This window comes from Aeromonas sp. 603757 (genome assembly GCF_049171255.1).
GTDB classification, from domain to species: Bacteria; Pseudomonadota; Gammaproteobacteria; order Enterobacterales; family Aeromonadaceae; genus Aeromonas; species Aeromonas veronii_A.
In genome coordinates, this window is sequence record NZ_JAAKOE010000001.1 from 230,685 (window position 1) to 287,349 (window position 56,665).

At 58.7% G+C, this 56,665-nt stretch carries 52 protein-coding genes, 2 other RNA genes and 1 pseudogene (2 of these 55 only partly in view); 35 read left to right on the top strand and 20 right to left on the bottom strand.

Going from position 1 to position 56,665, the window contains the following annotated elements:
* The 6 genes from G5332_RS00950 to G5332_RS00975 form a co-directional block, all read left to right on the top strand.
* A protein-coding gene (locus G5332_RS00950) for an SDR family oxidoreductase (protein WP_421172157.1) crosses the window boundary here: on the top strand, positions 1-460 show its 3' portion. Its footprint begins 320 nt before the window's first position; the window shows 460 of its 780 coding nt (coding positions 321-780); its start codon lies off the left edge, out of view; it ends in the stop codon at positions 458-460.
* Between the two features lie 358 nt (positions 461-818).
* Complete coding sequence (gene arcD, locus G5332_RS00955) at positions 819-2,255, top strand: arginine-ornithine antiporter (RefSeq protein WP_005336921.1); 1,437 nt, start codon at positions 819-821, stop codon at positions 2,253-2,255.
* A 105-nt stretch (positions 2,256-2,360) separates the two neighbouring features.
* Positions 2,361-3,149 carry a sulfite exporter TauE/SafE family protein gene (locus G5332_RS00960; RefSeq protein WP_421172156.1) on the top strand — a complete coding sequence of 263 codons (789 nt, stop codon included), beginning with the start codon at positions 2,361-2,363 and terminating at the stop codon, positions 3,147-3,149.
* Positions 3,150-3,251: 102 nt separating this feature from the next.
* Positions 3,252-3,348, top strand: an RNA gene (gene ffs / locus G5332_RS00965) — signal recognition particle sRNA small type.
* A gap of 97 nt (positions 3,349-3,445) precedes the next feature.
* A complete protein-coding gene (locus G5332_RS00970) occupies positions 3,446-4,606 on the top strand; it encodes a site-specific integrase (protein ID WP_331484719.1) in 1,161 nt (386 codons plus the stop codon).
* 172 nt (positions 4,607-4,778) lie between these two features.
* Complete coding sequence (locus G5332_RS00975; RefSeq protein ID WP_167556551.1) at positions 4,779-5,477, top strand: toll/interleukin-1 receptor domain-containing protein; 699 nt, start codon at positions 4,779-4,781, stop codon at positions 5,475-5,477.
* Positions 5,478-5,580: 103 nt separating this feature from the next.
* Here G5332_RS00975 and G5332_RS00980 read toward each other — a convergent pair whose 3' ends face one another.
* Positions 5,581-6,675 carry a tetratricopeptide repeat protein gene (locus tag G5332_RS00980; RefSeq protein ID WP_274437383.1) on the bottom strand — a complete coding sequence of 365 codons (1,095 nt, stop codon included), beginning with the start codon at positions 6,673-6,675 and terminating at the stop codon, positions 5,581-5,583.
* An 858-nt stretch (positions 6,676-7,533) separates the two neighbouring features.
* Here G5332_RS00980 and G5332_RS00985 point away from each other — a divergent pair.
* Both G5332_RS00985 and G5332_RS00990 read left to right on the top strand, forming a co-directional pair.
* On the top strand, positions 7,534-8,175 hold the full coding sequence (locus tag G5332_RS00985; RefSeq protein ID WP_421311033.1) for a recombinase family protein: 642 nt from the start codon (positions 7,534-7,536) through the stop codon (positions 8,173-8,175).
* Positions 8,176-8,582: 407 nt separating this feature from the next.
* A complete protein-coding gene (locus tag G5332_RS00990; RefSeq protein WP_182963760.1) occupies positions 8,583-9,098 on the top strand; it encodes a hypothetical protein in 516 nt (171 codons plus the stop codon).
* A gap of 381 nt (positions 9,099-9,479) precedes the next feature.
* Here the strand turns inward: G5332_RS00990 and G5332_RS00995 are convergent, their stop codons facing one another.
* A complete protein-coding gene (locus G5332_RS00995) occupies positions 9,480-9,749 on the bottom strand; it encodes a hypothetical protein (RefSeq protein ID WP_421259072.1) in 270 nt (89 codons plus the stop codon).
* A gap of 346 nt (positions 9,750-10,095) precedes the next feature.
* Here G5332_RS00995 and ffs (G5332_RS01000) point away from each other — a divergent pair.
* An RNA gene (gene ffs / locus G5332_RS01000) (signal recognition particle sRNA small type) lies at positions 10,096-10,189 on the top strand.
* A gap of 317 nt (positions 10,190-10,506) precedes the next feature.
* On the opposite strand, the gene G5332_RS01005 is transcribed toward ffs (G5332_RS01000), so the two are convergent.
* Both G5332_RS01005 and G5332_RS01010 read right to left on the bottom strand, forming a co-directional pair.
* Positions 10,507-12,333 carry an ATP-binding protein gene (locus G5332_RS01005; RefSeq protein WP_216977570.1) on the bottom strand — a complete coding sequence of 609 codons (1,827 nt, stop codon included), beginning with the start codon at positions 12,331-12,333 and terminating at the stop codon, positions 10,507-10,509.
* Positions 12,334-12,341: 8 nt separating this feature from the next.
* Positions 12,342-12,833, bottom strand: a complete 492-nt coding sequence (locus G5332_RS01010) for a molybdopterin-dependent oxidoreductase (RefSeq protein WP_005351410.1) — start codon at positions 12,831-12,833, stop codon at positions 12,342-12,344.
* Positions 12,834-13,171: 338 nt separating this feature from the next.
* On the opposite strand from G5332_RS01010, the gene G5332_RS01015 reads away from it, so the two are divergent.
* The 6 genes from G5332_RS01015 (at position 13,172) to G5332_RS01040 (ending at position 19,325) form a co-directional block, all read left to right on the top strand.
* Complete coding sequence (locus G5332_RS01015; protein ID WP_005333409.1) at positions 13,172-13,522, top strand: STAS domain-containing protein; 351 nt, start codon at positions 13,172-13,174, stop codon at positions 13,520-13,522.
* Complete coding sequence (locus G5332_RS01020; RefSeq protein WP_421311034.1) at positions 13,519-13,935, top strand: hypothetical protein; 417 nt, start codon at positions 13,519-13,521, stop codon at positions 13,933-13,935. The genes G5332_RS01015 and G5332_RS01020 overlap by 4 nt, the downstream gene beginning before the upstream one ends.
* Before the next feature lie 18 nt (positions 13,936-13,953).
* Complete coding sequence (locus G5332_RS01025) at positions 13,954-16,059, top strand: SLBB domain-containing protein (protein WP_005360128.1); 2,106 nt, start codon at positions 13,954-13,956, stop codon at positions 16,057-16,059.
* A gap of 1 nt (position 16,060) precedes the next feature.
* A complete protein-coding gene (locus G5332_RS01030; protein WP_005360129.1) occupies positions 16,061-16,729 on the top strand; it encodes a tyrosine-protein kinase family protein in 669 nt (222 codons plus the stop codon).
* A gap of 23 nt (positions 16,730-16,752) precedes the next feature.
* The gene (locus tag G5332_RS01035) at positions 16,753-18,243 is read left to right on the top strand and encodes a SpoIIE family protein phosphatase (protein ID WP_421293531.1); all 1,491 of its coding nucleotides are present in this window, start codon (positions 16,753-16,755) and stop codon (positions 18,241-18,243) included.
* Between the two features lie 80 nt (positions 18,244-18,323).
* A complete protein-coding gene (locus tag G5332_RS01040) occupies positions 18,324-19,325 on the top strand; it encodes a glycosyltransferase family 4 protein (protein ID WP_421311035.1) in 1,002 nt (333 codons plus the stop codon).
* Positions 19,326-19,617: 292 nt separating this feature from the next.
* Here the strand turns inward: G5332_RS01040 and G5332_RS01045 are convergent, their stop codons facing one another.
* The 3 genes from G5332_RS01045 to G5332_RS01055 are packed head-to-tail and all read right to left on the bottom strand — an operon-like array spanning position 19,618 to position 22,614.
* A complete protein-coding gene (locus G5332_RS01045; RefSeq protein WP_005333398.1) occupies positions 19,618-20,253 on the bottom strand; it encodes a sugar transferase in 636 nt (211 codons plus the stop codon).
* The gene (locus G5332_RS01050; protein ID WP_421311036.1) at positions 20,250-21,443 is read right to left on the bottom strand and encodes a glycosyltransferase family 2 protein; all 1,194 of its coding nucleotides are present in this window, start codon (positions 21,441-21,443) and stop codon (positions 20,250-20,252) included. The genes G5332_RS01045 and G5332_RS01050 overlap by 4 nt, the downstream gene beginning before the upstream one ends.
* Before the next feature lie 31 nt (positions 21,444-21,474).
* On the bottom strand, positions 21,475-22,614 hold the full coding sequence (locus tag G5332_RS01055; RefSeq protein WP_421311037.1) for a glycosyltransferase: 1,140 nt from the start codon (positions 22,612-22,614) through the stop codon (positions 21,475-21,477).
* 157 nt (positions 22,615-22,771) lie between these two features.
* Here G5332_RS01055 and G5332_RS01060 point away from each other — a divergent pair, with 157 nt between their 5' ends.
* Positions 22,772-24,187 (top strand): GumC family protein, encoded by a 1,416-nt coding sequence (locus tag G5332_RS01060; protein ID WP_421311038.1) that lies wholly within the window; start codon positions 22,772-22,774, stop codon positions 24,185-24,187.
* 543 nt (positions 24,188-24,730) lie between these two features.
* Here G5332_RS01060 and G5332_RS01065 read toward each other — a convergent pair.
* Positions 24,731-25,573, bottom strand: a complete 843-nt coding sequence (locus G5332_RS01065) for a hypothetical protein (RefSeq protein ID WP_421311039.1) — start codon at positions 25,571-25,573, stop codon at positions 24,731-24,733.
* 330 nt (positions 25,574-25,903) lie between these two features.
* On the opposite strand from G5332_RS01065, the pseudogene G5332_RS01070 reads away from it, so the two are divergent.
* Positions 25,904-26,152: pseudogene (locus G5332_RS01070) on the top strand (transposase family protein); the annotation flags it as partial.
* Between the two features lie 321 nt (positions 26,153-26,473).
* Here the strand turns inward: G5332_RS01070 and G5332_RS01075 are convergent.
* Positions 26,474-27,319 (bottom strand): DUF1194 domain-containing protein, encoded by an 846-nt coding sequence (locus tag G5332_RS01075; RefSeq protein WP_005333391.1) that lies wholly within the window; start codon positions 27,317-27,319, stop codon positions 26,474-26,476.
* Positions 27,320-27,487: 168 nt separating this feature from the next.
* Here G5332_RS01075 and G5332_RS01080 point away from each other — a divergent pair, with 168 nt between their 5' ends.
* Positions 27,488-28,255, top strand: coding sequence for a hypothetical protein (locus G5332_RS01080; RefSeq protein WP_374811219.1), 768 nt, complete (start codon positions 27,488-27,490; stop codon positions 28,253-28,255).
* Positions 28,242-28,688, top strand: coding sequence for a hypothetical protein (locus G5332_RS01085; RefSeq protein WP_279462872.1), 447 nt, complete (start codon positions 28,242-28,244; stop codon positions 28,686-28,688). Before G5332_RS01080 ends, G5332_RS01085 begins: the two co-directional genes overlap by 14 nt.
* Here the strand turns inward: G5332_RS01085 and G5332_RS01090 are convergent.
* From G5332_RS01090 to G5332_RS01105, 4 genes are read right to left on the bottom strand one after another with little or no spacing between them, the layout of a single operon-like run.
* Positions 28,666-29,142, bottom strand: a complete 477-nt coding sequence (locus G5332_RS01090) for a hypothetical protein (RefSeq protein WP_421311040.1) — start codon at positions 29,140-29,142, stop codon at positions 28,666-28,668. The genes G5332_RS01085 and G5332_RS01090 overlap by 23 nt on opposite strands.
* An 11-nt stretch (positions 29,143-29,153) precedes the next feature.
* The gene (locus G5332_RS01095) at positions 29,154-31,700 is read right to left on the bottom strand and encodes a hypothetical protein (protein WP_421311041.1); all 2,547 of its coding nucleotides are present in this window, start codon (positions 31,698-31,700) and stop codon (positions 29,154-29,156) included.
* A complete protein-coding gene (locus G5332_RS01100) occupies positions 31,697-32,896 on the bottom strand; it encodes a glycosyltransferase (RefSeq protein WP_421249244.1) in 1,200 nt (399 codons plus the stop codon). The genes G5332_RS01095 and G5332_RS01100 overlap by 4 nt, the downstream gene beginning before the upstream one ends.
* Positions 32,893-33,648, bottom strand: a complete 756-nt coding sequence (locus G5332_RS01105) for an acyltransferase (protein WP_421249245.1) — start codon at positions 33,646-33,648, stop codon at positions 32,893-32,895. The genes G5332_RS01100 and G5332_RS01105 overlap by 4 nt, the downstream gene beginning before the upstream one ends.
* Positions 33,649-33,947: 299 nt before the next feature.
* Between G5332_RS01105 and G5332_RS01110 the strand changes: the two genes are divergently transcribed.
* Genes G5332_RS01110 through G5332_RS01125 form a run of 4 tightly spaced genes read left to right on the top strand, consistent with a single transcriptional unit; the run spans position 33,948 to position 39,078 of the window.
* A complete protein-coding gene (locus G5332_RS01110; RefSeq protein ID WP_421230776.1) occupies positions 33,948-35,267 on the top strand; it encodes a lipopolysaccharide biosynthesis protein in 1,320 nt (439 codons plus the stop codon).
* Positions 35,255-36,661, top strand: coding sequence for an O-antigen ligase family protein (locus G5332_RS01115; protein ID WP_421311042.1), 1,407 nt, complete (start codon positions 35,255-35,257; stop codon positions 36,659-36,661). Before G5332_RS01110 ends, G5332_RS01115 begins: the two co-directional genes overlap by 13 nt.
* The gene (locus G5332_RS01120; protein WP_204483675.1) at positions 36,658-37,929 is read left to right on the top strand and encodes a glycosyltransferase family 4 protein; all 1,272 of its coding nucleotides are present in this window, start codon (positions 36,658-36,660) and stop codon (positions 37,927-37,929) included. Before G5332_RS01115 ends, G5332_RS01120 begins: the two co-directional genes overlap by 4 nt.
* A 12-nt stretch (positions 37,930-37,941) precedes the next feature.
* A complete protein-coding gene (locus G5332_RS01125) occupies positions 37,942-39,078 on the top strand; it encodes a glycosyltransferase family 4 protein (RefSeq protein ID WP_421249247.1) in 1,137 nt (378 codons plus the stop codon).
* A gap of 44 nt (positions 39,079-39,122) precedes the next feature.
* On the opposite strand, the gene G5332_RS01130 is transcribed toward G5332_RS01125, so the two are convergent.
* Positions 39,123-40,148 carry a diguanylate cyclase domain-containing protein gene (locus tag G5332_RS01130; protein WP_421311043.1) on the bottom strand — a complete coding sequence of 342 codons (1,026 nt, stop codon included), beginning with the start codon at positions 40,146-40,148 and terminating at the stop codon, positions 39,123-39,125.
* 1,243 nt (positions 40,149-41,391) lie between these two features.
* Here G5332_RS01130 and hybO point away from each other — a divergent pair.
* From hybO to G5332_RS01185, 11 genes are all read left to right on the top strand, one after another.
* On the top strand, positions 41,392-42,525 hold the full coding sequence (hybO, locus tag G5332_RS01135) for a hydrogenase 2 small subunit (RefSeq protein WP_047435203.1): 1,134 nt from the start codon (positions 41,392-41,394) through the stop codon (positions 42,523-42,525).
* 2 nt (positions 42,526-42,527) lie between these two features.
* The gene (gene hybA / locus G5332_RS01140; RefSeq protein WP_201991513.1) at positions 42,528-43,574 is read left to right on the top strand and encodes a hydrogenase 2 operon protein HybA; all 1,047 of its coding nucleotides are present in this window, start codon (positions 42,528-42,530) and stop codon (positions 43,572-43,574) included.
* A complete protein-coding gene (gene hybB / locus G5332_RS01145) occupies positions 43,567-44,754 on the top strand; it encodes a Ni/Fe-hydrogenase cytochrome b subunit (RefSeq protein ID WP_421208417.1) in 1,188 nt (395 codons plus the stop codon). Before hybA ends, hybB begins: the two co-directional genes overlap by 8 nt.
* Positions 44,751-46,454, top strand: a complete 1,704-nt coding sequence (hybC, locus tag G5332_RS01150; RefSeq protein ID WP_100653868.1) for a hydrogenase 2 large subunit — start codon at positions 44,751-44,753, stop codon at positions 46,452-46,454. The genes hybB and hybC overlap by 4 nt, the downstream gene beginning before the upstream one ends.
* Positions 46,454-46,984 carry a HyaD/HybD family hydrogenase maturation endopeptidase gene (locus G5332_RS01155; RefSeq protein WP_100653867.1) on the top strand — a complete coding sequence of 177 codons (531 nt, stop codon included), beginning with the start codon at positions 46,454-46,456 and terminating at the stop codon, positions 46,982-46,984. The genes hybC and G5332_RS01155 overlap by 1 nt, the downstream gene beginning before the upstream one ends.
* Positions 46,966-47,505: a hydrogenase-2 assembly chaperone gene (gene hybE, locus G5332_RS01160; RefSeq protein WP_100653866.1), complete on the top strand. Its 540-nt coding sequence runs from the start codon at positions 46,966-46,968 to the stop codon at positions 47,503-47,505. Before G5332_RS01155 ends, hybE begins: the two co-directional genes overlap by 19 nt.
* Positions 47,506-47,636: 131 nt before the next feature.
* A complete protein-coding gene (locus G5332_RS01165) occupies positions 47,637-49,247 on the top strand; it encodes an ABC transporter substrate-binding protein (protein ID WP_421311044.1) in 1,611 nt (536 codons plus the stop codon).
* Positions 49,232-50,236, top strand: a complete 1,005-nt coding sequence (locus G5332_RS01170; protein WP_421311045.1) for an ABC transporter permease — start codon at positions 49,232-49,234, stop codon at positions 50,234-50,236. Before G5332_RS01165 ends, G5332_RS01170 begins: the two co-directional genes overlap by 16 nt.
* The gene (locus G5332_RS01175) at positions 50,226-51,041 is read left to right on the top strand and encodes an ABC transporter permease (protein ID WP_100653863.1); all 816 of its coding nucleotides are present in this window, start codon (positions 50,226-50,228) and stop codon (positions 51,039-51,041) included. Before G5332_RS01170 ends, G5332_RS01175 begins: the two co-directional genes overlap by 11 nt.
* Positions 51,035-51,823, top strand: a complete 789-nt coding sequence (locus G5332_RS01180) for an ATP-binding cassette domain-containing protein (protein ID WP_421311046.1) — start codon at positions 51,035-51,037, stop codon at positions 51,821-51,823. The genes G5332_RS01175 and G5332_RS01180 overlap by 7 nt, the downstream gene beginning before the upstream one ends.
* On the top strand, positions 51,823-52,464 hold the full coding sequence (locus G5332_RS01185) for an ATP-binding cassette domain-containing protein (protein ID WP_421311047.1): 642 nt from the start codon (positions 51,823-51,825) through the stop codon (positions 52,462-52,464). Before G5332_RS01180 ends, G5332_RS01185 begins: the two co-directional genes overlap by 1 nt.
* Before the next feature lie 295 nt (positions 52,465-52,759).
* Here the strand turns inward: G5332_RS01185 and hypB are convergent, their stop codons facing one another.
* A complete protein-coding gene (gene hypB / locus G5332_RS01190) occupies positions 52,760-53,626 on the bottom strand; it encodes a hydrogenase nickel incorporation protein HypB (protein WP_421311070.1) in 867 nt (288 codons plus the stop codon).
* Between hypB and G5332_RS01195 the strand changes: the two genes are divergently transcribed.
* Positions 53,507-53,887: a hypothetical protein gene (locus G5332_RS01195; RefSeq protein WP_421311071.1), complete on the top strand. Its 381-nt coding sequence runs from the start codon at positions 53,507-53,509 to the stop codon at positions 53,885-53,887. The two genes, hypB and G5332_RS01195, sit on opposite strands and share 120 nt — an antisense overlap.
* Here G5332_RS01195 and hypA read toward each other — a convergent pair.
* The 5 genes from hypA to hypF form a co-directional block, all read right to left on the bottom strand.
* Positions 53,865-54,206, bottom strand: coding sequence for a hydrogenase maturation nickel metallochaperone HypA (gene hypA / locus G5332_RS01200; protein ID WP_024944968.1), 342 nt, complete (start codon positions 54,204-54,206; stop codon positions 53,865-53,867). The genes G5332_RS01195 and hypA overlap by 23 nt on opposite strands.
* Positions 54,207-54,275: 69 nt before the next feature.
* Complete coding sequence (gene hypE, locus G5332_RS01205; RefSeq protein WP_421208430.1) at positions 54,276-55,280, bottom strand: hydrogenase expression/formation protein HypE; 1,005 nt, start codon at positions 55,278-55,280, stop codon at positions 54,276-54,278.
* Entirely contained in the window at positions 55,277-56,389 is a 1,113-nt protein-coding gene (gene hypD / locus G5332_RS01210) for a hydrogenase formation protein HypD (RefSeq protein WP_421311048.1), read from the bottom strand. Before hypD ends, hypE begins: the two co-directional genes overlap by 4 nt.
* On the bottom strand, positions 56,383-56,634 hold the full coding sequence (locus G5332_RS01215) for a HypC/HybG/HupF family hydrogenase formation chaperone (protein WP_021230224.1): 252 nt from the start codon (positions 56,632-56,634) through the stop codon (positions 56,383-56,385). The genes hypD and G5332_RS01215 overlap by 7 nt, the downstream gene beginning before the upstream one ends.
* A 5-nt stretch (positions 56,635-56,639) precedes the next feature.
* Positions 56,640-56,665, bottom strand: partial view of a carbamoyltransferase HypF gene (gene hypF / locus G5332_RS01220; RefSeq protein ID WP_421249255.1) — the final stretch only. 2,431 nt of this gene lie beyond the right edge of the window; 26 of the gene's 2,457 nt are visible here — the last part of the coding sequence; its start codon lies off the right edge, out of view; the stop codon is at positions 56,640-56,642.

The window sequence follows — 56,665 nt, forward strand, 5'->3', positions numbered from 1 at the left end:
GAAAGAGGGTGAGCTGGTGGAGAAGATGACGCTGGCCCAGTGGCAGAGCGTGATTGACGTCAACCTCACAGGTACCTTCCTCTGCGGTCGCGAGGGAGCGGCGCTGATGGCGCAAGGGGGGCAGGGGGGCGTCATCATCAACATCTCCTCCATCGCCCGCGCTGGCAATATTGGCCAGAGCAACTATGCCGCCAGCAAGGCGGGGGTTGCCTCGCTGGTGGTGACCTGGGCGCGGGAGTTGGCGCGCCATGGCATTCGGGTGATGGGGATTGCCCCCGGGGTGTTTGCCACCGACATGACGGCGGCGATGAAGCCGGAGGCGATGGCGCGGATGCGGCAGGCCATTCCGGTCGGCACCCTTGGCGAGGCGCAACAGCTGGCCGAGACGGTGAGCTTTATTTTTGCCAACGACTATCTGTCGGGAAGGATGATAGAACTGGATGGCGGTTTGCGTTTATAGGGATTTACATAATGGGCCCCGGTGTTTCCACCGGGGCTTTTTTATGCAGATTATTTATACAGAGAGTGCCTGAATGGCGATGCATAGGAACCATGCGAGTCAGGTTGTGTTGGCAGAAAAATGAGAAATATCAATGGGTCTTGGTTAATTTGAGCCAGCTCACAGGCCATATGGGTCAGTGCTGTAAAATTGCGCGCGGTCAAGGCGGTGCATGATTGACGGGACGAGGGATTGCGGTCGGAATAGTCATGCAATATAGTTGCCGCCTTTTTCACGGGGTCAGGATTCCCAGCCCCTCCCATATTGCGCGCAGTATGAATACGGACGCTCTGCCGCCGCCTAAATAAACAGGATTGAAATGGACAAGAAACTAGGGCTGGGCGCCCTCATTTCGCTGGTGATCGGCTCCATGGTCGGCGCCGGGGTCTTCAGTCTGCCACAAAACATTGCTGCGCATGCCAGTGCCGGGGCGGTCGCCCTGGGTTGGGCCATCACCGGTCTTGGCATGATCTGTCTCGCGCTAGTCTATCAGAACCTCTCCATGCGCCGCCCCGATCTCGATGGCGGTATCTTCAGCTATGCCAAAGCCGGTTTCGGCGATTTCATCGGTTTCAACGCCGCTTGGGGTTACTGGCTCTGCCAACTGCTGGCCAACGTCTCTTACGCCATCGTGGTGTTCAGCGCCCTGAGCTACTTCTTCGATACGCCGGACAACGTCATCTTCGGTGACGGCAATACGCCGGTGGCCATCACGCTGGCCTCCATCCTGATCTGGTCGGTGCATGCGCTGGTGCTGCGCGGGGTACAGGTTGCTGCGCTGGTGAATATCGTCACCACCATCGCCAAGATGGTGCCGCTCATCGTCTTCTGTGTTGCGATCCTGCTGGCCTTCAACATGGATACCTTCACTCTGGATATCTGGGGCCAGAACAACATGGAGCTGGGCTCCGTGATGGATCAAGTCAAGTCCACCATGAAGGTGACCCTCTGGGTCTTTATCGGGATTGAAGGGGCCGTGGTGGTCTCTGCCCGTGCCCGTCATCGCAAGGATGTGGGCCGTGCCACCGTGCTGGCGCTGCTCGGCGCCCTGACACTCTATGTGATGGTGACCCTGTTCTCGCTGGGTGTCATGAGCCAGCCGCAACTGGCGGCGCTCAAGAACCCCTCTACCGCCATGATCCTCGAAGCCGTGGTCGGCCCCTGGGGTGCCTGGCTTATCAATATCGGTCTGGTTGTATCGGTGATGGGAGCCTTGCTGAGCTGGACAGTGCTGGCCGCTGAAGTACCTTACATCGCAGGCAAAACAGGCGTGTTCCCGGGCTGGTTTGCCAAGGAGAACAAGAACGGCTCGCCGCAGGTGTCCCTCTGGTGCTCTACCTGTCTGGTGCAGATCTTCCTGATCATCATCTACTTCCAGAGCAGCACCTATCTGGCGCTGGTCAACATCGCCACCTCGGCGGCGCTGGTGCCTTACGTCTTTTCGGGCGCTTATGGCCTGAAGCTGGCATTGAAAGGGGAGACCTATCAGGGTCAACCTCATCAGCGCAAGCGTGACCTGCTGCTGGCCCTGGTGGCGACGGTTTACGGCTGCTGGCTGGTCTACGCTGCCGGTGTGGAGTACCTGTTGCTGGTGGCGCTGCTCTATAGTCCGGGCATCTTCATCTACTGGAAGGCACGTCAGCATCACGGTTTGCGCGGCCTTAACCGGTTGGAGCAGGGGATGACGGCGGCCCTGCTCGGCTGTGCCGTGCTGGCCTTCTACAAGGTGATGGACGGTACCATTCCACTGCACTAACCGGCACAATGAAGAGATGGCCCTCGCGCCATCTCTTTTTTTTCATGCAGATATCCACTGTTGCCCGGCCGTGTTGGCCAGTTTTTGTTTAACACAGGAATTTTTATGCTGTTTATGGGTTACCTCCTGCTGGGCGCCTTTGCCGGTATGCTGGCGGGACTGTTCGGGATCGGCGGCGGTCTTATCATTGTCCCCGTGCTGGTCATGACCTTTCGCGCCCAGGGCATCGACCCTGAAATCATTACCCATCTGGCCCTCGGCACCTCGTTGCCCACCATGATCTTTACCGGATTCAGCTCGCTGCGGGCCCACCGGGAGGCGGGCGCCGTCGACTGGGTGATAATCCGCAGATTGGGGGCTGGTATGTTGGTTGGTGCCTGGCTCGGTGGTATGACGGCCAATCTGCTTAGCACCAGCACCCTCAATATCATCATCGGTTGTTTCGCCTGGAGCATGGCGCTGCAGATGGGGCTCAACCTTAAACCCAAAGCGGAACGCCATATGCCGGGTCCGCTCGGCACAGGCATCGCCGGTACCATCATTGGCTGGATGTCAGCCCTGTTTGGTATTGGCGGTGGCTCGCTCACGGTCCCTTATCTGAGCTGGAACTCGGTGCCAATGCGCAATGCGGTAGCAGCCTCTGCAGCCTGCAGCATGCCCATCGCGCTGGCGGGGAGCCTCAGCTACCTCTATGCGGGTTGGGGTCATGCCGATCTGCCCGAGTGGAGTGTGGGCTACATCTATCTGCCCGCCCTGCTGGGCATTGTGCTGACCAGTACCCAGTTCGCACGCATTGGCGCCAAGCTGGCACACCGCCTGTCACCCACACGCCTCAAGCAGGCCTTTGCCCTGCTGATGCTGCTGGTGGGGGCGAAATTTATGCTGTTTAGCTGATTCATTCGGCAGATTGTTGAAAAATAAGGCAAACGATCTGTTGGAGGGTAGAAAGCCGTTGCATTGAACGCCCAGTTTGCCTATTCTCCTCGCCGGTGGTCCTATTGGTCCTCTCGCATTGATAACCCGTCGACCTGGTCAGGACCGGAAGGTAGCAGCCAAGGCGGGGGACTCGAGTGCCGGGATGTGGCTGGTAGGGCCACCACTTGTTTTTGTAAATCAATAAGTTACAGCTAATAGCCCCCTTAAGACCTCTTGGTAATCCACTTTATGTGGATGAATCAGGAGTCTTCTCTGTGAATCTCTGGCTCAGTCCTCAAGGTATCTGGTACTACCGCAAGGTGACAGTGCTCCCCTGTGGTCGCCGCAAAGACATCAAGAAATCTCTCCGTACTCGAGACAAGCTGGTCGCTCGTGAACAGGTGGCTAAGATGCTTGCCTGTGCGCGTTCTCGGGTAAAACCAGAGGCTGTCCAGTCAGAACCTCAGCCAAACTACCTGCCAGAGCCTCAGCAGCTACCGCAACAGACACTCTCAGCGGCCAATCCTGCCCCTAAGGCTGTCTCTGCGACTCTTTCTGCCATTTCATCCCCTGCACTCTCAGAACTCAGTGAGCGTTATCTGAAAGAGAAGGCCCTATCCTGGGCACCAAAAGAGCTCAGTAACCAGAAGAACTACATTGGCTACTTCATCAAAGTGCTGGGAGATAGATCTCCAACCGCGTACAGCAAGGCCGATGTGGTCAAGTTCAAAGACGAATTGCTGAACTCAGGCAAGAGTCCGACGACTATCAACAAGTATCTCCAGAAGCTCTCTTTGCTGTTCGTCTGGCTGGGTAATCACCACGAGGGTATCGTGAATCACTTCGCTGGGCTCAAGTTACAACGGGTCAAAGAGGTCAATGTTCGCAGTGGGTACACATCTGCGGAGAAACAGCGGTTGATCCAGTGGGCGAAGCAGCAGGATCCATACCGCAAGTGGATAACGTTGCTCGGTCTGTATACCGGAGCGAGAGCCAATGAGATCTGCCAGTTGTACGTGGACGATGTGCAGCAGGTCGACAAGGTGTGGTGCCTGAACATCAGAGACAACCGCCCAGACCAGAAGCTCAAGACGGCCAACAGTGCCCGCCTGATCCCTATTCACTCCTCGCTGATTGCCGGTGGCTTTATCGACTTTGTGCAGGAAAGGGCAGGGGGACGGTTGTTCCCTGAGCTACCGCATCGACAAGACGGTTACAGCCATCTTTGGGGGCAGTGGTTCAGTCGTCATCGTCCTGTAGACAAAGACTTCCACAGCCTGCGGCATACCGTGGCAACAGCGTTGAAGGATCATGGAGTGCCGTTACAGTATGCGGCGGCGATCTTGGGGCATACCAATGGTGCCATCAGTTACGACAGGTACGGTGGTGGAGTAGCCGTCGAGAAGTTACAAGCTTCCATTGAACAGGCTCTATGAACAATTTCACAAAACACTATTAACTCCTGAATCAATTGAGGTGAAGCCCCATTTGGGTTATAAACGTGGTTTAGTAGAAAACAACGCTGATGATTCTAGGTTATTGAAATCTAGGCAATTACTAGCATTGAAGCTAAACAACGTAATCCAACTTGATAGGGAGAATTGCAAAATGGCTAGATGTACAGCTCCAGTACGTGGACATAGGTCAGCTGCCGCAGCAGCAGATTGCCCCGCATGTGGTGGCCGTTATGGAGGATACAGTGGCTACACTGACTACATTCCTTATACCATCCCGTCATTTCCCTCATCGGGTAGTAGCAGTAGGTCTGGTAGTAGCGGGTCTAACAGCACAAAACCGCGCTGGTCGCGAGCTAGCTCACCTGTGGTGTACACGTATGCCCAAGTACAGTCACTTACACCAATCCGTGAGACTGTTGAAGCTCGAGCAGTCCAACAGCCTGACCTTCGTGATGTATTTCTGTGCCATGCATGGGATGACCGACAAGGAGTCGCCAAAGAGCTGCACGACTTACTTGAGGCTGCAGGTGTCAAAGTCTGGTTCAGTGAGAAGGACCTTGCCTTGGGCGTTCCTATGATGCGTGCTATCGACAAGGGGTTGGCAAATTCACGAATTGGGCTTGTGTTGGTTACCCCTGCACTGCTGAAGAGGCTTCCCAATGAGGGCGTTGCAGATAAGGAGCTTTCGGCTCTCTTGGCGAGTAACCAGCTAGTCCCAATAGTGCATAACACAACGTATGACGCCCTCCGTAATGTCAGCCCCTTGCTTGCCTCACGAAGCGGTTTGGATACTGGAGAGGATACAATGTCAATTGTTGCGCAAAAAATAGCTGAGTTGGTCGCTGTTTAGCTCGGAAATCCTACAGGTTATCAATACGGACGCGATTGTTAATAAATACTCGTTTCAATCCACCGATAGTAGGGAACCCTTTAGTTTGCACCAGTCGAAGTGGTCACTGCTTTGGCTGGTACTTCTCAAAATACTGACCAGCTAGTGTCTGTGCATCTGATAATACCGTTGGGCTCAACTCCTTGGCTGCGTTGTTCCGAAATGCAACAGCTGCGGAGTATCCATTAGCTGCAGCCACGGAATACCATACATACGACATTTTGTAATCCTGTGGCAGACCATCTCCACGTTCATACATAACTCCGAGGTTGTTTTGAGCTGTTGGATTTCCTTGTTCTGCCGCCTTACGGAACCAAATCGAAGCGAGTTTGTAATCTTGAGGTAACCCACCGTTCCCACTAAGGTACATTTCCCCAAGTTTGAGCTGTGCATCAACGAACCCCTGCTCTGCTGCCTTGCGAAACCAATCAACAGCCTGCTTATAGTATTTTCCTTCGATGCACCACAGCCCGAGTACATACTGTGCGTCGGCAACCCCTTTAGATGCTGCTTTCTGGAACCAAACCCCAGCCTGCTTGTAGTCCTGTGGGACCCCTCTACCTTCGTAGTACAGCCAACCGAGATAATACTGTGCGCGAGCAACTTCTTTCACTGCTGCCTTGTGGAGAAAAGTTTGAGCCTGTTTATAATCCTGTATGACCCCTTTACCTTCAAAGAACAATAACCCGAGACCAAACTGTCCGCCAGCGGAGTCCTGTGCTACTGCTTTCCGAAACCAAACCTCAGCCTGTTTATAGTCCTGCGCAACTCCTTTACCGTTGTAGTACAGCCAGCCAAGAGCTAGCTGCGCATTGGCATCTCCCTGCTCCGCAGCTCTACGGTACCAAAACTCGGCCTGCTTATAATCCTCTGCTATCCCCCCGAGACCGAGCTCGAAAAGTTGTCCAAGGTTGTATTGTTTATTCGCATCTCCCTGTTCCGCTGCAATTCGGAACCAGCTCACAGCTTGTTTATAATCCTGTGCAACTCCTTTACCGTCGTAGTACAACCAGCCAAGAGCTACCTGTGCATCGGCATCTCCCTGCTCTGCTGCTTGTTTAACCTCTGCACTTGGTGTGTTTTCCCAGTCTTTTGCTTGGGCTGTAGTTTCACCAAAACAGAGCCCAGCCAAGAGCAACGCTAATGCTGCTTTTTTCATCCCTGAAATCTCCATCCCTAGTGTGAGTAGTCCCTGGCACTGTATGGCATGTGCAGATGGAATTACAGATCGGGTGGGGCCCCTGGTGACTGGTGGGTACCTGTGGGGGGCAAAAATAGCTAAAAATGTGAATCTACTTATAAGGATGAAGCGTCATCCCCAGTTCCCCCCGTGCCCCCCCCTCTGTTCAACATCCTGCTACTATCTGCCGCCATCCTATCCGTCCTGTCCCTAGAGCTGGCCGCCAGTCCTATACGTAGGGCAGGGCAAGCAATGGGGAGAGTTGGGCATTGTTCCCAAAGCGTGTTAGCGAGTCTTTTGGCTCTGTTCTGCAACCCAGGGTGGGATTTGAATGACAGCCTCTAACTTCATGTGAACGTGTTTTTATGAATTCTGGAGCAGTTCATGCCATTGTCACCGAACCGCCAACATTCATGCATCCCCTGAAATTTTTGCAAAAATTGGCACCAATACGTTTCGGGAAGAGCACCGAGATCTGCCCTAGGCTGTCCTCGCTCATTCAGGCACTGCTGCTGTCCCACAGTCCTAACAACGGTAGCCCTGAGTCTAATCGGCTGCCTCTCTGCTGTTGCCTTGCCGTTGTCCTGCTGGCACTCACTCACCGGTCCCCCTTCATCTTCTGCCTGTCCTTCTGTCCACCTTGGTGCCTTGTCGGCGCTGGTCTCACGCATGTATCAATGGGGTATACATCAACGATACATAGTTTATGTGCCCCAATAAGTGATAAAAAAATCATTGACCCTACTTCAATGAGACAACTATAGTGAGCCTACTTGATTGAGACATGACTGATGAATGATCGGCACTGACATTACGACTGAGAGACAAGGAGAAAAGATGTTTGTGAGGGCATACCTGCGGGCCAGTACACAAGAACAAGATGCACAACGGGCACGTCAGACACTTGCAGACTTTGCCCAAGAGCGAGGCCATACAGTAGCAGCGTGGTATGCGGAGAACGTATCTGGCGCACACTTGGAGCGTCCCGAGTTGACCCGTCTGCTGGCTGACGCTCAACCTGGAGATGTCTTGCTGCTGGAGCAAGTGGATCGCCTGAGTCGTCTAGTTGAATCCGAATGGCAGCAACTCAAACGAGCCGTTGAAGATGCTGGGGTGCGTATAGTCGCTTTGGATCTACCCACCTCTTGGGGAGCTATGGACAAGGGACAGGTTGGAGCCGCAGACATGACTCATAGGATCCTTGGGGCGGTGAACCTGATGATGCTTGAACTTCTTGCTGCCTTTGCTCGGAAAGACTATGAGGATCGCAGAAGGCGACAAGCTGAAGGCATTGCCAAGGCTAAGGAGGCGGGCAAGTACAGGGGAAGCACAGCTGATGTTGCCAAGCACAAAGTCATGGTTGACCTCAGGCGCAATGGCGTGTCAGTGGGGGACATTGTGGAGATGACTGGTATGTCACGAGCTACCGTCATGCGAGTGCTGAAGAAGGCGCGAGAGAGCGGGGAACTATCCGAGTAACCTATAGACATCAAGAGGAGTCAGGTTCCTCTCGCTCTGCTTCCTCATTCAATCTTCCACCATGAGTTGACCACTACACGCACCAAACGATCTCTGAGCAATCGCATAACTGGCCTATGGGGTAGCTTAGGTGCTGGCCATGGATAATCACAGAGGATCATTGAGATGGCTTCCTGTCGATGCCTCTATCCACTGGCAGCCTATCACCTGTCCGATGCTTGGCTGATTTGAATAAACCCTGACCATAGGAGAGAACAAATCTATCGACCCTCTTTCTTACCGCCCCTGTTTTTGGACAGCCTGCCAGCTTGTCCTCGTGATCCTTCCTTTGTAAAATTGCCTTCCAATAAACCCTGACCAATGGAGAACAGCCCATGAGATAAACCAACCAAACCAGAGAAAACTGAATGACCGAACTGACTAATTCCATCGCTACCCCTAAGCGTGGCCGTCCAGTATTTACCCACGATAATCGCTTTGTCCGCCAATGGCTTTACCGCTATAGCACTTCTCTCCCGTTGGAAGATGGGTTGCTGCTACCTTTTAAAGTCCCGTCTATCTACGAGTTGCCAAGCTGGTGCAATGATGTGATTGTTGGAGCTGCAAGGTTGAACAATTCCGAGAAGTACACAGGAAAACCATTAAATACAACACTCATCATCAAGCTACTCATGGCTTTCCCCACGCTGACCAATGCCAATGTGAAGGCGTTCCTCGAGTCTCGAATGGCAGACACTGTCAGCAAGCAATACGTGAGTCAGCTAGCTAATGCTGCTATTAGTGCGAGTAAATCAATCGACTACTACCTTGCTAAGCTAGAACTTGGGGAACAAATCGGAAGGGGGCCAACTGGAAATAGTCTGACATTATTTAGTAATCCGTCAGATCACTCCTCGGTCTGGTCGGAGTGTCAGGCAGCATAGGCTTGAGTTTACAGGGATAGTCTGAACCCATCGATCTTGGTCTGGGATGATTATCAAAAAAGTATTATCTACCAGACCTTCTATCAGATCTGACATCGTTTGCTCATTGGGAATGAATGCCTGCTCTGGCTAGTGATGATTACCAATAAAGACTATCCCAATAATCTTATCTATAAGATACCTATCAGCCCCCCCCCTCAAACTCGGTGATCTCCATACTTTGGGGATCTCCCCATTCCTGCTGGAATAGAGGGAGGTCTAATGAAGACCAGATCTGTACAAGCTGGGGAAATGCCAAGTTGGTCTAAGCTGGAACGAGTTTTTCTGGCAGTTTATTGAACAGTATTTGTTTGGAATGCAGGTGTCTCTAAGAATGGTAAGTTATTCACAGTAACTGCTGACATCAGCAACACTAGATTCATAATCAGAATGTGCACTTTGCGCATTACTCATCTCATACGAACAGTCATTTTCAAGATCCAGATTTGTTGCGCATGAATGTAATGAGCTCGCTGCTGTTGCAAGAACGTCTGCCGCACTCTCAGCCTCTTCTCTTGCTTGAATGCACTCTTCTGAATCTTCAGATGCGGCAGCAATAGGCAATCCAAACACGACAAGAAGGGAAAATAAGCTAGCACTTAAAATACGCATAAAAGTCTCCGATTCACTATGGAGCTTATTATGCTGAAAGGTCTCTCATCGTTACTTGATCCTCTTCACAACATCCCTTAGATACCAGAGCCAAAGGCCAACTACTGGATTTCCAGTGAGCTTCTATTACCCGCTTTTCTTTCACCTGTGGCGCTGTTTTACGTTGGCTTACTACGTCTGTTCTTCATTGGCTTGAAGCATTAGGGGAGGGCAGTTATCATGGGCTCCTCAATTGCCCCTATAGCTACTCCACTTCATGTGGATTACTTTGGTCGGGTTAGTTGTTACATCTTGATTTTAGAAATCTTGTTGATGGCAATCAGTTCCATCCCCAAGTGCCTGATTTATTTGGGCTCGCATTGATAACCCGTCGACCTGGTCAGGACCGGAAGGTAGCAGCCAAGGCGGGGGACTCGAGTGCCGGGATGTGGCTGGTAGGGCCACCACTTGTTTCTATAATTCAATAAGTTAGCTTCCTAAAGCCCTTGGTCATCCACTTTGTGTGGACGACGAGGAGCTCATCGATGAATCTCTGGCTCAGTCCCCACGGCATCTGGTATTACCGAAAAGTCACCACGCTCCCCTGTGGTCGCCGCAAAGAGATCAAAAAATCCCTGCATACCCGAGACAAGCTTTGGGCACGCAAAAAGGTGGCCAAGCTGTTTGCTTGTATGCGTTTCAGACCCAAGCCCATGCAGTTGCCTGCAGACGACAATGTGGCCCCAGATGAGCAATCAGTAGTCCGGAATCCGCGGTTTTATTGCTTGGTGACACGCATGGCTGCGTTGTATTTAAGCCGACCATGGGAAATATGTCTGTTTATCTCGCTTAGCAGCGTCTCTTTATTGATGGGCTTGGTGATATACCCGTTCATGCCATGGGAAAGATAGTATTGCTTGGATTCCGGCATCGCATCCGCCGTCAGGGCGATGATAGGAATATCTGCCCAAGGCATTTGGGAGGTGCGGATCCGGGTGGTGGCCACCAGACCATCCATCACTGGCATCTGGACATCCATCAACACCAGATCAAATTCGGTGTGACCCAGTTTCTCCAGCGCCTCTTCTCCCTGAACGGCCAGTGTGACCTGATGGCCCACGGAGTCGAGCATGGCGCCGATCACCTTGCGGTTGGTGGCATTGTCATCAACCAGCAAGATGCGATAGCTCTCCTGATCCAGCGGCTTGGACGGCAGGCAAACAATCGAGGGGATCGTGGCTCTGGCGGGCCAGATGTAGGTAAAAGTACTGCCATGTCCCTCGCTGCTCTCTACCGAGATATCGCCGCCCATCAGACGTGCGAGGTTACGGGATATTTCAAGTCCCAGGCCAGATCCGCCATATTGGCGGGTGATCGAGACATCCGCCTGGGCGAAACGTTGAAACAGGTTCTTTAGCTGACTTTTGCTCATGCCGATCCCGGTGTCCTGGATCGAGATGCGTATCGAGTGGCGATCCTGCTCCAACAGGGTGCTATCAACATGGATCTTTACTTCCCCCTGATGGGTGAACTTGATGGCATTGCTCACCAGGTTGAAGAGGATCTGGCGCACCCTCAGCGGGTCGATCATCAACCACTCCGGCGTATCGGGGGCAACAGCCAGGGTCAGCTTGATCCCTTTTGCATCGCAGTTGCTCTGCATCAGGGCCCGGATATCCTCCAGCAGCTGGGGCAAGTGATGGGGGGCCAGTTGCAGCTCGATCTTGCCCTCTTCCAGCTTGGATACATCCAGAATGTCGTTGAGCAGACCGAGCAGATGGTTTGCCGATTCGCGCGCCGTCTCCAGATAGTCTCGCTCCCTCGGATCCATATCCCGGTCGGCCAGCAGTGAGAGCATGCCGAGAATGCCATTCATGGGGGTGCGAATTTCATGGCTCATGTTGGCCAAAAAGCTGCTTTTGGCTCTTGTGCCTGCCTCTGCCGCCTGATTTGCCCGCAGCAGTTTGTCATTGAGCTGCTGCATCAGTTTGTGCTGCAGAAACGAGATATTCATTTGCCGCCAGATCAGCAGGGCGAGCACAAAGAGCAGCGCAAACTGCAGGGTCGCGATGAGTGTCGTCGTGATGATCTGCTCCCTCACGCTGTCGCGACGCGCCACATCAAACAGGGTCGCCTGCTGGTTCACCTCCAGAGTCAGCTGATGGAGCAGGGGGAGCAGGGAGGCAAGCTGTTGGCGCAGCTCCTGATGGGCTAGATTGTCGAGCGGCTTGGTGGCTTCCGGGCCGAGCCAGATATCCGCCAGAGAGATGTAGGATCGAATGGCTTTGCTTGCCTGCTGGTAGATCTCTGTTTGCTGAAGCAGGCTGCGATCCTTGCTCTCCAGCACCAGATCCATGCGGCTGACCAGAATATCGTATCTGAGCTGGAAGGTCGGTTGCGACTCATGGAGCAGCGAGCTTTGAAAACGCAGCGCTTCGTTATAGAGCTGGAAATAGTTCCACATCACGTTGTCTTCGCCCTGGCTGGTACTGCGCTGCAGATCCTGAAATTGCCGGTACTGGATGGTACCAATACCGGCAAAGGCAAGGAGCAGCACGCAGAGCACCACAAACAAGAAACGTTGACTGGCCGCCATGGAACGCATGATGGGATTTACTCCACTTTTATCGCACTGATCTGCCAGATAGCCCGACCGTAATAGAGCTTGTTTTGCAGTTCGGGATATTGATCAAACGGATAGACAAGGAACAGCGGCCCTTTGTCGCGCACCGACAGTGGCTTGCCATTGATCGTGCGGGCGAGGATGACCCGATACTGCTCGGCATCGCTTGTCGGCACCTGTACCGAGTAGTCATTGAGCGCGGTAATGGTGAGCTGTTTGCCGGTAGCCCCGACCTTGGCCAATACATCTTGCAGCAGCGGGCCGCGAAAAGTCTTGGCTTCGTCATACCAGGGGGTATGGGTTTTGATTTCGTGTACCGGCAGTTGATCCAGCATGGCGCTGTCCCACAGAGCCAGAGCCTGATGAGTGGGGCTGCTGATGGCGCCTTCAACCTTCAACACGGCGCTGTCAGGGGAGGGGGCTGCGTATGCGGTGCCGCAAAGGGCTGCCAGCAGCGGTGCGATGTAAAGGCCTGCTTTCATGATCTCTCCTTCCTGGAAAATGGCGGCATGGGTGCCGGGCCAACGGTGGCTTGTGAGCTGTGTCTAAGGGCAAGCAATAATCGGGCCCGGTGTAATGGGCTTGAATTATCAGTCATTTAGCCTCTTATCGGGCGATCTCGGCCCAGGTGAATTGCAGTTTGCAACGTGCGGGGGAGGTTAATTGCAATTTGGCAATCAAAACGAGGCGTGGGTGTCGGCGAATAAGGCGCAAAGAGTATCATTTGGAGAACAAGAGCCGTGGCACTGCCCGGCATAACATTTGCAACGTGCTGAATGCCGTGACAGCAAATAGTCTGAGAATCGACAAGGAGCTAGCGATGGAAAGCATGACTTACACCCTTAATGATATCCAGGTAGTGGTACTGGAAAACGAGTTTGACGCGATGGCCGTCAGTGAGCTCCGCCCGTTGTTTGAAACCCTCTCGACCCACCCGGGAGATATCCTGGCCGATATCAGCGATGTTCATTTTATCGACTCATCGGGGATCGGAGCCTTGGTATTTCTCTATAAAAGATTGATTATGAACGGGCATCAGATGGCCCTTGTCTGCGGACCCGGTCAACCCCATGACCTGCTGGAGATGCTGCATATCGACCGGGTGATCCCCTGCCATGAGAGCATCAAGGCCTATATGCGTTCCCGTGGCATGATGGCCGCTGCATCATGAAACGCTTTGGTATCCTGCTCTCGTCCATTCTGCTGTCGGGTTGTGTGCAGTGGCCGCCACAGGGGTATGGCGGCATGGCCGAGGCAAGACCCACCCGTATTCCGGTCAATGAGGATGAACGGCGGGTCTGGTCTCGTTATGATGAGCGTCAGAAGGAACTCGACTTGCAGCTGATGGAATTAAAGCAAGCGAGTCTGCAGGGGTGTATGCCTGCCGAGTTGAAACGACTACAATCTCAACGTATTGATATCGAACGGGATATGCACGGACGGCTCTGGTCGGATGTAGCCTGGCGTCAGACCGTGTTGGCACAATCACTACAACAAGTACGTTTGCGGCTGCAACAGACAACAGCGGATGGCTGTCGTGCTGATTGGTCAGGGCTCCCCTTACGCCAATGGGGGCAGACGTAACAGACGAAAAGGATGTCTATGAAACGGGGCGCTCTCGAAGGATTGATCTGTGTTCTCTTGCTGTTGTTCACCTGCCCGTTACTGGCCTCCACCTTGTTGGCTCCCGGTGATCGGCTGGCCATAGTGCAACCCGGTGAGCCTGCTTTTGATCAGCCTTTCCAGATCAACAAGCAGGGGGAGATTGCACTGCCTGAAGTTGGCAACGTCGTGGTGGGGGGGAAGACCCTGCAACAGGCGGATGAACTGATCCGCACCGCCCTCAAACCTGTTTACAACAACCTCTCTCAATTGACCGTCACCTTGCTGGAGAAGCGGCTGCTGATCAGCGTGATGGGCTATGTCAAAAAACCCGGCAGTTATGATCTGGCGCCCGATGGCAACGTGCAGATGGCCCTCGATGCTGCTGGCGGTCTGGTGCCCGGTGCCCAGCTCAACAATATGCAGGTACGGCGCGGCAGCACGGTCTCGAGCTTTGACTACAAGCGTTATCTCGATACCGGCGATGCCAGCGTGTTGCCGCCATTGCAATCCCTTGATGTGGTGTTCGTGCCAGCATCCCCTTTGATCGGCAACGTGCAGATTGATTTTGATGCGGCAACCCTGGCGGCAGGCGGGGATGGCGATACCGGCAAGGCGATCAAGGTGTTTGGCGAGGTCAACAGCCCCGGCGCCTTCAGTTTCAAGAGTGGCAACTCCATCGTGGATCTGCTGATGCGAGCCGGTGGGGTGACCCGCTTTGCCGGGGTGGAGCGGATCCGGGTGATCAATGGTGATGCCCCCGAGCTGTTCGATCTCAAAGCCTATCTCGACTCCGGCAACAACAAGCTGCTCCCTAATCTGGCGCCGGGCGCCACCATCTTCGTGCCCAAGGATGAAGAGCAGATAAAACGGGGGGCACGCACCATCTACATCATGGGCGAGGTGTTCAAACCCGGCGCCTATGAGGGGCGGGAAGGGGACTCCTTCCTCGATATTCTGGCCAATGCCGGCGGCCCGACCCGCTATGCCGAGAGTCGCCAGATCCGTTTGCTGCGCACCGATGGCACGATCGAACCCATCGACTTGCAGGCCTATACCGAAGGGATGCAAAAGGCGCTGCCCCAAGTCAAACCCGGTGATGCCATCTTTGTGCCGGAAAAAACCGATATCAACGAGAAGTCCTGGTTGAAAGTGGCACCCGGGCGGGCGGTGATGGTGATGGGGGCGGTGCGGATCCCGGGCCGTTATGAATGGTCTGACGAAATGTCGCTGCTGGATCTGATTGCCCACGCCGGAGGGCCCAACGAGCGGGCCGATATCGCCAAGGTGCAGATCCTGACCGCCGAAGGGGGGCAGGCCACGCCAACCCTGTTTGATCTCGACAAGTTCCTTCATCAGGGCGGGGCGCTGGCCAGCCTGCCGAAGATCCGGGCCGGATTCACCATCATGATCCCCGAGCTGCCCACCGATCCCAGTGATAACAAGTCCCAGTGGGTGCGCCAGTCACCGGACAGTTCCATCTATATCTTCGGTCAGGTCGGGGCCCCCGGTCGCTATGCCTTCAATGAGCAGATGGGCTTTATCGACATCCTGTCGGCCGCCGATGGCCCGACTGCGGCGGCGGATCTGCGCAATGTGCGCATCGCCCATCGCAGTGGCAGCACTGCGCGGGTCAGCAAGCTCGATCTTGCCCTCTACTTTGAAACCGGCGATGAAACCTTGCTGCCCAAGGTGCTGCCCGGCGACTCCATCTATCTGCCGGAGAAGAATCGCCCCTGGCTCGATGAGCCGAAGGAGAACACCATTCGGGTGCTGGGAGCGATCGCCCGCCCGGGTCGCTACCGTTTTGACTCCTCCATGACCCTGCTGGATCTGCTGGCAGAGGCAGGGGGTCCGACCAGCAGCGCCTATATCAAGAAGATTGTGGTGATCAACATGGCTACCAGTGGTCAGGGGGATCAGGCCCGCAGCTTCGATCTCGACGGCTTTGCCAAAGAACCCGACTTTAGCCAGTTGCCGGTGCTGCGTGCAGGGGACACCGTCTTTATCCCTGATAGCAAAAGCAGCAACTGGGCCATCTTCATGGATGGCATGCGCGACATCCTGACCACGATCTCGGTGGTGGCCCTGGTCGGGACGCTTTGATATGAGCATCCCCATTCAATATCTGGAGCTCGAATCCCTCTACGCGGCGACGGTCGCCCGGGGGATCCGCTCATTGGCGGTCACCTCGTCGGAAGGGGGAGAAGGGGTGAGCTCTATCTGCGATGCGCTGGCAAGGCGCTCGGAAGCGGATGGGCTGCGCACCCTGCTGGTGGATCTCAATCTCTATCATCCCGGCCGCGCCACGGCGGTTGCCTGGGGGCCCAATGATGTGCCCGAGCCGGTGGCCACTGGCCGCTCCTTGTCCCTGCTCCCGGCGCCGGGCAAGGATCTGATGGCTTTTCGTAACAAGGATACCTTGCGTCAGCTGCTGGTTCGCTGGCTGGAGCATTACGACGTGGTGATCTTCGACACTTCGCCGCTCACCGCCCTCAATCGGGGCAATATTCCGGCCGATCAGGTGTGTGGGGCCTGTGAAGGGGCACTGCTGGTGGTGCTGGCGGGAGTGACGCCGACGACCGTGGTACAAAGTGCGGTGGATAAACTGACCCGTGCCGAGGCCAATCTGATTGGCGCTGTCTATAACGACAAGCTCAACCCGGGGCTGGCCAGCGAGATCCTGCGCGAACTCAACCGGCTGCCCAGCAACCGGGTGACCGAATGGCTCAAGCGCTGGTGCCGGCGCAGTGCCTTGCTCAATTTCCGGATCTGATCGCCCGCTGATGGAGGCCCGATATGGATGACTGGTTGCGATCTGCTCCGGCAACCCTGCAGTCGGTGCGCGAACTGCGCAACCGGCTGGCGCAGGGACTCTCCCTGTTTCAGGTCTCCCCAAAGGATCAAGCCAACTGGCTGCTCTGTTTCAGTGAGCTGGCGACCAATAGCGTCAAACACACAGCTCCTCCCGCGACCCGGCTCTGGCTCACGCTAAAAGAGGATGAAACGGGCTTGAGTCTGATACTGGAGGATGATGGCGGCCCGCAACCCGGTCTTGCCAGTGCGCCGTTACCCGATGAGCTGCAGGAGGGGGGATACGGGCTGGCGCTGGTGCACCAGCTGTTTGCCGAGGTGCACTTCTCTCGCGACGGTGAGCGCAATCGCGTGACCCTTCGCCAGCAGGGCCCGGTCAACCAACTGCCGGTGATCGCGGTGATCGATGATGACAAGGTGATGCGTGCCCTGCTCACCGCCTATCTCCATGAGCACTACCGGGTTGAAAGTTATGCCGACTCCCATGCCGCCCTGCTGGCGCTCGGGAAGCAGCCCCCCGCGCTGGTGCTCTCCGATATCGAGATGGAGGGGATCGATGGCTTTGGGCTGCGCCAGCAGTTGATGAAGGATCCCAAGATGAAGGGGGTGCCCTTTATCTTCCTGACCGGTCATCAGGATCAGTGGACCCAGAGTCGGGCGGGGGCGTTGGGGATCGATGACTTTCTGGTCAAACCCATCACCAAGCAGGACCTGTTGCTGGCGGTTTCGCGGGTGCTGCAACGCTCGCAGCAGCTCAAGTCGCAATGGGGCGAGCAGCTGGATCAGCGCATGACCTCGGCGCTGCGCCCGTTATTGCCTGCCACCTCCATAGGGGGATACCAGCTGGCGTTGCAAACCCGCGCGGCCACCGTGGGGGGCGGGGACTTTCTGCTGGTCAAGGATCGGGTGCTGTGGCTCGGGGATGTGATGGGCCACGATGCGGAAGCCAAGTTCTTTGCCCATGCCTATGCCGGTTATCTGCGCGGTTTGCTGACGGCGCACGATCTGGAGCGCGCCCCCGCCCGTTTGCTGACCATCTTGTCCAATGCGGTTCACAGTGATCCGCTCCTCGGGGCTACCCTGCTCACCACCCTCTGTATTGAGCTCGGCAACGAGGGGCGGGTGCAGTGGGCCAGCGCGGGCCACCCGGCGCCCTGGCTGGTCGGGCCCGGCACCATCCGTCAGGTCGGCGTGACCGGCCCCTTGCCCGGTTTGCGCCCGGATCCCCACTTCGTGACCAATGAGCGTCAGCTCAAGCCTGGCGAGATCCTGCTGTTCTGGACCGACGGCCTGCTCGATAGCCGTGATGCCGCAGAGCGCCAGCGCTGGGAGTCGCAGCTAAAAGAGATCTGCCTGACTTCGGGGCCCGGTCTTGAACAGCTGGCTCATCGCATCGCCCGCTGGTTTGATGAGCGCATCAATGATGCCGCCCTCGATGACATGACCCTCCTGCTGGTCGCCTGTCCCGGCGCCTGATCCTGCCCCTCTTTGCCTGACTGGCCCACTCTATGCAGCGCCTCATTTAAGGTGGCATGGAGCCACGGAAGGAGGTGCCTATGTTACCCATGCAGCAGATCTGGCTGGCCATCGATGCGCGTCAGGTCGGTGGAATAGAAGTTCACATTATCCACTTGGCCAACGATCTGCTGGCCAGGGGATTTCGCCCCACCATAGTGCTTGTGAGCAACCACGGTATGACCCCCTTTACGACCCTGCTCAAACAACAGGGCTTGCCCTACGAGGTGTGCCAAAACAGCCGCGATTTTATGCGCCGTCTGGCCCGCCAGCCTGCCTCTGTGCTGATCCATACCCACGGCTACAAGGCCGGGGTGCTGGGGCGGCTGACGGCCTGGTTCACCGGCAAATCGGTGGTTTCGACCTTTCACAGTGGGGATGACGGGGAAGGTTTGCTGAAGTTTTACAGCTGGCTGGATCGCACCACAGCGCGTTTTGCGAAGTGTATTGCAGTGAGCGAGCCCATCGCTCGCAAATTGCCTGTGCCGAGCACGGTGATCAGCAACTTTGTTCCCATGCCTGCGACGCCGGCTACGGTAACTGGCAACCGGATTGCCTTTGTCGGCCGCCTCTCGCCGGAAAAGCGGCCGGAGGCGTTCTGCCAGCTGGCCGCCTTCTGCCCGGATGGGGCGTTTCATCTCTACGGGGATGGCCCCATGAAAAGCGCTTTGTTGCAGCAGTATGGTGATCGCGTCCAGCTTCATGGTTTCCAGAACATGGCCAATGAGTGGCACAACATCGACCTGCTCTGCATCACCTCCCGCTTTGAAGGGTTGCCGCTGGTGGCCCTTGAGGCAATGGCTCACGGCATACCGGTCTGTACCTTTGCGGTGGGGGGGCTGGTCAATCTGATCGACCACAAATCCAATGGCTGGCTGGTAGAGCCCGGCCATGTGCGGGATATGGCGGAGCTGGTCAACTACTGGCTGCGCAGCGATGGGGTGGTGCGCAGCAAAATGAGTCAGGCGGCCCGCAACACCATAGCCCGCGGGTACAGCGTGAGCAACAGAGTGACCGATATTCTGGCTGTCTACGGCGCCTGAATCCCCAAGGGGAAACCCGCCAAAAACGAGTGGCCGCTGGCTACTCGTTTTTTTATGTGCCGGTGTTAGGGGTTGCAGGGGGCGGATTGCTTCTGTGATCACGCAACGCTCGGGTTTCTGCAGTGGGTCAAGCGGACATCCGGCCTGTGGATGGGGCCAGATGATGGCGATCAGGTCGCTGACTTCTCGGTGATCAACGTTGATTTGCCACAAGGATGCGCCATAAAAAAGGCCATTGCAGTGACAATGGCCTGATGGGCGTTGAGATGTGGTTGAGGTTGGTGCGGCGGGATTAGCGCCCCTTCTTGCCAACCATGATGGCAATCGTCTTGCCGATGATATGCACATCCTGCACCAGCCAGCGCCAAGGGTGGAGCAGGGCGACCGAGTAGGCCAGATCGAACGCCAGCTTGCTGCGCACATCATCCAGCGACTCGTCATAGCCCTGATTGACCTGTGCCAGACCGGTAATACCGGGGGCCACTTCATAGGTGCGTTCGATAAAGTAAGGCACCGCATCTTCCAGCCGGTTGGCGATCCCGGGCCGCTCCGGGCGGGGGCCGATCAGCGACATCTCCCCCTTGAGCACATTGATAAACTGCGGCAGCTCATCGAGCCGGGTTTTGCGCAGAAAGTCGCCGCTGCGGGTGATCCGGCTGTCCCCCTTGCCACACCAGACCGGCCCGGTGGCCGCCTCGGCGTCGGCGCGCATGGTGCGAAACTTGATCATGAAAAAGAGCTCGGTATGGGTGGCGTGGCTGCGCCCGATCCGCAACTGACGAAAGAACACAGGCCCCGGGCTATCGAGCCGGATGGCCAGCATGATTAGCGGCCACAGTGGCAGCGTCAGCAGCAGGCCAAGAGTGGCACCGAGCAGATCCATGCTGCGTTTGACCACCAGGGTCAATCTTGGAATGGGGTGTGTCATACGGCTTTCTCCTGTGACATGAAACGTATGGGGGCGCGCAGGCAGTAGCGCAGGGTGCCCATGCCGTTGTACCAGTGTCCGAGTACCAGATAGTGGATCTTGCGAAACAGATTGGGCCAGGGGGGCACAGGGGTCAGCTGGATCAGGATGACCAGCAGATACCCCAGCAGTTGCAGCCCCAGCAGCAACTGAAACAGCAGGGATTGGGTGGCAAGCGGGATGGCGCAGAGCCACAGCAGGGTCAGGCAGAGCGGCATCAACACACGCAGCCCCTTGCCACTGGCAAAGTTGAAGGCAACCCAGCCGAACTTGGGGTGTAGCAGGGGCAGCAACCGCAGCAGCTGCTGGGTGTTGCCAGCGCCGATCCGCTTGCGCCGTGTCGCCTCCAGCGCGGCATCGGAAACTTCCAGCTCCAGTGCGGCACAGCGATTGTCATAGACAGCCCGATACCCCTTGGCGATGGCCTGCATCGGCAAGATGAAATCGTCGTTGATGGTATCGGCAGCCAGCGGGGTGAGGCACTCCCGGCGCATCATGTAAAAGGCCCCGTGGGCACCCAGCATGCCGCCAAGGGCCGATTCGCAGAGCTTGATCTGGCTTTGATAGTGCCAGTAACTCTCCTCGCCCTGGGAGCCCGGTTGCCAGAACCGGTATGCTTCCCCGACCACCCCTACCTTGGGATCGGCAAAATGGGCGACCGCCAGCAGCAGGCTGTCGATGGGCAGCAGGGCCGAGACATCGGTGAGGGCTACCAGATCGCTGTGCACCCGGGTCATGGCCTCGTTGAGCACGGCGACCTTGCCGCGATTGCGCGGGTGATCAAACAGCCTGATCTGCAACTGCTGCAGGGCGGGATCACCGAGCTGGCTCAGCGCAATGGGGTAACTGTTGTCGCTGCAGCCGTCGAAATGCACATGCACCCACAGCTTGTCGGCGGGGTAATCGAGGCTGGCGAGGTTTTGCAGCTTGGCCGCGATGGTCGCCGCCTCGTTGTAGACCGGCATCAGCAAAGTGATGGTCGGCAGCGCCTCATCGGCGGCGTCTGTTTTGAACCCTCGATCCAGAGGGCGGGGCGGATTGGCTACCTTGCGCGCCTGCCGACCACCGAATTTGAGCAGCAGGGGATAGCCGACATGGTGGTAGACCACCAGTACAGCGCACAGCCAGAACACGATCATGATCCATTCCATGGGATGCTCCTCTGGTCATCGGGTCGCTTGATCAGCGGCTGTAAAGCTGCTGATAGGCCTGAGCCATCCGGCTCAAGCTGCTTTGCTGGCACACAAACTCTCGGGTGACGGCACGCAGGCCATGGCACTGCAGCAACCCTTGTGCCAGAAGCTGGGCAAGGCGGCCAGGATCCCGCTCCGACAGGATATGGCCGCTGGCCTGGCAGACGATCTCTCTGGCCGCCCCCACGTCGCTCATCACCACCGGTACCCCGCACGCCTGTGCTTCCAGCACGCAAAGCGGCATCCCCTCCGCCAGCGAGGGGAGGCAGAAGAGATCCAGCCCCTGATAGAAGCGCGGCATGTTTTCGACCAGCCCCAGAAAATGGACCCGATGGGCGATCCCCAGTTGCTGACACTGTTGTTGCAACGCATTTTGCAAACTGCCGACCCCAGCCAACGCAAGATGCACCTCCTCCGGCAGGGCGCGGATCGCCTCCAGCAGCAAAGTGTGACCCTTGACCGACTCAAGGCGGGCGGCGCAGCCAATAAACTTGACCCCTTGCGGCAGTCCCATCTCCTGACGGGCGAGGGCGGCGGCGCCCGGGGCAAAGCGCCGCTCATCGATGCCGTTGGGGATCACGGTTGGCGACAACTGGCCCAGCTTGGCCAGCAGCTGGTTGGCCACCGGCGTGGCATCGGCCACCAGAATGGGTTTGAAGGCGCGCAGCCCCCACAGGGCCAGCGTGCGCTGATGGGGATCATCGAGATACCAGGCATCGTGCTCTGTGTGTACCAGGGTGGGCACCCGGGCCAGCCGACTGGCCAGACCGCCATAGAGCATGGGCCCAAGATGGTGGGTATGTACCGCGGCTGGCTTGAGTTGGCGCAGCAGTCTGGTGAGCCGCCAGAGGGTTGCCAGCGACCAGCCTGCGGGCTTTTCCAGACAGTGAATATTGCCAGCAAAGGGATGCAGGGCGGGCCATGCCCTTAGCACATCCCCTTTGCGCCCTTCGAGGGAGATGATATGCACCGGTTGATCGGCAGGGCTCGCTTGCGTGAGGTTGAGCACCATGGTCTCCAGCCCGCCCGGCTGCAGGTGCTGCACGATTTGTACGACAGGTTGCACGACGGGCTGGGCGCTGGCGCCCTTACGGGGATGGGGTCTGTGCGACGGGGTTGATGACAACATGGTTCGCGCTCCGGCAAGGGAAGGGGTAACACCCCGGATAGCGGGAGAATGCGAATCTTGTACCACTCTTGCGATCTGCCCACAGAGGCGATCAGCTCCTCTGGTGGCACTGCCCTTGCATTGTGCGGGGGGAGGGCTTTTCTCAGGGAGTGATGCCATGCCTGTCCAGTTCTATTACAACCTCTACATCATTCTCTTTGCCGCCTGGCGCCGTCGTTATCTGCTGGTGATCCCGGTACTGGTGATGCCGCTGGTGGGCGTGACGGTCGGCCTGCTCACCCCCAAGGAGTATGAGAGCCGCACCACCTTTATGGTGCCGCAAGATGCCAACCAGACCCCGACCCTCAAGGATCTGATTACTCAGGAGAGTCTCAAGGATCGCTTTGCGGTGCTCGAAGCCCTGTTGCGCAGCCGTTATGTGCTGGACGGGGTAGCGCGGGATCGTGGCCTGGTCAATGACGAGACCCCGCCAGCCCAGCGTGATGCCATCATGGATTGGCTCTCGAGTGCCGTCTCGCTGCGGCTGATCGGCGATGAGGTGATCGAGATAAAGGTCAAGGCGGATTCGGCGGCCAACAGCGCCGGTTTGCTCGAAGCCATTTCGCGGCGCTTCTTCTTCAACTTGCTCAGCAAGGGGCGCCAGTCGGCGGAATCGTCCGAACGTTTTCTGCAAAGCCAGCTCGACAGCCGCCGCAGCGAACTGCAAGCGGCTGAGCAGCTGCTCGCCGACTTCAAACGGGAGCATGCCAGCGCCTTGCCCCAGCAGCAGAGTACCAACGTCGCCCGTCTCTATGGCTTGCAGGAGCGTTATGCCGAGAGCCTGATCACCCTGCAGCAGGCCAAGGCCCGAGTCGATCAGCTATCGCTGGGGCAGGAGAGCCAGCTGGCCCGCCAACTGGATGAGAAGCTGCAGCTGATGCGCACCGAGCTGGTGTTGCTGCGGGCCCGCTACAGCGACGAGCACAGCAAGGTGCAGAGTCTGCGCTATCAGATTGACCAGTTGCAGCAGGAGTTCGAGCAGCTCAAATCCCAACCGGATATGGCCCGCGGGCCCGAGTGGCAACTGGCCCAGACGCAGCTGACGGAGGCGGAGCAAAACGCCGCTGGCTTGAAGAGTCAGCTGGATGGGCTGGACAAGGTGGTCGACTCCCAGGGGGATACCGAACGCCAGCTCGCCGAACTGGAGCGGGATCTGGCGGTCAAGCGCACCCTCTATCAGGATTTGCTGCTGCGCTATGAGAAGGCCAAGGTGACCGGCGATCTGGGCAACTTCGAGCAGGGGGAGCGGATCAAGGTGATCGACAAACCCTTTGCCCCCAGCAAGCCGAGCAACTACCCGATCTGGCTGTTTCTGCTGGCGGGCATTGTTGGCGGACTGGGGCTCGGCTGCGGTCTGGCGCTGGTGGCCGAACTGGCGGATGCCAGCCTGCGCCGCTCCGATCAACTGGCCGCCCTGGTCAAGGCGCCGGTGCTAAGCCGCATTCCCTACTGCGAGCCGGTGCCGGACTATCCATCCAATAGTGATCATGCGCTGGATGGGCAGGTGTTGCCCATGTCACCAGAGCCGGGTTGATTGCCGCAACCAGTGGGCTATCCGTCGGTAACCGTTCACCGGCCGGACTTGACGTACATAATTCGACATATAGGGAGTAATCCCTTTTCTCGATGCAGGCCAGAGCGATTGGGGGCCGTCACGTCTGAGGAGTGCCCTCCAATCGCTCGGACATCTACACCAACGACAGTGTTCGCTGGCGCTACAACACCCCACAATGTGAACACACGCCATAGATCCCTTTGTGCCATCCCACATAGCCGCGCTACGCGAGATTCCCTCTCCCAAAGAGAGAGGGGCTAATGCAGCATCGGGGGAGATGGCGTTGGCAATGGCGTGTAAATTCGATAGATAGCCACGGGGTCATATCCCTTCTCCCCGTTATTAAACAAGGGGGGAAGTAAAAAGGAGATTACGCGGTAAACGTTGGGCTTCGCTACGCTCAGCCACAACCTACACAATCGGTAGGTTGGTGCTGAGCCTGCGAAGCCCAACATACGAGATAGTATTCGTAGTGGGCCATCAGTCTGCCTAGAAATAAATAGCTCTTCTCATCAGACGACCTCATATCAGCTTCACGTAATATAAACTATATAATGACTGAAGTTTAATATAATTTTCTAAATGAGAGAAAAAACTATATTTAATTTCAAGCAGACTTAAATCTTTATAACTATCTATTTTCTCAACATCTCTTTTTATACATGTCTTGGGAGTAGAATGCTTAATCTCATATATATAATCATTTATTCTGCTAGGAATAAACTCTTTGAATTCAAGCAAACTGTCAATTATTTGATCCTCTTTATCAAAGAATTTTATAAAAACATCAGCCCAAGTATATTTATTAGGCTCGTCTAAATTACTATTAGTAGATAAAAGTGTGTTTTTTAGAAAACTGTTAAATTCTTCATTATGGTCTAGCATGTCAATATTGAAATTCAATTCACCCTCTAACTCACGAATATCAGCTCCAGAAAAAATAAAATTAAATATAAATGATTCACCAAATCCCTTGAAATGATGATGAACATTTTCTGCTAACTCACGGATATGCCTATCCATTTTATTTCTTATGAAACCCCTCTCCTTTTTATATTGAGGGTATACGTTAACAACAATATGAAATACATAGCTTGCCACGATGGCTTGCAAAAAATTCATACATAAATTGCTGAGACTATCTGCACCATGAAAAGGTTCAGGCAGCCGATCTAACCATAGTGCATTTAAAAAAAGAATTAGTATAGATAATACAACTGTGATTGTTAATTTTCGAGAGGCTTTATTTGAAATCAAATTTATTAAATCACAAGCATCATATATAAAAAATTTAGCTTTTCTATATTTCCCTTTCATACTCCATTTAAATAGCAACCATCTGCTATAAGTTTTATTTTCATTCATAACTATCCCCTAGAAATATTTCCGCCTAATATAACACACCCAAATGAAACTGAAAAGTTTCTACAATATAGTGGGTGGGGTTCAATAATTTCCAGAGGTTTTCTAATACAGCTCGTAGGTTCGATTAGCCGATAGGCGCAATCGGACGCTCGCAGTGAAACTTCACGTCAATGTGGCAATAACGTCCCAACTGGTGCCAGTTCGAGGGTGATTTTTTGTGGGAGGGGGAGAAGCAGGGCAAGATCATGAATGTTTTTTGTTCAAATCGCTCCAACTGTGGACTCTGAAGACCGTGGTGTGATCTTATGCTCACTTTTTGAGGACATAAGCATGGATATCGACAACATCAAGGAACATTTCATCCAGATCCACGATGATAGGCAAAGCGCCAAAGTCGACTATCCACTATTTGATATCTTGTTCGGCAGTTTGTGCGCCATCATGGCCGGAGGTCGCGGCTGGACTGACATCCGTGAATATGTGATGGGGCATCACGAATGGTTTCTGAAACACAGGTTGTTTGAAAATGGCGTACCGGTGGATGATACCTTTGCCCGTTTGATTTCAAGCATTAAGCCAGCTCGTAGGTTCGATTAGCCGGTAGGCGTAATCGGACGATCGCGGTGACACTCCCCGCCAATGTGGCAAGTACGTCCCGACCGGTGTCAGCTAGAGAGTGAATGTCGGGGCGCAGAAGTGGCCATATGAGCGTTTTGGCGAGTTAAAAGAAAGGCCGCGAACGTCCGATTACGCTTCGCTAATCGAACCTACGGTGCTGAGTTAGCTGACTGAATACGGGTGGTATTCAAACCAGAAGTTGTGCAGCCCCTGCCGAAAGCCATGTTTACGGCAAAAATCAGGGAGCCATGGCTCCCTAATCGCGACACACGGGGTGATTAACTAGCCGATAGCTGGCGATTGTTGCCAGTTGGCTTGCTGCGGACGGCCTTGAGTTCGGCGTTGATAGCGCCAGGCCAGCAGTAGCGGCATACCGAGCAGCAGCTGGGCGGCCAGCGGGATCTCCTCGATGGGGGCGGCCAGTGCACCTTCCGGAATAATGCCCCCCTCAATTTCGGCAGCAAGTTTGAGCTCCAGCGCATTGCCAAAGTCGGCGAAAGTGGTGGCATTGATGACAAATGCATCCTGACCGCCCGCCACGTTCTCCACATACCACTCTTGCAGCACCCCATCGGCATAGTCCTGACCTATGGTGATGCCGTTGATGGTGTCGATGCCGGAGGCGAGCAGTTGATCCCGCACGGTAGAGGTATCCAGCCCGTTGTTCTGGATGCCATCACCCGACACATCCATCACCTGGCGGGCGGCGGTGTAGTTGTTGGTATCAAACTGCTGGGCACCAAAGGCCATGGCCGAACCGGGGGCCGTCATCCCCGCATAGGGGCGGACCAGGGCATCCAGGGTGGCGGCGAAGTTGTTGATGGAGGTCATATCGTAGAGGTGGAACCAGTCAGTCATCACGCTCTGCTGGGTCGAGCCGCTCCACATCACCATCTGTACCGCAATTGACCCCAGCTTGTCGCCACTGGTGTCGAGGATGGCGCTCTGTACATCCTGACTGTAAAAGGCGTCCACATACCCCTGTAACTGCAAATTGAATTCCGATGAACTGACGCTGCCCGACACATCCATCAGCAGTTGCAGTTCGGTATCGACTTCGGTCAAGGCGTATGCGGGGGAGGTTACCAACAACATCCCCAGCAGCCCTGCCAACGGTTTGAGTTTCATTGCTCACTCCTTCTCCCTGGCGCTAGTGCCAGCAGGGGGGAATGAATAAAGCGTGCCAGCTTTGTTGCATCCTCTGACTTGGCTTGATCCGGGTGAGGCCGGGCAGGCATGGAACTTGCGAGAACTTGCGACAGAGGTCAAAAGCGCTGATAACCGGCAGGAGTTGCGATGGAGGTCCGTCCCTGGCAGTGGGCACCCAACTGGCTGCTACTTGGTTTGGCCAATCAGTGGGGCATGGTGTGGCTCAATATGGGCCACTTCAACCTGCTGGTGGTGTTGCTGATTGCTATCTGGTGGCAAATTGCATCGCGGGTTGCACCGAGCTGGCGCCCGCATCCACTGGCGCTCGCCCTGTTTATCCTGCTGATCCTGATCCCCAGTGCCAGTTGCAAGGCGCTGGCCTGTCTGCTGCTGGTGGCCTCGCTATGGCGCCGTCATCAGAGTGGCGATGAGCGGGCAGTGTTGCAGATTGTGCTCGCCTTTACCGTGGCGGTGTTGTGGGGGCAGCAGGTGTTTGCCCTGCTCTCCGGCCCTGTGCTGGCGCTCGATGCCTGGGGGGTGGGCCAGTGGTTGCAGCTGCTGGGCTGGGAGACTCGCCTTGATGGCAATCGCATCGAGCGGTTGGGGGGCCATGCGCTGATTGTGCTCAAGGGGTGCTCCTCGTTTTCTCAACTCTATCTGGTGGTGCTCTCCTGGCTGGTCTCCTGCTGCTGGCTGGCGCCGGAGCGCCCCCTCTACCGGCAGTGGCCCATGTTGCTGCTGGTTTGCCTGCTCTATATCGGGGCCAATCAGCTGCGGTTGGTGCTGATGAGCCTGGATCTGCGCTGGTATGGCTGGCTGCATACCGGCTCGCTGGCCCAGCTCTACCAGTGGGCCATTATGTTGCTGGTGATGACCATCCTCTTTATCCGGGGGCGCCGTGATGCATCTATCTAGGGGATATCTGTTGCTGTTGCTGGTGGCGCTGCTCAGTGCTGCCGCCATGGGCTGGCGTTATCAGAACCGGACGATCAATGAGGGGGCCAAGCCCATGCTGATGGAGCTGGTCCAGCTGGGATGGCGCTTGCGGGTGGCTACGCCAGTATTGGGCGGCACCTATGTCAGCTATCAGCTGGCCCATCCCCGCTGTGACGGCCTGCTGCAGGCCATGCTGGTGGCGCCGGATAGCGAGGCGATGTCAGTGACGCTGGCGGGTGAAGGGATGAGCCAAGGGGTGATGTTTTTAGGCGAGCTGCACCAGAGCCCGCCGCTGCTCTCGTACCGTCTTACCCAGGGTTGGCGCAAGTTGTGGGGGCTGACCCCTTATCCCCTCTATCGGGTGGCCTTGCCAACCTCTTGCCTCTCGCTTATTGCGCCGCCGTTGGCGTGACCGACCCCGATTCACCGTTTGGCAGAATGCGGATCAGCAAGGTATTGGGGGCCAGCATGGGGTCATAGCGGGGCTCCAGTTCAATGGCGCGAGCTCCCAGCAAGCGGGTGAGTGCGGTCAGCCGCACGCTCGCTATCCGCGCACTCTCCAGCATGTCGGTTTGCAGCCCGGGGCCGCTTACCAGCGCAATTCGGGCCGGATCCTTGCGTCCTAAAAACTGATGCAGCTGCTGCTCCTGATCCGCTGGCAGTTGTGTCTCCGCTTGCTGGTACTGCAGTTGCAGCTGGGGCTGTTCGGCCAGCTGCTGTTCCCGCAACTGGTTGAGGATCGGCAGGGTCTCATTGACCGGCTCCTGACGGGCGCAACCGGTGAGGATCAGCAGCGGCAGCATCAGGGGCAACAGGTGGCGCAGGGCGCTGTCTTTTGCTGTGGAGCGGGGAATCTGGTTGGCCATACGCAGTCACTTCAGGAGGATGAGTTGGCACCAGTTTGCAATGTTTTCAATCCCTTGGCCAGTTGTTCAATCTCGCGGCGCCACTGGATCCAGGCGGCAGAGGGCAGTTGCTCTGCCACCTGCCAGCGGGTCGGCAGCTGATCCCGCAGGCGCTCCAGCAGCAGGGCGGCCTCTACTTGATAGCGGGCCTCCTGCTCCAGCCAGGCGAGCCAGCGCAGATCTTCGATGGCTTGCTGCAACAGCAACAGATCGTGGGAGAGGCGGTGCGCCTCGCAGGCTTGCGGGCCGAGCAGCATAAAGTCGCTCTCCCGCCCGTCGGTGGGGTCATAAGGCAGGGCGGTGGGCATGCGACCATGCCACTGCAAATAGCCCTCGGCGCCGCTTTGCCACAGATAGAACCCGGCGGCTCTCGGGGTGCCCAGATTGTAAAACCAGGGGGTGACCTTGTGCTGGCGCACTCGCGCCACATCGGTTTTGTCGGCGCCAAAACCTGCGTTGATCAGGGCAATCTCCACCTCTGTCAGCAGACCAACCTGACCCGGGTGGTTGAAGTGGCCCGCGCGGATCACCGCCGGATCCCGCCGTTTCATCTCCCGCGCCAGGCTGGTAATGGCGGGCAGAGTGGCAAGATCCGGCTCATCAAACAGGCTCCATGCCAGCGGGGGCAAGCCGCTGGCGGTCAGCGCCTGTTGCCGCGTCTGCCACTGATCAAGCTGGCTGGCAGGGTCGTTCCCCCAGCGTTTGAGCGGGGTATAGGCCAGCAGGGGGGGAACAAAACTGAGCCCCACCGCCTCTCCCATGATCTCCCGCATCCCCGCTTCATCCTGTGGCAGGGCGGGCGAGAGGCCGCTGATCCCGAGTTTGGCGAGCCGCGCCAGATCGCAGCGACTGGCCGCGGCGATCTGCTCTTTTAACGCCTCGGGATTGGGGCTCAGCCAGTTGAGATAAGGGGGCGCTTCGACATAGATGCCGACCGGCTTGCTGGCCGCGGGCAGAGTCAGTGGCAGCACCTCGATAGTCAGTGGCAGCTGCACCAGTTGCTGCTGGCTCAGCAGCTGAATATTGCCCAGATAGCGCCCCGCCTGCGAATCGCGGGGGATGGTGATCTGCAGCACCAGACGCCGAGGTACGCCTGCCAGCAGGGTGAGTCCGGCGATCCCCTCGACCAGCTCCTGATCCGAGGGAGCCAGCAGGGTGCCGCTCGCCTGCGGGCGAACCAGATGCCACTTGCCGTAATAGGGGGTCAGCGCCAGCGGCGATCCTGCCTGCTCAGGGGGCTGGATCACCAGCAAGGGGGCCGGATCGTCGGTGGCGGTGTGGATGGCAAATTCCAGCAGTAGCTGGCTGCCACGGGCAGCCAGCACCGGTTGTGCAGCCTGCTTCAACGCATCGGCCGCAGATAGCGGGGCGATCTGCAGGGTTGGGGCGGCATCCGTAATCGGCGTGAGGCTCAGTTGCTGCGAAGCTGGGGCTGGGGCTGGGGTTGGGGAATAGGGGGCCAGAGTCCATTTTTCCAAAAACAGCTGGCGCTGCTTGGTCAGCACGCTTGCGGTAGCGTCGGCCAATACGGCGAGAGCTTTTCCACTATTCGGGAGAGCCTCTTTGCTGGAGGGGGCCGGATAGGGGGCAAGCAGCAGTCCCGCCAGGTATTTGGCATCCGGTGAGTGACCTACCAGTGTGATAGTGAGCGGGCCGCCGGGGTGGTTCAGGGTGACATAAACGGGGCCGCCTTGACGCGCCCCGAACAGCTGCCAGGGATCCGGGTTTGGCAGTGCCTCGCGGGATTGTCCCGCCAGATAGCGCTGCGTTAGCCACTCCTGCGGTTGCCACTGCTCGGCCCAGATGGGCTCGCCATTGACCAGCACGCTGCGCTCGAAGGGGTGGGGGAGGTACTCCCACTCGCCGGGATCATCGAGCCAGAGGGTGAGCTGGTAGCGCCCCTTGGCGACCTCCAGCCGTACGCCATCCAGATTGCGCAGCCCATCGCGAACCAGGGCATCGCCGGAGGGGCGCAAGATGGGGGTGGGATGGCCAATCAGCCGGGGATCCCCCGGGCTCAGGGCCTCAAAGCCGGTAAATCGGGGCGCGGCGGCCGCCCCCAGATCCAGCGCAATGGTGCCTGCTGGCAGAGTCAGACCGGGTTCCCAGTACCAGCGGTGAATGGTCATTGAGGGGGCGTTATCGGCCATAAAGAGATAGAGCTTGGTGAGTTTGTCCAACGCCAGTGCTCTGGGCTGGCTGGTGCGCCACTCGCTCAAGGCAAAGCGCTGGGTGAAGGGGCCGGGGGCGACAATCCGCTCCAGATTGACCCGGCTGCGGTAGTTGACCGAGGCGTTATCGTCGATACGCAGGATCAGGGTTTGTGGGCGGGCGCTGGGGTTATGGCCCTCGATCACCAGTTCATCATCGCTGCCTATTGGCCAGTTGTGGGTGCTCAGATCGAGCCGCTGGGGTGTCTGGTTGCCTGTCAGGGGCAGCGGGGTCTGCCCCTCCAGCCGGGTGGCGGCCATTGCTGCATGGCAGCAGAGCAGGATAACCAGCCAGAGCCCTCTGCTCATCCGGCCAGCCCCTTCAACCAGTTGTTCAGCTCGGCAGCCTTGTGATCCCAGCTTTGCAGGGCCACCTGCTGCTGGCGAGTGTGGCGCCCTTCGCTGCGGGTGAGCCCCTCCCAACCACTCTCCTGAAACCAGCCCGGATTGGGTTGATCAAAGGCTGCCCGGTTGATGGCCTGGGCCAGGCTCTCCCCATCGTGGGGGAGCTGGATCTGATCCCGATAGCCATCGAGAGCCGGAAAATCGGTGCTGACGATGGGGCGCCCTGCGGCCAGATACTCGCGCAATTTCAATGGATTGCAGGCACGGATCTGGGCGTTGTCGACAAAGGGCAGCAGACTCACCTGCCAGTGCTGGGCATAGGCCGCCAGCGTGTGATGGGGACGGGGCCCCAGCAGATGGATATTGGGGAGCCCCTTGAGGGGGGTGATATCGGTCTGGACCGGGCCAATCAGCACCAGATCCCAGTGGGGAAGGGCGGTCGCCGTCTCTGCCAGCAGGGGGATATCAATCCAGTCGCTCAGGCTGCCGTAAAATCCGGCAATGGGGCGGCCGGAGGGAAGATCCGCCGGCCGCTCTCTGGGGGGCATAAACAGCTCGAGATCCACGCCGTGGCTGAGGAGCCGGGTTTTATGGGGAGGAAAGCGGCTGGCCAGCGCGGGGCTGGCGGCCAGAATGAGATCGGCTTTTTCCACCAGTCGGGCTTCGCAGTGGGCAATGGCTTGATGATCCACCCCCGCCAGCGCCGAGAAGTCATCGCCGCAGTAGTAGATGACCGCCCTCTCATCCAGCTTGCCAATCAGATCGACGGCGCTGGGCAGGGAGATCCAGAGCAAGGGGCGATCCAGCTCGGGCAACTGGCGCCGGATCTGCGCCGCCAGCCAGTGGCCATTGATCTTGCCCGCCAGCCGACTGCCCGGCAGTGGCAAGGCGAGCGGCGGCAGCACCCGGGGGCTGCTGACCTCTGATGGCGCAACCGACTGGCTGCCAGCATGGCGCGCGCCGCGCAGCACGGCCCCCACTTTGCGGACGATGCGGGTGAGATCATGAAGGGTAAAACGGGGGCAGCGCATGCCGATGGAGTTGACCCAGAGCACCTGATAATCGGGCAGCAGACGCTTGATCAGATGCTGGGTGCTGGAGGGGTGCTGGCCCCAATCCTCTCCCAATACCACCAGTTGCGGCAGTGAGTGTGGTTTCATGCAAAGGTCTCCGAAGCGTGTGCGAGGTCGCTGTGATCCTGTGGCTGCAACGGGCGCAGTACGGTGGCTGGTACTCCGGCTGCCAGCACACCTGCGGGCAGATCCCGAGTGACGACGCTGCCTGCGGCGACAATGGTGCCGGCGCCTATGGTGACACCGGCCATCACCATCACCCCGGTGCCAAGCCAGACATCCTGCTCCAGCACAATGGCCCCCACCTGTTCATCGCGATCCGGCAGGCCCCGGGCGCGATCGCGGGCATTTACCGGGTGCCCCGGGTAGCCCGCCAGAAAGGCACGCCCTGCAATTCTGACGTTATCCCCCAGCACTATCTTGCTGCCCACCGCCAGGGTGGTTTGCCAGCCAATCCCGACATTGCGGCCAATGACCAGCCGTGGTGTCTGGCTCGATGCCCGGCCGCTGATGGTCATGGCGGCGCTGAGACGGCAGTCGGCGCCGATCTCGATGGTGACCGGACCGCTGATATAGGGGATGCCGCCATAGAGGTAGAGGCGCGGGGCGGGGGCCGTGAGGCGAGATTGAAACAAGGGGGTCCACCAAAGGGTGCGGGTCAGGGTCGCCAGCGCGTTGCTGATCAGCAGATAGAGCCGATAAAGCAGCCGATGCAGGGGAGGGATCACGGGGCATGACCAGTGGCGGGCACTTTTGGCCAGTCGCCATACCCGGCGAGCCAGTGGCGTCTCCCCCTGTTTGGCCCAGCTTTTCATCCGGTGCAGGTTGATGGTGTTCATTGCGACCTCTCCCTCTGGTGCAGTCCGTTGCTCGCTAAGCAGAAAGCAGGGATCGGGCCAACAGGACGGCCCCAGCTAGATCGGGCCAAATGGGGCTAAGAGGAGGGGCAGATTGCGCCGGTCGGTGCAATTTGCAGCCAGCGTTGTGCAAAACGCAAATGCCAGTCTCATTCTGGGCTTGTTCAGGCCGGTTAAGCCGCACAGAGGAGCTATCGCTTCAGGGCGGGAGTGAGTGGCGTGGGCTTTGCATTAGCGGTAGCTGACCCGGAGCAGGATGCTTCGGGTGGCTGGGAGGCCCTATGAAACTTGGTGTGAACCAGATTGCCATGCTCTATTACGCCGGCGGCTTGCTCCTGATGAAGGGGATCTCCCTGCTGATGCTGCCGGTGCTGACCCATCAGCTGCTGCCTCGTGAATACGGCCAGCTGGAGGTGCTGTTGACCCTCATCAATCTGGGTTCCCTTATTTTGGGCTTCGGGCTGGTGGATGCCCTCTACCGTTTTGCCGGATTGGCGAAAGATGAGCAGGAGCGCCAGCAGGTGGTGGCCCGCATGTTTGGTCTGGTCTGGCTGATCGCCCTGGCCAGTCTGGTGCTGCTCTGGCTGCTGGCACCTGTGGTGCAAGCCTGGCTGCCGGTGGAAACTCGCCTTGCGGATGTGCGCTGGGTGCTTTGCGCCCTGCCGTTTGAAGGGGTGATCGGCGTGCCACTTGCATGGCTGCGCATGCGCAATCAGGCGCGGCTCTTTTTCGTGGCAACCGCAGGCAAGGCGGTGATCCAGTCGGTGCTGACCGGCTGGTGGCTCTGGCTCGGCTGGGGCGTGAGCGGGGTGCTGGCCTCCGGCACCCTGACCTGCGTTGCACTGGCGCTGCTGCTGAGCCTCTGGCAGTGGCGAGATAGCGGGATCCGCTTTGACTGGCAGCACTATCGGCCGCTGCTGCGCTATGGATTGCCCCTGGTGGTGAGCGGGCTGGCAGGTTTTGCCCTGAGCGGACTGGATCGCTGGCTGCTGGCCGATGTGGTGGGGGAGGCGCTGCTTGCCTACTACGCCGTTGCAGGCAAGCTCGCGCTGGCGGTGGGGTTGTTGCTGCAACCCTTTGCCCTCTGGTGGTATCCCCGCCGTTTCATGCTGCTGCGTGAGCCGGATGGACTGCGGCTCAATGCCCACTACAGCGTGATGGGGTCGGTGCTGGGGTTTGTCACCGCGGGGATTGTCGGGCTTACCGCCCCCTTGCTTATTCGCTGGCTGACCCCGGAGAGCTATCACGGGGCGATCGCCTATATTCCGCTGCTGGTGCTGGGTATGGCGGTGCGCAATGTTTCGGACTTGCTCAATGTCGGCTGCTTTAGCGGCGAGAAGAGCAATGCCCAGATGGTGATCAATCTGGGCTGCAGCGCCCTTGGGGTAGCAGGCTTTCTGCTCGCCATCCCCCCCTTCGGGGTCGCCGGGGTGATCTGGACCCTACTGCTGGTCTATCTGGTGCGGGCGCAGGCCTTTTATCTGGTGAGCCAGCGGTTGCTGCCGCTGCCGTATCGCCTCTCGACCCTCTGGGCCAGTTCGCTCGGGGCGCTGGCGATGGTCTGGCTCGGCCAATGGTGGGCAGGATCATGGCTCGTCTAACGCCAGCCATCTGGGCAAGCGCCATCTGTCTGGTGCTGGCCCTGCTTTGGTGGCGGCTGCCCCATCCCTTGCTGCTGCCGGTGCTCGGCCTTGCCATTCCCGCCATCTGGTTTGCCCTGCGCTGGCCCTTCTTGATGGTGCTGGGGTTTGTCACCTTCTCCTTCTTTCGGCTGCATGAGGTGTTCCCCCAGCTCTATCCCCTCAAGATCCCGCTGCTCTTCTCGCTGGCCGCCATCGGTGCGCTGGTCTGGCACATTTTGCTGACCGGCCGGATCAAGCCCTACTGGAGTCCAGCCCTGAGCTGGCTGACGGCCTTCTTTGTGATGGTCTCCATCGGTGTGCTGTTTGCCAGCAACCGGGGTGAGGCGATCGCCACCTGGACCGGCAGCTACAGCAAGATCTATCTGATGACCCTGGCCACCGCCTGGCTGGTGCGCACTCCGGGGGATTTTGCGCTGGCGGTGCGCACCTTTGTGGTGGCGGGCTGTCTGGTGGCGCTGGTGGCCCTCTACAACAAGGCGAGCGGGATCGGGTTGGTGGAGGGCACCCGGGTGACCATAGGGCGCGAGCTGGGCTCTGTGCTGGGGGATCCCAACGATCTGGCGCTGGTACTGCTCTTTCCTGCCGGCTTTTCGCTGAGCTTGCTGCTCAATCAGGGCAATGGGGTGGGGGGGCGTTTACTGGGGGGGCTCGGCTTTGCGCTGACTGCGGCCGCCATTATCGCTACCCAGAGCCGGGGTGGTTTGCTGGGTATCTGCGCCGTTGGTGGCCTGTTTGCCTGGCAGCGGGTGAAGTCGAAAACCCTGTTGATCTCGCTGGGTATGGTCGCGCTGGTGGTGCTGTTTGCCGCCGCCGGGATCAGCGACCGGGCATCTGGCGGCGCCGCCGAGAGTGGGGTCGATGCCTCGGCCATGGGGCGGATCTACGCCTGGCAAGCAGCCTGGGGGATGGCGCTGGGCCATCCGCTGGTAGGGGTGGGCTTGTCCAATTTCTATTACAACTACTTCTTCTACAGCCCCCATTGGGATGGACTCAATCATGCGGTGCACTCCACCTGGTTCGGGGTGCTAGCTGAAACCGGCTTTGTCGGGCTGGCGCTGTTTATCGGCATGGTGACGGTGACCCTGCGCAGTTGCTGGCGTTGCCAGCTTGCTGGCATGCCTCCTGCAGTGATCACGGCGATGCAGGGGGTGATGGCCAGCATGGTTGGGTTTGTGATTTCGGGATCCTTCCTGACCCAGGGCTTTACCTGGCCCATCTATCTGGAATTGGCGCTGGCCGTCGCCGCCATCAAGTACGTGCAGCAGGCGGCCACAGAGGTGAAGGCCACCCCTGAGGATCATCAGGAGGCAACCCGGTTGCCGGCAGTGCCACCCAAGGGAGCAAGAGGATGAACGCAACCCCTGTTTTGCTGGTTCACTACGGAGAGGACTGGATCCGCGGCAGCGAACGCTGCCTGCTGGATCTGCTGGCCCACCTCGATCGCAGCCGGTTTACGCCGTTGCTCTGGTGCAATAGCCCAACGCTGGCGGCAGAGGCGGCCACCCTCGGGGTAGAAACCATGGTCGAGCCGTTCAGCCTGCTGCTGGGATGGCAGGCGCCCCGCTTTGATCTTGCTGCCCATCGGCGCCTCTCCTGGAGAGCCAGAGAGCTCATCACCGAGCGGCAGATTGGGCTGGTGCACGCCAACAGCGCGGCTCCTTGTCAGTGGCTGGCGGGGGTCTGTCGGGCGTTGCAGGTGCCGCTGGTGTGCCACCTCCATGCCCGTTACCAGCCCAGAGACAGGTTCAGCCTGCGGGTCCATCAGGCCAGCTTGCTGATCGGAGTGAGCGAGCCGGTGTTGACCGGCTGGCGCCAGGATGGCTGCGCGGCCGATCGGTTGATCCGGGTACCCAACGGGGTGGATGCCGCTCGTCTGAATGGTGGTGCTCACTGGCCGGTCGTCGGCATGCTGGGCTTGCCCCCGGGGGATATGATCATCGCAACCGTTGGCTCCCTGATCAAACGCAAGGGGATTGATCTGTTGATCCGCTCGCTGGCTGCCCTGATGGCATCGGGGGAGGAGGCCCAGTTGCTGATCATTGGCAGCGGCCCGGAGCGGGAAGCACTGATGGCGTTGGCTGTCGAGCTCGGGGTGGCCGAGCGTGTCCACTTTCTCGGCGAGCGGCCGGACAGTGCCGCTATCTTGCGAGGCGGGGTGGATCTGCTGGTCTCCGGCGCCCGTGAGGAGGTGTTTGGTCTGACGTTGGCGGAGGCGGGCATGTTGGGGCTTCCGGTCAGTGCCTACCGAGTGGGCGGCATCCCCGAAGTGGTGGAGGAGGGAGTGACCGGCTTGCTGGCAACCCCGGGGGATTGGGCCGAGATGGCTGATCACTGGCGGCAATTGAGCAATCCGCAGCGCCGATGTGAAATGGGGCGTGCCGCTCAGTTGCGTGCCGCACAGTTGTTCACTGTGGCGCGCTACGTTGACGGAGTCACGGCGGTGTGGGACGCCGCGCTGGCTGGTCGTTGGCACGCCACGGCCCCCACACCCTTCCGACCACTCATTCACTGGGCGGGGCAACGACTCCTTGCCAGAGGGCGCAATATGCTGGCGAGTGGGATGACAAGAGTGGCGCAAAAAGTGCAGTTGGGGTTTGGCCGCCGCAAGGTACCAGAGTAAGGGAGCAGCAAGATGAGCATGCAAACTGAGCCGGTGTTTGGAAAGGTCATCGTCGTGGATCCCATCCCGTTTCGCGGTGGCTCCAAGGTTGCGACCGAAGTGCTGCTCGATGAGTTGGCCAAACGGATGCCCGGGCTCACATGCCATGTGTTGACCCAGGATCCCGACTCCTGGTCCCGTTGTCAGCATCATCCTCTTTGGTTGCCCCACATATTGAAGGGGCGGGAGTCCGGCATCGGCTATCTGCTCAAACAGGGGTGGCAGACCCTGCTGATCCTCTGGCTGGTGTTGCGTCTGGGGCAGGTGAAGTGCCTGGTGGCGGCGTCCGGACCGGGAGTGGATCTCTGCTGTTACTGGGCGGCCCGCTGGTTGCGGTGCCGGGTGGTTCAGCTGATCCATGGCCCTGTGGGGTGCTCGGGGCTCTCTGCCAGGGCCTTGCAACGGGCGAATTTTGTGTTTTATCTCGAATCAACTCGCAGCTCCCTGGCGGCATTGCTGGCCCGGCTTGGCGAGACCGAGTTCCCGTCACACTGGCAGCCATTTACCAACGGTTTGAGCGAGATTGATTGGCCCAAAGCGACCCTGGGGGGGCCTCGTATTTTGTGGGCGGCCTCGTTGCTGCGCTGGAAGGGACTGGAGACCATGCTGGCCGCCCATCAAATGATCCCTGATGCTCGCCCCGAGCTGATGGTGTGCTATCTGCAGCCCAAGGGCACGCTGCAGCCCTGTAGCCAGCCTCAGCCACAGCTGCCAGACACGCACTGGTATGCCAACCCCGCCAATCTTGACGAGATCCGATCTCGATGCGGCATTTTTGTCTCCACCAGTCATCAAGAACCGTTTGGTCTCTCCATTCTGGAGGCCATGGCGGCAGGATTATGCGTAGTGATCCCGGCCGATGGGGCCTGGTGGGATCGACACCTCACCGATGACGTGAATTGCCGTAAATATCAGCCAAACGATCCCGGCGATCTGGCGCAGGTGCTGGCTAGCCTCAATGCCATGCCCGACGTGGTCAAGCGACTTGGCCATCATGCCCGTCTGCATGCCATGGTCCATTACAACGCGGCGGATACCTACCAAAGCACACTGGATCAGTGGGAAGGTATGTTGCGATGGGATGCGTTGAGCCTTGCCGTGCATGGTTAGCGCGCGGTGGTTCCCCACGGGGAGGATGGGGGTGTATGAGGGACTTATGGGCAGAGGGGTTGCGGGAGGCAGGGTGACTCCGCCACTCTGATGCAGTTACGGCCGGATGATTTGGCGGTGTAGAGCGCAGCATCAGCCAGTTTTACCAGTTCAGATGGCTGCCAGTGACTCGATGGTCTGAGGCAGGCAACACCCATGCTAGCGGTCACCAGACCGGTGGCATTTTGTGCGTGTGGCTGCGCGAGTGCAAAAATCAGCCGCTGGATATGTTGGGCTATTTCATAGGCGGATTGACGCTCGACATGTGGCAACAGGATGACAAATTCCTCTCCCCCGTAGCGGGCCACCAACTCCCCCGAGCGGCGCCCGGATTGCGCCAGGGTATGGGCCAGCAATCGAAGGCACTCGTCACCGGCAACGTGGCCATAGAGGTCGTTGAACTGCTTGAAATGATCGATGTCGAGCATGATGAGCGCAATCGGCATCTCTGTCTGAATACAATGCTCCCAGGCCTGGTTCAATGAGTTGTCGAACAGACGACGGTTGCCGATGTTGGTGAGCCCGTCGGTATTGCTGAGCGCTTCCAGTTTCCGGTTCGCTTCGGCCAGCTCCTTGGTTCTGAGCTCGATAATGAGCTCCAGCTCATGTTGGCGCTCCTCCAGACTGGTCATCGGGTAAATTTCGCTTTCCCGAGCCGCACTGTAAGGGATGGAGATACTGCTGTGAGCAATTTTCCACGCCATGGCTTCGTGTCGAAAAATCAATACCAGTCTGGCGGTTCTGCGGGAGAGGATAGGTTCTGATTTCGGTAGATGGATATGGAAGAAGGCGGTGACAGCCACCACATCAGCGGCCAGATCTTGCAGGGTCACATCGAGTATTTCCAGGCGGATCCTTCCCGGGATCTGGGCAAAATCGCGGCGGGTTATCCGGATCCACTCATCCCTATCGGTAACCAGAACATCACTGCTGCCGGCAAAACCGCTGAAATTGTCGCTAAACCGCGTGGTGAGCCGATCATCCCGTGATGAATACAGCTCGATGTACTCATCAAACAGTGAGCGGATCAACTGTTCCCGTTCAGTGGTCATTGCGCTGGGCCCATGTGAAGTGGTCACGTTTTTCAAACGTTCGATTGAACTATAGTCAATTATGTCATTTTAATTGGCTATCTATCTTGATTTTTCTCGTTTTTTTGTTCGATTACCGTAATTGGCAAGTGTCCGTAGGGCCAGCCAGAATCAAGGCTCCATGGCGTGGTTATCAGAGGCAGTCAGGGGGAGGTTTCTCTCTGCAACTGCGGCCGCTGCGGGCTGCATTTCACGAGGTGAGCAGGGCTGTCAACGAGTTCGATAAGGCAAGGTAGTTGCTGGAGCCACTGCTCGGCTGATGATTAATACACTTATCGTTTGTCATGTTTATCGTCATCCCCGCTCATTTCTTTTTGCTGCAGTTGAACAAGAATAATTATCATCTATATCGATGGGGATGGATATTTACGCTCTGGTTAATTACGCAGGGTGACGTGAAGGTAAATAGTGTGAAGGTGGGCGGTAACATCTGTAACCGGATGAGCGAATGTATCGCGTGTTAAATATGTTCACTATGTTGCAGGCAGCCTTCCACCTTGCCTTTTCTCTCATTATTAATTTGAATGCAGATTCACGATGATGCGTAAACATATCCGTGAGCGCGATATTTTACTCGTCTCGACATCGGATGATAAAGCATATCTGGATACCCTCCGATATGAATACATCATCTGCATCTTCTTACTGCTCAGGTTCAACAGACGGGGATGCAACCAGGGGCGCTGCCGCTAGTGCTTTCCGGCAGAGACCATCTGCGCGAATTTACGGGAAATTCTGCCATGAAGGCCCTGGCAGCAAGGGCTGAGCGGGTCTCTTGTTCCTGCCATGATTTGGTGTTGCAAACCGTGCTGAGTCAGATTTAAAGCCAGTAAAATATGCAATTCAGTGAGTAAAGGTATATTTGATTGAACATTTATTGTCGGGTGTCAATACTGTGAAATAAGCGGCATGGCACAGTCATTCCGCATGTTAATTTAACTGGGAACAAAAGGGTATTTGGTCCGGTGATTAATTATTTGCTGTCCAATTAAGTTCATAAAATTTATTTCCCTGCCAAATATCTCTTTGGGGGTAATTAATTCTGTTTGTGATGTGGCTCGCTATGTAAATAGGGGGAAGCCGGTCGAAGTTGATAGAGATCAATACTGTGATGTGGGTGAGTCCTTAGCATTTCTCCTATTAAGCATTTACCAAACAAGTGCTCACTACGGGAATAACTAGAATGGTCGAGGATAATTTTTTATCGGCTCATGGGATTAATCGCCGTGATTTTATGAAATTGTGTGCCGGGATGGCCGCAACCTTGGGATTAAGTCAGCATGCCGTCGCCAAGATGGCCACCGCGCTCACCAGCCCCGAGCGGCCGCCGGTGATCTGGATTGGGGCGCAGGAGTGCACCGGTTGTACCGAATCGCTGCTGCGCGCCACTCACCCCACCATCGAGAACCTGATCCTCAACACCATTTCGTTGGAGTACCACGAGGTGCTCTCGGCGGCCTTTGGTCATCAGGCGGAAGAGAACAAGCACAACGCCATCAAGCGCTATAAAGGCAAGTATGTGCTGGTGGTGGATGGCTCCATTCCGCTCAAAGATGGTGGTGTCTACTGCATGGTGGCCGGTGAGCCTATCGTCGACCATATTCGCCGTGCCGCCAGTGATGCCGCTGCCGTCATCGCCATCGGCTCCTGCGCCGCCTGGGGCGGTGTGCCTGCTAGCGGCGGCAACCCGACCGGTGCCGTCAGTCTCGAAGAAGCCCTCGGCAATATCGGCACCCCAATCATCAATATCCCGGGCTGCCCGCCCAATCCCCACAACTTCCTCACCACGGTTGCCTACTACATCACCTACGGCAAGCTGCCGGCGCTGGATAGCAAGAAGCGTCCGCTGTTTGCCTATGAGCGGCTGATCCACGAGAACTGCGAGCGCCGTCCGCACTTCGATGCAGGGCGTTTTGCCAAGGAGTTTGGCGATGAGGGCCACCGGCAGGGCTGGTGTCTCTACCATCTGGGCTGCAAGGGGCCGGAGACCTACGGCAACTGCTCGACCCTGGAGTTCTGCGATGTGGGCGGCGGCATCTGGCCGGTCGGCATCGGTCACCCCTGTTATGGCTGCAACGAGCAGGGGGTCGGTTTTAGCAAGGGGATCTTCCAGCTCGCCAAGGTCGAGAACCCGACCCCGCGGGTGGATAAACCCGATGTGAAAATTCAGGAGGGGGGCTATACCTCGCCCACCGCGACTGGCCTGATCGGTGGCGCCCTCGGGGTGCTGGTGGGGGTGAGTCTGATGACGGTGCGTGAACTCGGTCGCCAGCAGAAGCGCCACGAAGCCGGGCAGCACCCATCACGGGAGGAGTAACCGTGAACAGACGCAACTTCCTCAAATTTGCCTCCGTCGGTGCGCTGGCGGCGGGCACAGCCGTACCCGGCACCGCACTGGCGGCGGCCAAGAACAAGCCGCCCATTCCCGGCGCGCTCGGTATGTTGTATGACTCCACCCTTTGCGTCGGCTGTCAGGCCTGTGTGGCGGAGTGTCAGCGCCTCAACGGCAATCCGGCCAATCCAGCCGGGGCGCAAACCTGGTCCAACAACGACAAGCTGACCCCCTACACCAACAACATCATTCAGGTGTGGAAGAGCGGCACTGGCGAGCACAAGGATCAGCTGGTGGATGGCTATGCCTACATCAAGAAGCAGTGCATGCACTGTGTCGATCCCAACTGCGTCTCTGTCTGTCCGGTGCAGGCTCTTAAAAAAGATCCCAAGACAGGCATCGTTCACTACGACCCGAGCGTCTGCACCGGCTGTCGCTACTGCATGGTGGGTTGCCCGTTCGATGTGCCCAAATATGACTATGACAACCCGCTGGGGGCGATCCACAAGTGCGAGCTCTGCAACCAGAAGGGGCTTGAGCGGATCGATCAGGGCAAGTTGCCCGGCTGCGTCGAGGTGTGCCCCACCGGCGCCGTCATCTTTGGCACCCGCGAGGAGCTGATGGCCGAGGCCAAGCGTCGTCTGCTGGCGACTCCGGGCAGTGAGTACGCCTATCCGCGCCAGACCCTCTCTGCCAACGACCCTTACCTGCACGAGGTGCCCAACTACCAGCCTTACGTCTATGGCGAGAAAGAGGGGGGCGGCACCCAGGTGCTGGTGCTGGCCGGGGTGCCCTATACCAAGCTCGACATGCCCGATCTGCCGGAGCTCTCCTCCGGTGCCCGCTCCGAGCATATCCAGCACACCCTCTACAAGGGGATGGTGCTGCCCATGGTGGTGCTGACTGGCCTTTCGGTGCTCATTCGCCGCAACACCAAGAATGGTCACGATCATCATCACGATGATGGCCATGATCAGGGGAGGGCGCAGATCAAGGATCAGGGCACCACAAAGGGAGGCAAGGATCATGAGTAATCACAAGGCGTATCCCCTCGGCGGCAAGCTGGTCAGCTGGCCTGTGCTGGTGCTGGCCCCCTTTGCCGTGCTGTGCGGCATGTTGATTTTAAAACGCCTCGTCTTCGGGCTGGGCTCGGTCACCGATCTGAATGGCGGTTATCCCTGGGGACTCTGGATCTCGTTCGATCTCTTGATCGGCACCGGTTTTGCGTGCGGTGGCTGGGCGCTGGCCTGGGCCGTCTACGTGTTCAACCGGGGCGAGTATCACCCCCTGGTGCGTCCGGCGCTGCTGGCGAGCCTCTTTGGTTATTCCCTGGGGGGGCTCTCCATCACCATCGACGTGGGGCGTTACTGGAACCTGCCGTACTTCTACCTGCCCGGTCACTTCAACACCTCCTCGGTGCTGTTCGAGACGGCGGTCTGCATGACCATCTATATCGGGGTGATGGCGCTGGAGTTCGCTCCCGTGCTGCTGGAGAAGTTCGGTTGGAAGGCGTCACTCATTCGCCTCAACAAGATCATGTTCTTCGTGCTGGCGCTGGGGGCTCTGCTGCCCACCATGCACCAATCCTCCATGGGCTCGTTGATGATAGTGGCGGGGGAGAAGATCCATCCGCTCTGGCAAAGCTACGAGCTGCTGCCGGTCTTTTCGCTGCTGACCGCATTTATCATGGGCTTCTCCATCGTGGTATTTGAGGGCTCCTTGGTGCAGGCGGGACTGGCGGGGCGTGGCCCCAACGAGAAGTCGCTCTTCTACAAGCTGACCCAGGTGATCGACATCTTCCTGATCCTGTTTGTGGCGCTGCGCTTTGCCGAGATCGTCATCCACGACAAGTCGGCCTACCTCTCCGAGTTCAATCGCTACTCCATCATGTTCTGGAGCGAGATCGCGCTGATGATATTCCCGCTGCTGGTGTTCCACTGGGACAAGAGCCGCCGGGATTCGCGCATGTTGTTCCTGGGGGCCCTCAGCATGCTGCTGGGCGCCGCCCTCTGGCGACTGGATTACTCCTTGCTCGCCTTCAACCCCGGCAATGGCTACCACTACTTCCCCTCCGCGGAGGAGGTGCTGATCTCTCTGGGCTTTGTTGCCATCGAGGTGTGTGCCTATTTGCTGTTGATCCGGCTCTTGCCGGTACTGCCATCACTTGAACGTGTTCACCAAGATTATCAGGCCCGAGGGAAAGCCAACGTATGAGCCAACGTATCACCATAGACCCCATCACCCGCATTGAGGGGCACCTGCGTATCGACTGCGAAATCGAAGGCGGTAAAGTGACCAAAGCCTGGTCGTCCGGCACCATGTGGCGCGGCATGGAGGAGATCGTCAAGGGCAACGACCCGCGCGATGCCTGGATGATAGTGCAGCGCATCTGCGGGGTATGTACCTCCATTCACGCCATCGCCTCGGTGCGGGCGGTGGAGAACGCCATTGGCGCCAAGGTGCCGGTCAACGCCCAGTACATCCGCAACCTCATCATCGCGGCCCACAACATCCACGATCACATCGTCCACTTCTATCAGCTCTCCGCGCTGGACTGGGTGGACATCACCGCGGCCCTTGAGGCCAATCCGCAAAAAGCGGCGGACATGCTCAAGGGGGTATCAACCTGGTCCCTCAACAGTGCCGATGAACTGACCAAGGTGCAGGACAAGATCCGCGCGCTGGTGGCGAGCGGCCAGCTCGGCATCTTTGCCAACGGTTATTGGGGTCACAAGGAGATGAAGCTGAGCCCGGAGGTAAACCTCATCGCCGTGGCCCACTACCTGCAGGCGCTGGAGTGCCAGCGCGATGCCAACCGCATCGTCGCCATCCTCGGTGGCAAGAGCCCGCACATCCAGAATCTGGCGGTGGGCGGCGTGGCCAACCCCATCAATCTGGATGCACCTAGCGTGCTCAACCTGGAGCGGCTGCTCTACGTGAAGAGCTTTATCGACCGGCTCGGCGAGTTTATCGAGCAGGTCTACAAGGTGGATGCCGCCATCATCGCTGCCCACTACCCCGAGTGGCTGAGTCTGGGGCAGGGGGCCAAGCACTACCTGAGCGTGCCAGAGCTCCCCACCGATGCCAACGGCGGCAGCTTCCTGATGCCGGGCGGCTATATCGAGAATGGCAATCTGGCGGGTTATCGCCCCATCGAGAGCCATCAGGATGGCTGGCTGATGGACGGCATCGCCGAGAGCAACAAGCACGCCTGGTACAAGGATGACGAGCCCCTCAAACCCTGGGAGGGCAAGACCGAGCCCGATTACACCGGCTGGCAGGATGACGGCAAATACTCCTGGGTCAAATCCCCCACCTTCTACGGCAAGGTGGTGGAGGTGGGGCCGCTTGCCGACTTGCTGGTGAAGCTCGCCGCAAAACACCCGGAGACGGTGGCGCATTTCGAGCAGCTGAACGGCATCTACAAGGCGCTCACCGGCTCGGCCATCAAGACCGAACAGCTGCACTCCACCATGGGCCGCATCATCGGTCGCGCGGTGCGCTGCTGCGTGCTCAAAGATACCCTGTCCCATCAATGGAAGGCGCTGGTCGACAACATCGGCAAGGGGGACACTACCGCCTATATCAAGGCAGAGATCCCGGCGGATAAAGAGTTTCGCGGGGTGGGCTTTGAAGAGGCGCCGCGTGGCATGCTCTCCCACTGGATCGTCATCAAGGATGGCAAGATCGAGAACTATCAGGCGGTGGTGCCATCGACCTGGAACTCGGGCCCGCGCAACTTCAACGATGAACCCGGCCCCTACGAGCAATCGCTGGTGGGCACCCCGGTGGCGGATCCCGCCAAACCGCTGGAAGTGGTGCGCACCATCCACTCGTTCGACCCCTGCATGTCCTGCGCTGTGCATGTGGTGGATACCCAAAATGGTGAAACGACTCAGGTGAAGGTGCTGTGATGAACACCTTGATCCTGGGCGTGGGCAACCTGCTGTTGAGTGACGAGGCCGTCGGCGTGCGCATCGTTGAGGGGCTGGGGCGCGAATACCGTTTCGCCCCCGGCATCGAGCTGCTCGACGGCGGTACCGCCGGCATGGAGTTGCTCGAAGCGATGGCCAGTCGCGATCACATCATTCTGGTGGATGCGGTGCGCAGCGGTAATCCGCCGGGCACCGTAGTGACCCTGAAGGATGAGGAGATCCCGACCCTGTTTGGCCGCAAGATCTCCCCGCACCAGCTGGGGCTGGCGGACGTGCTCTCGGCGCTGCAAATGACGGGGGAGTCGCCAAAGCGGCTCACCTTGATCGGGGTCGAGCCCGAATCCCTCGAGCCCCGCATCGGCCTCACCCCTGTGGTGGCGGCTGCCATGGGGGAGGCGACGGATCGGATTTTGACCCTGCTGGCCGCCGTTGGCGCGCCCGCCATTGTGCTCTCTGAGCAGGAGAAAGCTGAACAAGCACGGGAGGGCCTATGGCGCAGTCCAATTTAAGCGAGGCTGAGAGAGTGCTGGAGATAGTACCGGAGACGGCGCAGGAGTTTGCCGGCTTTGCCAGCAATCCCGCGCCTCTGCTGGTAGCCCAGTACGAGCGGATCGCTCGCGAAGAGATGCAGGCGTTGCCCTTCTATCACCCGGACATGCCAATCGTTGCGGAGTGCGTTGTGTTTGAAGGTCAGTGGCTCGGCTGCGTGCTCACCCCCTGGATGCTGAGCGTGGTGGTGCTGCCGGGGCCGGATCAGCTTTGGCCGGTGCGTAGCAACAGCGATCGGCTCGCCCTGCAGCTCCCCTGCGGCAACATGACCTTTATGGTGGGTGAACTGCCCGAGACAGGACAGTTGCTGGCCTGCTCCCTGATGTCGCCGCTCGATCCCCATCTCGGAGCCGGGGAGGGGCGAGCACTGGTGAGCAGCACCCTCAAGATGCTGCTCTCCTTGCCGGTGCAGCAAGGGGCTGGCGGCGTGGATCTGGGTCGCAGACGACTATTCGGTGCCCGGCGCAGTCAACCGGCATAGTCGCTAGGTTTCACGCGAAATCAAGTTTAGAATAGGGGGCCATTTTGGCCCCTCACTCCCATGTTCAGACACGCATTCCACCGCTTTTTTGAGTGATGATCCGTGAGTGGTACAAAACAAGAAGGATCCCCATGACTGTTCCACGCAATTCCCTTAGCCATTACTGTTGCACCAGTGCTGCCGCCCTGTTGACTCTGCTGCTGGGCACTGCCTCTCACGCGGCGCTGGCCGCTGCCCAACCTGTGCCTGCCGAGCTCAAGCTCGCCATCGGCAGTGAGCCCACCGAAGGGTTTGACCCTTTGCTTGGCTGGAGCCACGGCAGCTACCTGCTGTTGCATAGCCCGCTGCTCAAGCAGAACGCCGATCTCAGCTGGCAAAATGTGCTCACCCAGTCGGTGACCCCGAACAAGGATGGCAAGGGGTGGCTCATTACCCTCAAGCCTGAACTGAAATTCTCCAACGGTGCGCCGCTCACCGCCGAAGATGTGGCCTTCACTTACAACAGCGCAGCCAAGGGTGGCGGCAAGATCGACATGGGCAACTTTGTCTCGGCCAAGGTGCTCTCGCCCACCGAGGTGGCCATCACCCTGAGTGCTCCCCAGAGCACCTTCGTCAACGTGTTGGGATCTTTGGGGATAGTGTCGAAGAAGGATTACGACGCAAAAGCGTATGCCCAAAAGCCGGTCGGTGCCGGCCCTTACCGGTTGGTGAGCTTCCTGCCCGGCCAGCAACTGGTGGTGGAGGCGAACCCCTATTACGCTGGCGGCAACAATGATTTCAAACGGCTGGTCTTTGTCTTTATCGACGAAGAGAGCGCCTATGCCGCCGCCCAGAGCAGCCAGCTTGATGTGGTGCGCATCGCCCCGTCGCTTGCGCCAACCGTGCCTGCTTCCCTCAAGCTATGGGTGCGGCCGAGCGTGGAGAACCGCGGCATCGTCTTCCCCATTCCTGCTGCTGGTAAAAAAGATGCCAAGGGTTATCCCATCGGCAACGACGTGACCTCGGACGTGGCGGTGCGCCGTGCCATCAACTACGCCATTGACCGCAAGCTGCTGGCCGACCAGCTGCTGGAGGGGCACGCCATCCCCGCTTACAGCGCGGTGGAAGGGTTGCCATGGCTAAACAAAGCCACCGCCTTCAAGGATGGGGATGCGGCCCACGCCAATGCCCTGCTCGATGAGGCGGGTTGGAAGATGGGCAGTGACGGCATTCGCCACAAGGGCGACCTGAGAGCCGCCTTTACCCTCTGGTACACCAGCGGCGACAGCACCCGCCGAGATCTGGCGGAAGCGGTGCGGGCCATGCTCAAACCCATCGGCCTCGAAGTGAGCCTTAAATCCGGCAGCTGGGAGCAGGTGGAGCGCGAGATGCACGCCAATCCGGTGCTGATGGGGTGGGGGAGTCTGGATCCCATGGAGCTCTATCACCACTACCAGAGCGGCTCCGGCGGCGTGGAGTTCTACAACCCGGGCTACTACAGCAACCCTGTGGTGGATGGCCACCTCAAGCAGGCGCTGGATGCCCCGAACTGGCAGGCGGCCGTGCCGTTCTGGCAGCAGGTGGAGTGGGATGGCAAGACTGGTGCCGGAGTACAGGGAGATGCCGCCTGGGCCTGGCTGCTCAATGTGCAGCATACCTATCTGGCCAACCACTGCATCGACCTTGGCAAGGGGGCGCCGGAAATCCACGGTAGCTGGTCACTCCTCAACAACCTGCAGGATTGGCGGTGGACGTGCCGCTAAGTTCGTCCACCATGATGACTGCCACACTCAAAGCCCTGCTGCGTCTGGCAGGGCTGCTCTGTCTGGTCTCCGTCGCCACCTTTGTGCTGCTGAGTTACTCCCCCATCGACCCCATCAAGGCTTATATCGGCAACGATCTGCTCCATGTGCCGCCGGAGCAGTACGCCCGCATCGCCGCCCGCTGGGGGCTGGATCAGCCGCTGTGGCTGCGCTACTGGCACTGGTTTACCCAGGTGCTGCAGGGGGATTTCGGCTATTCCATGCTCTACAACGCGCCGGTGACTCAGGTGATAGGCCAGCGCTTTGCTGCCTCCTTCCTGCTGCTGGCGGGGGCCTGGCTGCTCTCCGGCTTTTTCGGCATCCTGCTGGGCCTTAGCGCCGGTCGCTATCTCAACCGCTGGCCCGATCGCCTGATTTGCCGTTTTGCCTACCTGCTTGCCTCCTTGCCCACCTTCTGGGTCGGCTTGTTGCTGCTCGCCCTGTTTGCGGTGCACTGGCCGCTACTGCCGGTCTGCTGCGCCTGGACGCCGGGGCTCGCTGCCGATGAGGCGGATTGGGCATTGCGGGCGCGCCATCTTCTGCTGCCGGTGACTACCCTGGCGCTGCTCGGGGTGGGCAATATTGCCCTGCATACCCGGGGGCGGGTGGCCGAGGTGCTGGAGAGCGACTTTATCCGCTACGCCCGCGCCCAGGGGGATGGCGGTTGGCCCATGCTGCGTTTTCACGTGCTGCGCCACGCCCTGACCCCGGCGCTCTGCCTGCAGTTTGCCTCGCTCGGCGAGCTGATTGGCGGATCGCTCTTGGCCGAGAAGGTCTTCTCCTACCCGGGGCTAGGTCAGGCCACTGTGGATGCGGGGCTGCGGGGGGATATCCCCCTGCTGATGGGAATCGTGCTCTTCTGCACCCTGCTGGTCTTTATTGGCAACACGGTGGCCAGTCTGCTGCTGGCCCGCATCAATCGGGGCTGGGAGGGCGAGCATGCTGTTTAATCCGCTTCCCTCCATAGTGCGCCTCGCTGTAGCCCTGCTCGGATTGGCGCTGCTGGCCACTTACGGCTGGAGCCTCTCTCATCAGGATGTGCCGATGGATCTGCTGGCGCGCCAGCAGCCTCCCTCGCTGACCCACTGGTTCGGCACCGATCAGATGGGGCGGGATCTCTGGTTGCGCGCCTTTCAGGGCACCCTCACCAGTCTGGAGCTCGGCATCAGCACGGCTCTCTGCAGTGGCCTGCTGGCCATGGTGGCGGCAAGCGTATCGCTCGTTCACCCCAGATGTGATGCGGCGGTGCGAATGGTGATCGACGCCATGCTGGCGCTGCCCCATATGCTGCTCTTGATCCTTATCTGCTTTACCGTGGGGGGCGGCATGCGCGGGGTGATCCTGGCGGTGGCGCTCACCCACTGGCCCAAGTTGGCGCTGATCCTTTGCGCAGAAGCGCGGCGGATCGCCTGCAGCGACTACGTAGTGCTGGCCCGCTGTCAGGGGATGGGGGCGCTGCGTCGCTGGCGTACCCACCTGCTGCCGGGGCTGCTGCCCCAGTGGTTTATCGGGACTTTGCTGATGTTTCCCCATGCGGTGCTGCACAGCGCGGCCTTGAGCTTTCTAGGATTTGGTCTGGCGGCCCACGAGGCCTCGCTGGGCCTGCTGCTGGCCGATGCTCTGCGTTATCTGGCCGGTGGCGGCTGGTGGCTGGCCCTCTTCCCGGGGCTGATGTTGCTGCTGCTGGTATTGCTGTTTGATCAGGCAACCCGCGCTCTGCAACAGCTGTTGTGGCACAGGAGTGAACCATGCTGAGTTTTGATCAGGTGACCATAGAGGCGGCCCACTACTCCTGGCTGGGGCGGCGCAGCTGGCAGCCTTTGCTGACCGATATCAGCCTGCAACTGGCACCAGGGGAGATAGTGGCGCTGGTGGGGGGGAGCGGCGAGGGCAAGAGCCTGTTGCTGCAAAGCGCCCTGACATTGCTGCCGGACAATCTGCGGATGCGCGGCACCATCTCCCTTGATGGCACGCCCCTGTGTGATGCCAGTCGTGCCCGTCTGCGCGGCCACACCCTCTGCTATGTGCCGCAGGGGGTGAGCGCCCTCAATCCACTGTTGACGGTGGAGCGCCAGCTGGGCCGGGCAGCTCGTCTCTGCGGTCAGAGCGGTTCTCGCGAGCGGCTCGGCGAGCAGTTGCTGCGCTACCAGCTGCCCGCGACCACCCTGGACAGGTACCCGCGCCAGCTCTCCGGCGGCATGGCCAAGCGCATTCTGGCCTGCACTGCGGCACTCGGCGGCGCCCGCTACATTCTGGCAGACGAGATCACCGCCTGGCTCGACGAGGAGCTGGCCTGTCTGCTGCTCAGCCAATTGCGTGAATTGGCCAATCAGGGCAGCGGCATCCTCTGGGTCACCCACGATCTGGCGCTGGCGGCCCGCTTTGCCGATCGCATCGTGGCGCTCCATCAGGGGCAGGTGAGCGATACCTTGAGCTGCCACCATCTGCGGCAAGGGCAGGGGAGCGAGATGCTCCGTGCCCACTGGCAGGCGCTGCCCGAGTTCAATGCGCTCTTCTCTGTGCCGGAGGTTTCCTGATGTTGGAAGTACAAAACCTCACTATCGCCCAGGGGGAACGTCCCCTCTGGCAGGGGTTATCGCTGACGGTGAAAGCGGGGGAGCGGCTCGGTATCTCCGCGCCTAGCGGTTATGGCAAGACCACGCTGGGGCGGGTATTGGCGAGTTGGCAACCGGTTGGGGCCGGCAGGCAGATCCTGCTGGATGGGCAGCCGGTGCCTGAACAGGTAAAAGGTTATAACCCCATCCAGCTGGTGCCCCAGCATCCGGAGCTCACCTTCAATCCCTATCGCACCACCGGGCAGGCGCTCTGGGATGTATGGCGCCCCGATGAGGCCATGCTGGCCCGCTTTATGGTCAAGCCTGAATGGCTTGGTCGTAAACCCGGTCAACTCTCCGGTGGCGAGCTGGCCCGCATCGCGCTGCTGCGCGCCCTCGATCCCCGCACCCGGTTGCTGATTGCCGACGAGGTGACCGCCCAGCTGGATCCGCAGATTCAGCGCCAGCTCTGGCGGGAGTTGATGGTTGAGTGCGAGCAGCGCGGGCTTGGCATGGTGATATTCAGTCACCAGCAGGCACTGCTGCGCCAGATCTGCCATCGGGTGCTGCGTTTTGGTGAGGTGCCTGCGGAGCAGGAGGCGATGGCCCGTAGCGTGGCCTGAGGGTTGGCTTTCCCCTCATCCCCAACCCTTCTCCCGCAAGGGGAGAAGGGAGCAAATATGTGCTTCACCAGCAAGATGTACCTCGGTGCATCTGGATACTGGCAGGGTATTATCGATGTCCCCTCACCCTGACCCTCTCCCTGGGGAGAGGGTCAGGGTGATGGGATGCGAGTATGAAACGCTGGCAATGCTGTACAGAGAGAACCGTTGGCAAAGTGCGCAGGTAAAAGAGAGGGAGGCATCAGCCTCCCTCTTTTGTTTTCTACCGTTAGCAGTGGCGTTTATCCGGTTGATTTCAAGCGCTGGCCAGCCAGTTAAGCCAGGCATCCATCCCTTCACCGGTAGTGGCGCTGACCTGGATCACCTGAATATAGGGGTTGACCCGTTTGGCGTTCTCGATGCAGCGGGCCACGTCAAAGCTGACGTAGGGCAGCAGATCGATCTTGTTGATCACCATCAGCTGGGCGGCGGCGAACATGTCCGGGTATTTCAGCGGCTTCTCTTCCCCCTCGGTGACAGAGAGGATCGCCACCTTGTACTTCTCGCCGAGATCGAAGCTGGCGGGGCAGACCAGATTGCCGACGTTCTCGATAAAGAGGATGCCCCCTTCATTGGCGGGTAGCTGGTGACAGGCGTCGTGAACCATTTTGGCGTCCAGATGGCAGCCCTTGCCGGTGTTGATCTGCACGGCAGGGACACCGGTGGCACGGATGCGATCCGCATCGGCGCTGGTCTGCTGATCCCCTTCGATCACCGCGCAGGGGCGTTTGTCGGCCAGTTGGCGCAGAGTTTCGCAAAGCAAAGTGGTTTTGCCTGAACCCGGGCTAGAGACCAGGTTAAGCACCAGCTGGTCTGCGGCAGTGAAGTGTTCGCGGTTGTGGGCCGCCAGCGCGTTGTTCTTGGCCAGCACATCCATCTCGATGGCGATCAGCTGGCGCTGCCCCATACCGGGCACCGACAATCCCGCTTCCCCTTTGCCATAGTGCAGATCACCCTGCTGATGGTCATGGTCATGGTCATGGTCATGGTCATGGTCATGGTTATGGCAGTGATCATGGGGATGCGTGTGGGAATGGCCGTGCTCATGAGATTGGGTATGATGATGGTCGCGGGGATGATCATGGTGGTGCTCATAGGGCTGATCATGCCCCTCATGGCTTATGGGAGCCCGTACCCCGTGGTAGTGGTGATGGACATCCCCCTGATGGTGGTAGTGGTGGTGAATGATCAGGGTGCGCGGCGCACTCTGCTCGTGGTCATGATGGTGATGGGCGTCATGGGCATGATGATGGTCGTGCTCATGACCATGTTCATGGTGATGTTCATGCTCGTGATGATGCTCATGATCGTGCTCATGGCCGGCGATCCGCGCCTGGCCGCATCCGCATACGCTACACATATCAACTTACCTCGATGTCGGTGATGCGCAGGCTATCACCCTGCGCGACTCGTAATTTGTATCCGCCACACTCGGGGCAGGCCTGCCCGCGTTCGGTGAGGGTGACCGTCTGGTTGCAGTCGTAACACCAGGCCTCTGCCGCCTGGTGCTGAAAGTGAAGCTGGGCCCCTTCGACGGCAGTGCCCTTGGCGGCCGCCTCGAAACAGAAGGCAATGGTGTCCGGGTCGACGCAGGAGAAGCTGCCAACCTCGAGCCAGAGGGCTGTCACCTTGGTAAACCCCCGCTGGGTGGCCTGCTCGGCCGCCAGATCGATGGCAGCCATGGCCAGAGACATTTCGTGCATGGTGGCTCCTTAACCGATATGGGGAGGAGCAGTGACTCCTCCCTGTAATTGACGGAACGGCATGGCCGATCAACAGATCCGCGGCAGCAGCTCCCCTTGCGGTAGCTCCAGATAACGGCGGCTACCCCAGGGGTTGTTGAGGATCACCTTGTGACGATCGCTTGCCTGCACCACGCCGATCTGGCTGGCAGCGGGGTTGAATTGCCGCAAGATGCCCAGCGCGTCCTGTGCCTGTTCGGCAGGCAGGGCCAGCACCATGGTTCCCTCGTTGGCGAGATCATGGGGCTCGAAGCCATAGAGCTCGCACAGGCCACGCACCGGATCGCACACCGGAATGGCGGACTCCTCCAGCTCGATGGCAACGCCGGAGGCGCTGCTCCACTCGTTGAGCACGGCGGCAAGGCCACCGCGGGTGGCATCGCGCAGGGCGTGAGGGGTAATCCCCGCTTTTAGCAGCGCTTCTACCTGCGGCCAGAGGGTGGTGCAGTCACTCTTTAGATCGGATCCCAGTTGCAGGGCGTCACGGGCCATCAGGATGCAGGCGCCGTGGCTGCCGATATCCCGCGACACCAGAATGGCGTCACCGGCTTTGAGGTTGCGTACCGAGATGCCCCGGCTCTGCTCAGGCCGCGGAAAGGTGCCGACCCCGCTGGTGTTGATAAAGATCTTGTCGGCCGCCCCCTTGGGCACCACCTTGGTGTCGCCGCAGACGATGCGGGCACCGCTCTTGGCAAGTTCGACCGCCATCGACTCGACGATGCGGGCCAGATCGGCGTAGGGGAAGCCTTCCTCGATGATAAAGCTGCAGCTCAGATACTCGGGCTTGGCCCCCATCATGGCGAGATCGTTGACCGTACCGGCGATGGCCAGCTTGCCGATATCGCCCCCCTCGAAGAAGAGCGGCGAGACGGTAAAGCTGTCGGTGGTGAAGGCAACGGGGCCGTTTACCGGCAGCAGGGCGGCATCTTCACCGCGCAGCAGGATCTCGTTGCCAAAGTGGCGAAAGAAGAGCTGATTGATCAGCTGGTTCATCTCCACACCGCCGCCGCCGTGGCTTAACTGAATTTCTCTCATTGGATCCCCATATATCGGTAGTAGGCATTGCAGGCCCCTTCGGAGCTGACCATGCAGCTGCCCATGGGCTGGGTCGGGGTGCAGCCCCGGCCAAAGACTTTGCACTGGTTTGGCTTGGCCAGGCCGCGCAGGATATCGGCGCACTGGCACGCCTTGTGGTCATCGATGGGAGTCTGATTGAGCGCAAAGTGACGCTCCGCATCGCGCTTGGCAAAGGCATCGCGCAGGCGCAGGGCGGAGGCGTTGATATCCCCCAGACCTCGCCAGCGAAAGTGCTCGCGGGTCTCGAAAAAGCGCTCGACCAGCCGCTGGGCGGCTTTATTGCCGCTGGCGGTGACGGCGCGGCTGTATTGCACCTCCAGCGCGTAGCGACCCTCCACCTTCTGGCGCACCATCATCAGCAGGGCCTCCATTACATCCACCGGCTCGAAGCCACTCACCACCACCGGCACCTGATAGCGATCGACGATGGGCAGGTAGATATCGGCGCCGGTGATGACGCTGACGTGGGAGGGGCCGATAAAGGCGTTCACCTTGGCCACCCCGTCGGCCATCACCGCATGAATGGCGGGGGGCACCAGCACATGGTTGATATGAAACAGCAGGTTCTCAATCCCCTCAGCTTCAGCCGCAGCCAGCAAGGCGGCGGTCATGGGGGTGGAGGTCTCGAAACCGATGGCGAAGAAGACCACGGTTTTCTCGGGGTTCTCACGGGCGATACGCAGGGCATCGAGGGGGTCATAGACCGGACGGATATCGCTCCCTTTGGCCCGTTGCTGGGCCAGCGTGCCTTTGGATCCCGGCACCCGGATCATGTCCCCCAACGTCACCAGAATGACGTTGTGCTGGCTCGCCAGCTCGATGGCCTGATCGATGCGCTCTTTTGGCATGATGCAAACCGGGCAGCCGGGGCCGTGGACAAACTCGATGCTGGCCGGCAGCAACTGGTGCAGGCCGTACTTCATGATGGTGTGGGTATGGCCGCCACACACCTCCATCACCCGCAGCGGTTCGGGGAGTAATTTGGCCAGTTCGGTGATCTGGGTTGCGAGGGCGCGGATCACCTCGGGCTGACGAAAGCCCTGAAAGAGATCATTGAGTGTCAGCATGGCAAGATATCCTGCTCTGGCATCAGGGCCACCATCTGGCGGAAGCTCTCGAGGCTGGCCTGCGCCTCCTCTTCATCAATCTTGCTCATCACAAAGCCGATGTGGAGCAGAACATAATCGCCAATGTTGAGAGGCTCTTCGAGCAGCATGCAGCTGACGCGCCGCTGCACCCCCAGGGTGTCGACGGTGACGCAGTTATCTTCGGGGTGCAGCTGCACCACCTGAGAGGGAATGGATAGACACATGGATTTCAGGACTCCGACAAAGTGGCGCCAC

What these genes read in the sequence shown, in the direction of transcription:
- G5332_RS00990 (WP_182963760.1), top strand. Translation starts at nt 8,583, where the DNA reads ATGACCGAACTGACTAATTCCATCGCTACCCCTAAGCGTGGCCGTCCA.
- G5332_RS01065 (WP_421311039.1), bottom strand. Translation starts at nt 25,573, where the DNA reads ATGAATGAAAATAAAACTTATAGCAGATGGTTGCTATTTAAATGGAGT.
- arcD (WP_005336921.1), top strand. Translation starts at nt 819, where the DNA reads ATGGACAAGAAACTAGGGCTGGGCGCCCTCATTTCGCTGGTGATCGGC.
- hybC (WP_100653868.1), top strand. Translation starts at nt 44,751, where the DNA reads ATGAGCCAACGTATCACCATAGACCCCATCACCCGCATTGAGGGGCAC.
- G5332_RS01015 (WP_005333409.1), top strand. Translation starts at nt 13,172, where the DNA reads ATGGAAAGCATGACTTACACCCTTAATGATATCCAGGTAGTGGTACTG.
- G5332_RS00985 (WP_421311033.1), top strand. Translation starts at nt 7,534, where the DNA reads ATGTTTGTGAGGGCATACCTGCGGGCCAGTACACAAGAACAAGATGCA.
- hybB (WP_421208417.1), top strand. Translation starts at nt 43,567, where the DNA reads ATGAGTAATCACAAGGCGTATCCCCTCGGCGGCAAGCTGGTCAGCTGG.
- G5332_RS01050 (WP_421311036.1), bottom strand. Translation starts at nt 21,443, where the DNA reads ATGGAATGGATCATGATCGTGTTCTGGCTGTGCGCTGTACTGGTGGTC.
- G5332_RS01090 (WP_421311040.1), bottom strand. Translation starts at nt 29,142, where the DNA reads ATGGCCAACCAGATTCCCCGCTCCACAGCAAAAGACAGCGCCCTGCGC.
- G5332_RS01180 (WP_421311046.1), top strand. Translation starts at nt 51,035, where the DNA reads ATGCTGAGTTTTGATCAGGTGACCATAGAGGCGGCCCACTACTCCTGG.
- G5332_RS01045 (WP_005333398.1), bottom strand. Translation starts at nt 20,253, where the DNA reads ATGACACACCCCATTCCAAGATTGACCCTGGTGGTCAAACGCAGCATG.
- G5332_RS01115 (WP_421311042.1), top strand. Translation starts at nt 35,255, where the DNA reads ATGGCTCGTCTAACGCCAGCCATCTGGGCAAGCGCCATCTGTCTGGTG.
- G5332_RS01120 (WP_204483675.1), top strand. Translation starts at nt 36,658, where the DNA reads ATGAACGCAACCCCTGTTTTGCTGGTTCACTACGGAGAGGACTGGATC.
- hypE (WP_421208430.1), bottom strand. Translation starts at nt 55,280, where the DNA reads ATGAGAGAAATTCAGTTAAGCCACGGCGGCGGCGGTGTGGAGATGAAC.
- G5332_RS00995 (WP_421259072.1), bottom strand. Translation starts at nt 9,749, where the DNA reads ATGCGTATTTTAAGTGCTAGCTTATTTTCCCTTCTTGTCGTGTTTGGA.
- G5332_RS01215 (WP_021230224.1), bottom strand. Translation starts at nt 56,634, where the DNA reads ATGTGTCTATCCATTCCCTCTCAGGTGGTGCAGCTGCACCCCGAAGAT.
- hybE (WP_100653866.1), top strand. Translation starts at nt 46,966, where the DNA reads ATGGCGCAGTCCAATTTAAGCGAGGCTGAGAGAGTGCTGGAGATAGTA.
- G5332_RS01035 (WP_421293531.1), top strand. Translation starts at nt 16,753, where the DNA reads ATGGATGACTGGTTGCGATCTGCTCCGGCAACCCTGCAGTCGGTGCGC.
- G5332_RS01075 (WP_005333391.1), bottom strand. Translation starts at nt 27,319, where the DNA reads ATGAAACTCAAACCGTTGGCAGGGCTGCTGGGGATGTTGTTGGTAACC.
- G5332_RS01100 (WP_421249244.1), bottom strand. Translation starts at nt 32,896, where the DNA reads ATGAAACCACACTCACTGCCGCAACTGGTGGTATTGGGAGAGGATTGG.
- G5332_RS01195 (WP_421311071.1), top strand. Translation starts at nt 53,507, where the DNA reads ATGGCAGTGATCATGGGGATGCGTGTGGGAATGGCCGTGCTCATGAGA.
- G5332_RS01105 (WP_421249245.1), bottom strand. Translation starts at nt 33,648, where the DNA reads ATGAACACCATCAACCTGCACCGGATGAAAAGCTGGGCCAAACAGGGG.
- G5332_RS01080 (WP_374811219.1), top strand. Translation starts at nt 27,488, where the DNA reads ATGGAGGTCCGTCCCTGGCAGTGGGCACCCAACTGGCTGCTACTTGGT.
- hypD (WP_421311048.1), bottom strand. Translation starts at nt 56,389, where the DNA reads ATGCTGACACTCAATGATCTCTTTCAGGGCTTTCGTCAGCCCGAGGTG.
- G5332_RS01005 (WP_216977570.1), bottom strand. Translation starts at nt 12,333, where the DNA reads ATGCGTTCCATGGCGGCCAGTCAACGTTTCTTGTTTGTGGTGCTCTGC.
- G5332_RS01020 (WP_421311034.1), top strand. Translation starts at nt 13,519, where the DNA reads ATGAAACGCTTTGGTATCCTGCTCTCGTCCATTCTGCTGTCGGGTTGT.
- G5332_RS01010 (WP_005351410.1), bottom strand. Translation starts at nt 12,833, where the DNA reads ATGAAAGCAGGCCTTTACATCGCACCGCTGCTGGCAGCCCTTTGCGGC.
- G5332_RS00980 (WP_274437383.1), bottom strand. Translation starts at nt 6,675, where the DNA reads ATGAAAAAAGCAGCATTAGCGTTGCTCTTGGCTGGGCTCTGTTTTGGT.
- G5332_RS01155 (WP_100653867.1), top strand. Translation starts at nt 46,454, where the DNA reads ATGAACACCTTGATCCTGGGCGTGGGCAACCTGCTGTTGAGTGACGAG.
- G5332_RS01040 (WP_421311035.1), top strand. Translation starts at nt 18,324, where the DNA reads ATGTTACCCATGCAGCAGATCTGGCTGGCCATCGATGCGCGTCAGGTC.
- G5332_RS01110 (WP_421230776.1), top strand. Translation starts at nt 33,948, where the DNA reads ATGAAACTTGGTGTGAACCAGATTGCCATGCTCTATTACGCCGGCGGC.
- G5332_RS01085 (WP_279462872.1), top strand. Translation starts at nt 28,242, where the DNA reads ATGCATCTATCTAGGGGATATCTGTTGCTGTTGCTGGTGGCGCTGCTC.
- G5332_RS00975 (WP_167556551.1), top strand. Translation starts at nt 4,779, where the DNA reads ATGGCTAGATGTACAGCTCCAGTACGTGGACATAGGTCAGCTGCCGCA.
- hybO (WP_047435203.1), top strand. Translation starts at nt 41,392, where the DNA reads ATGGTCGAGGATAATTTTTTATCGGCTCATGGGATTAATCGCCGTGAT.
- G5332_RS01030 (WP_005360129.1), top strand. Translation starts at nt 16,061, where the DNA reads ATGAGCATCCCCATTCAATATCTGGAGCTCGAATCCCTCTACGCGGCG.
- G5332_RS01060 (WP_421311038.1), top strand. Translation starts at nt 22,772, where the DNA reads ATGCCTGTCCAGTTCTATTACAACCTCTACATCATTCTCTTTGCCGCC.
- G5332_RS01095 (WP_421311041.1), bottom strand. Translation starts at nt 31,700, where the DNA reads ATGAGCAGAGGGCTCTGGCTGGTTATCCTGCTCTGCTGCCATGCAGCA.
- G5332_RS01125 (WP_421249247.1), top strand. Translation starts at nt 37,942, where the DNA reads ATGAGCATGCAAACTGAGCCGGTGTTTGGAAAGGTCATCGTCGTGGAT.
- G5332_RS01025 (WP_005360128.1), top strand. Translation starts at nt 13,954, where the DNA reads ATGAAACGGGGCGCTCTCGAAGGATTGATCTGTGTTCTCTTGCTGTTG.
- G5332_RS01165 (WP_421311044.1), top strand. Translation starts at nt 47,637, where the DNA reads ATGACTGTTCCACGCAATTCCCTTAGCCATTACTGTTGCACCAGTGCT.
- G5332_RS01185 (WP_421311047.1), top strand. Translation starts at nt 51,823, where the DNA reads ATGTTGGAAGTACAAAACCTCACTATCGCCCAGGGGGAACGTCCCCTC.
- G5332_RS00960 (WP_421172156.1), top strand. Translation starts at nt 2,361, where the DNA reads ATGCTGTTTATGGGTTACCTCCTGCTGGGCGCCTTTGCCGGTATGCTG.
- hypA (WP_024944968.1), bottom strand. Translation starts at nt 54,206, where the DNA reads ATGCACGAAATGTCTCTGGCCATGGCTGCCATCGATCTGGCGGCCGAG.
- G5332_RS01055 (WP_421311037.1), bottom strand. Translation starts at nt 22,614, where the DNA reads ATGTTGTCATCAACCCCGTCGCACAGACCCCATCCCCGTAAGGGCGCC.
- G5332_RS01175 (WP_100653863.1), top strand. Translation starts at nt 50,226, where the DNA reads ATGCTGTTTAATCCGCTTCCCTCCATAGTGCGCCTCGCTGTAGCCCTG.